The organism is Peptostreptococcus faecalis (assembly GCF_900240845.1).
Lineage (GTDB): Bacteria > Bacillota > Clostridia > Peptostreptococcales > Peptostreptococcaceae > Peptostreptococcus > Peptostreptococcus faecalis.
The window spans coordinates 115344-171561 of record NZ_OERU01000001.1 but is presented as its reverse complement, the minus strand read 5'-3'; the positions used below and the strand labels follow the sequence as shown (position 1 = coordinate 171561).

The window sequence follows — 56218 nt, the reverse complement described above, 5'->3', positions numbered from 1 at the left end:
ATAAAATAAAGCGGTGGTTTGATAGAATTAAGTTCGACATACCAAAGATAAAAAAACTGAATTATATTATAATTGCGGATAAATTTTCTAGGTCAATGAGCATCTTATCTGGTAGTGGAATCAATATAGGTGAGTCTATAGATATATCAACAAAAATACTTGATAATACTTATGTTGATTCAAGGATGAAAATTGCAAGAGAATATATAAAAAGAGGAAATAGTGTCACAAAATCCCTAAAAATGACTAAACTATTTCCAGAAATATTTACTTCTATGCTTCTTTCAGGAGAAGAGTCGGGCACATTTGATACGAGTTTAGAAAATATAAGTAGTTATTATGAAAAAGAACTTGATAGTGAATTAGACAAAATGATGAAATTGATAGAACCATTACTAATAGTAGTTATGGGGATAATAATAGGATCTATGATGATACTTATTCTATCTCCTATGTTTGACGTAATATCAAGAATTTCTTAATTTATGGAGGAACTAAAATGAAAATAAGAAGACTTAATAAAGATACAAGAGTAAATAAAAATATCGAATCTTGTGGTAACGAAGAGGTAGAAAAACAAAAAAACACTACTCTTAAATTAAAAAAGAGAAGAGGTTTTACATTAATTGAAATGATGTTAGTGAATTATAGATATAATTCAGTTATATCAATAATTATAAGATTTAAAAAAAATCTTTGATACTAACATGATACTAAAAATAATCTATTTTTTATATTTTTCATCATTATTTTCTTTTAAATCATCTAGTAGATCAGCTACTACATTGTCATATCCTTTATAAGAATGTGAATATGTTTTAAGCGTGATACTAGGATTACTATGTCCAAGTCTTTTACTAACGCTTATAACGTCTGCACCATTATTAATAAGCATAGTTGCGTGAGAATGTCTTAAATCATGAGCAGTGATTTCAGGAAGTCCATAGCTATATTTACTCAAATAATATCTAAAGTTAGATGGATTATCAAAGCTCAATAATTTATCATCACTTTCTACCTTATATTTTAGAGAAATCAAATTTTGTATCATTTCTGATAAAAATTCAGGCATAACTACAGTTCTAATACTTGAATTGGTCTTAGGTGTGTGAGTAAGCCTGTGGATATATGAATAAGTTTTAGTTATTGAGATTACATTTCCATCAATATCACTTACTTTTATTGCTAATAATTCTCCAACACGTATACCAAGATAAAATAACATAGAAAATGCAACATAGTATTCAAAGTTATCCACTCTTGATAGAAAAGTATTAAACTGATCTATAGTCCAAATATTTCTTTCCTTTACAGTTACCTTAAAAGTATCAAACTTATCTACTTCTTTTATATTATAGTATTTTTTTCCCCATGCTATACATGCATTTATCTGCTGTATAACTCTATTACATGTTTTTTTACTTCTTCCATCCTCCAACATATCATCAATGAAGTTTTTAATTGTCAAATTAGTAATATCTATAACCTTCATGTTTCCTAATTTTTTATCGATATGCGATTTATAATAATTTTGCTTAGCTATCAGAGTGCTAGTTTTAAAAACTCCTTCACACGATTTAATATATTCATCCCAAAGTATAGAAAAAATAATATCAGAAGATCCTTCCTTTTTTGCTTTAAATTGTATTTCATATTCTTTTGCTTCTTTTTTTGTTTTAAACCCACGTTTAGTATGCTTCTTTCCATTACAATAAAATGAAGAATACCAAGTGTTACGTAGTTCATCTTTATATTGTGGCATTGTTAAACCTCCTTATTTATGTTAAAATAGGTATAGTGAATAGACACAGATATCTGTGTTATTTATTGTGGAAGAAGTAGTACGGTCGCCAAACTGGTAGCTACTTCTTTTTTTTGTAAAAATTAGCATGTTTTATTCTTCTCCGAAGTTAAGATCTCTCATTGCTTCATCAAAAAATTCAACAACGTTATTATTTTCAATATATGATTGAATAGTTTTTTTGTTTCCTGCACCAGCCAATACTTGATTGTATGCACTTTCCATCATTTTATTCCACATATCCTTTACTTCTTTTTCAAGCCTGTATTCATTCCATTTCTTTTTTCTTTTATTGTTAGCTTCTATTTGAAACTCCATTGCTTTTTATCTAAAAAGCTCATAGTTTTTCATGTTTAACTGCATGTATCCAGTAAATTCTTTTACGTCCATTTTTAAATTCTCCTTTTCAATAATAAAATTAATTAATTAAAAAGCAATTTAATAAAAATAATTGCTAATATCATATTTAAAATAAGTGAGCTGATCAAAAAAGCTTTACTACTTACTATTTTATTAAGGCTAAAATTCTCTTTATTCATAGTATCCTCCTATTGTTCATCAAAATCTATAAGTGCCTTCACTACCTTGCCAACAAGCCTATAGTCATGTTTATTTGTTTCATTGACAACTATATCTCTAAACTCATCAAATGTTGAATTAGGCTTTAATATAACCTCGTTATGGCTTATTATAATCCTTTTAACTGTATAACCAGCTGAATCTCTAACTAACACTATATCTCTATTCTTTAGCATGTTTAATTCATTCTTAGCTCTATCAATAATAATCCACGAGCCATTAGGAATATCTTTATTCATACTTTCGCCATTGACCTTAGCAACCCCAATTGTCTTTTTTCCTGCATATTTACCAAGTAATACATCAGGTATTTCTATCTTATCAAATTTGTCTCCAGATTCGTAATCCCAAGGAGAACCTGCTGCCACTGAAAGTGGTAGTTGGTCATATGTGCAACAGGGTGAACTTTTGATAGTTTGCATATTGTCGTATATCTCAATATGTTTCTTTTTTTGTTTTCCCATTAGATATGCTATATCTACATTGAAAAAGTCTGCTATCTGTTCTAACATTTCATAATCAGGTTTTCTTCTGCCTGCCTCGTAGTTAGATACAGCACTCTTAGTTATTTTTAAAATATCAGCAAACTCTTTTTGTGTTAATTCATGATCTATTCTTAAATTTTTCAGTATTGTTCCAAACATTGAAATCACCATCCTATAATGCAATTATACACGATATGTTTACTTTTATCAATAAAAATATTCACAAAGTGTTGACAAGATAAAAATAATATAATACAATGAAAGTACACACAATGAAAACAAAAGGAGGGAGGAATAAATGGATATAGGTTATAAATTAATAAAGCTAAGAGGCGATAAAACGCAAGCTGAAGTAGCAGATGATATTGGAGTAACAAAATCAGCATTATCAATGTATGAAAGAGATGAAAGAGTTCCTCGTGATGAGATAAAAATTAGGTTAGCCAAATATTATGGGGTAGGAGTAGAAGAGCTTTTTTTTACAAAATAAGTACACGAAATGAAAACTAAAGAAAGGGGGCGAGAATATGAAAGAACCAATTAAACCTACGCCAGCATTAATAATATCTATATCAGCACTAGTTATATCAATACTGGCTTTAATTATAAGAATAGTAAAATCTATTTAATTATTGAGTAAACAAATGAAGCGATGGCAATTATAAGAGAAATTACAGCTATAGTATTTGAAAAAAATGTTGCTTTTTTTGCCGATTTGGCATCAGCATTAGCATCCTCAATTTGTTTTTTCATTAAAGATATTTTTTCTTTATGGCATTCAATTTCTTCATCATGTTTGTCAATTTGAATTTCTAGTAGAGTAGGAATTGAAGCTTGCCTTGTAATTGATTCTTGAAGAGATTTAGAAAAAGCCTTTGATTTTTCTTTATCTTCTTGGATTTGCTGATTATTTCCAATAGCTAAACCCAATATCTTATTATTATTAAGTATATCTCCCATAGAGTTATCTGTAATGTTAGGGAAAACAGAAGGTTGAGTAAATGGATTTTTTGGTGGTTTTTCTATAGACATATTAAAATCTCCTTTAAATTATATTAATGAATAAATTATATCATGAAAATAGAAATAATAAGCGGAACAGTTTCAATTATTACTGCTTCTGTAACAACTATTTTAGTACGTTTGTGGTTAGGAAGATAAGGGAGGTGAGAATATGATATACGCTTTAACAATATCTCTAATTATAAATGTTATATCATTATGGTTTTGGTTTACATATTATTCAATGTCTATAGGACTAATGTATAACATGCAAATGAAATATGGAGAGTGGAGCGATAAAGAATTAAAAGATGAAATACAAAAAGCCCTCAATGTAGGAATGAAAAAGAATATTGAAGACTTTTTGAAGATAAAGATTAAATAATTACTTAATGAAATTTTCTACTATTTTTGGAGCTAATGATGCTATAGCTGTCATAGAACCTGAAAGTCCTTTTTCAAGCAAAGTGTCTTTCAGCTTGCTCCACACTTTATTGATTCTAATATCTGATAAAAATTTGTGCCCTTCCCAAGTTAAACCTTGAATGCGAGCTGTAACTTTACTAACATGTCGTGGCATTGATACAAAACTTGCTTCTAAATAGCCAGCTTCTTCAAGTTTTATGCAAGTATAATCCAGTTCTTCTTCGGAATAGTTAGAAAGACTGCTATGCATAGCATTTATAGTGCATTCTTTGTTATACTCAATGTTTTCAGCAAAGATAAGGATATCTCTAATACAATCAGGATTTAGTTTCATAATAATTAATCTCCTTTCTAAATACTTGGCTCTGCAAAGCCTGTAATTAGATTATAGCATAAGGAGAAAGAAATATATTAAGGAGGTGAAAACATGAATAATTATTATTTAAATGTACATGAAATAATGGAAATAACAGGCAGGAAAGAAGCGTGGTGTTACCAACTAATAAAAAAAATGAACGAAGAATTGAAAAAAAAGGGATTTATAACAACTAGAGGTAAAGTTCCAAGAAAATATTTTAATGAACGCATGGGATTGGATCAATAAGGAGGAAGGCAAAATGAACATAAATGAACTTAGAAATTTATCAGATAGTTATATGTTAGAAGATGGAATCAGAATTAAAGATGTTGAGCTTAACAACAATGGTGATCTACCTGATGATTTGATTTTTATTAATAATGATGGGAAGTCAGATGTTTTAGGATATGAAACACATTATTTTGATAGGAGCAAGGTTAGAATTAAGAAAGTGATGACAGCAGGAGGGAATGCATGATTTTAGGCAGAAAAAAAGCCGACTGGCACGTCGACTAATCAAAACATTATTACGGATATTATAACATTGGAGGGGCAAATTGAAAACAATTAAATTAAAAAAACTAATATTAAATAATTTTCAAGGAGTTAAGAAATTGGATATAGACCTTGAAAACACTGTATATATAAGTGGTCCTAACGCATCAGGTAAAACAACAATATTTGATTCATTCACATGGCTTTTGTTTGACAAAAATAGTAATAATCAGACTAAATTTGAGATTAAACCATTAGATAAAAATAATAAGCCTATTAGAGTAGACGTTGAAGTTGAAGGAGTCTTTGAGATTGACGGAAAGAAATTGGTACTTAAAAAGCAATATAAAGAGAAGTGGACTAAAAGACGAGGAGACACAGAAGAAACTTTTACAGGGAATGAAACTATATACGAAGTTGACGGAGTACCTGTTAAAAAGAACGATTATAAAAAAATAATCGAAGAAAAATTTACAGATGAAGATCTGTTTAAACTTTTAACTAATCCATTATTTTTTAGTAATAATCTTAAATGGCAAGATGCTAGAGAGTTGATCCTAAAAATATCAGGCGATATAACAGATGAAGAAGTTATTGAAAACCGTAGCGAGTTAGAAGAATTAAAAGAAGATTTGCAAGATAAAAGTATAGACGATTTACTAAAATCAGCTAAGGCAAGTTCAAAAAAGTTAGTAAAAGAAAAAGCTGATATCCCAGTAAAAATTGACGAACTACAAAAAAGCATTGTTGAGATTGACGAAAAGTCAATTAACGAAGAAATAAAAAATAAAGAAGATGAAATAACTAAGCTAGAAGAGAGCTTAAAAGGATTTAAAAGTAATTCAGGTGAGATATTTGAGCTTAAAGAAAGCGCATATCATCTAAAAGAAAAGCTCAAAAACATAGATATAAAAGCTAACGAAAAGAAATCAGAAGATGAAAGTGCAATCAAATTAAAAATACGTGATTGGAAAAATATTGAATCTGAAAACAGAATGCAGATGAATGATTTAGACCATAAGATCAAGTTTTTACAAAAAGAGATAGAACATATTTCAAATAAAAAAGATTTACTTGGCAATAGATGGCTAGAGTTATTTAATAGCAAGTTTGACAGAGACGAGGTAACAACTTGTTGTCCTACTTGTAAGAGAGAATTTGACACAGAAGATATCGAAAGCAAAAGAAAAGAACTGGAAAGTAATTTTAATCAAAACAAGGCTGATGAACTTGAGTTTATAAAAAACGAAGGAAGTCAGTGCAATAACGACCTAGAAAGTAAAAATCTAGAAATAGATAAATTGAAAAAAGAAAAAACAGAGAAATTTAAAACTGTAAATGACGCTTATTTAAAAGTTCAAAAACTAGAAGAAGAACTAAAAAATATACAATCTAAAGATTATTATACTGATGAAATGAAGCAAGAACAACGAGTTATAAAAGAACGAATACATGAAATTGAAGAAAAGATAAAAGAACTTCAAAATGATGAAAATACAGAAGATAAGTCAGAAATAGAAGTTAAGATAAAAGAACTAAAAGTCGATATTAAAAAGTTTACTGAAGATCTAGGAATGAATAAGGTAAATGAAAAAACTGTGGCTAGAGTAACAGATTTAGAACTAGAAGAAAAACAAATAGCATCAAAAATAGCGGCCATTGAAAAAAGAATAATGCTTTGCGAAAAGTTTATAATAACAAAGGTAGAACTTTTAGAGCAAAATATCAATAAGAAATTTAATGGAGTTAAATTTAAGTTATTTGAACAGCAAGTAAACGGTGGAATTAATGAAACTTGCGAAGCATTGATTGATGGAGTTCCGTTTAACAATGCAAATACAGCGTCCAAGATAAATGCAGGACTAAGTATCATAAAGACTATAGGCGACTTTTACGAGGTTAAAATGCCAATATTTATAGACAATAGAGAATCAGTAATACTGCTTGAAGAAGTAGATACGCAAGTGATTAATTTAATGGTTGATAATATAGACGAATTACAAATATCAGGAGGGAAATTCAATGACTAATCAAGTTCAAAAAACAGAAAATAAAGAAGTGGTGGCGGAGAAAAATATAACGGATAAAGCACTAAATGCAATTAATAAATATGTAAGTGATGGGGTATTGCATTTACCTCAAAATTACTCAATATCAAATGCCATGAAATCAGCCTATCTAACACTAGAACAGACTACAGATAAAGATGGCAATTCAGTTTTGAAAACTTGCTCAAAAGAATCAATATATCAGGCGTTATTAGATATGGGAATACAAGGTTTAACACCATCTAAAAATCAATGCTACTTTGTAGCTTACGGAAAGAAATTAACTCTAATGAGGAGTTATATGGGAACAATGGCAATTGCTAAAAGGCAAGAAGATATAAGAGATATTAAAGCGTATTGCATTTATGAAGGAGATGAGTTTGAAACTGATTATGACTACGAAAGTGGAGTTCTTAAAGTGTCTAAATATAAACCTAATTTTGGGAATGTAGACACCTCTAAAATGAAAGGTGCGTTCGCTGTAATAATTGGAGAAGAAGGAGTCATTCACACAGAACTAATGACAATGCCACAAATAAAAGCAGCATGGTCTATGGGAGCAAGTAAGGGTAATAGTAAAGCTCATAATAACTTTAATGATGAAATGGCTAAAAAGACAGTTATAAGCAGAGCTTGTAAATTATTTATAAATACTAGTGATGATAGTGATGTATTGCTAGGAGATTCTTTTGCGAGTTCTGATGAAGAAAGAATTGAAGAAGTAAAAAAAGAATCAATAGACATAACTGTGAAAGAAGAGATAGAGAATAATGCAAATTCAGAAGTTATTGATATTGATGATTTTGTAGAAGTCAAAGAAGATGAACAAGAAGAAATAACAGCTTCTGATGATATAGTTGTTCCATTTTAAGCAATATGAATAAGATTAAAATACTGGGTTCAGGGAGTAGCGGAAACTGTTATTCCCTGAATGTAGACAACGAGATATTACTTTTAGATCTAGGATTTAATTATAAGAAAATACTAGAATTTGTAAATTATGAATTAGATAAGGTAGTTGGTGCTTTAGTAACTCACGAACATAAAGATCATTCAAAGGCAGTTGAAGAAATTGCAAACAACGGAATAGATGTATATGCCACACAGGGAACTTTTGAAAGCCTAGATATACAAAATCATAGGACTAATATTATAAAGGCAAATAAACCTTGTTTGATTGGTAATTTCACTATACTGCCCTTTATGGTAGAACATGACGCAGTAGAGCCAGTAGGATTTTTGGTAAAACATAAAAGCATAGGAAGTCTTTTATATATAACTGATACATACTACGTCAAATATAAATTTAATAAGATTAATCATATATTAGTTGAATGCAATTACTCAAAACAAATAATTGACGAAACACTAAAAGATAAAATGTTTTTAAGAAATAGAATCGTTGAAAGTCATTTTGAATTAAACAATGTGATTGATTTTTTAAAAGCAAGTGATTTATCGGTGCTAAAAACTCTTACATTAATTCATTTATCTAGCAGTAATTCAGATGAAAAATTATTTAAAAGTGAAGTAGAAAAAGCTATAGGACATCCAGTAGAAATAGCAAAAAAAGATTTAGAGATATATTTATAACAGATTAGCTATTTAGGAGGTGATAAAGTGGCAAGACCTTTAAAGAAAGGTATAGACTACTTTCCTTTAGACGTTAATTTTATGAGAAATATCAAGGTCAGAAAAATAATAAGAGCATGCAGTGAAAAGTCAATTGCTGTACTAATCAGCCTGCTGGGTAACGTCTATGAAGATCATGGGTATTACACCGTGTGGGATAATGATATACCTTTTCTAATTGCTGATGAAATTGGGGTTAGCGAGGGTCTAGTAACAGAAATTGTAAATAAGGCTGTTCAAGTAGAATTTTTTGATAGTGATATGTTTGAGAAGTATAAAATATTAACTTCAAGCGGAATCCAAAAAAGATATTTGGAGGCAACAAGCAAAAGAAAGCGTGTTGAATTAATTGAGGAATATCTACTTCTTGATATAAATGTCGTCAATAACTTAGTTAATGTATACATTAACTCGATAAATGTAGTTGATAATACACAAAGTAAAGTAAAGGAAAGTAAAGTAAATAAAAGTATTAATATTATACGCTCTGCTCCTAGTAAAAATAGCAGTGGAGATAAAGAGCTAAGCGAGGATTTTAAACGTGTGATAGAAGCATGGAACTCTATTAGTGAATTAAAAAATATAAAAAAGATATCAGCTAATACTAAGAGATACAACAAGTTAAAGGGCAGGATATCAGAATATGGAATTGATAAAGTTTTGGAATGCGTCCACAGTATTGAACGCTCATCATACCTAAAAGGCTACATATCAGAGCGAGGCTGGCAAGCGAATTTTGACTGGTTTATAGAGCCTGCGAATTTCTTAAAGGTATTCGAGGGAAATTACGAAGATAAGGCAAAGCCGAATAAACCTGCAAGTGTTCCGGCTCCTAAGAAAACAGCATTTCATAATTTTAAATCAGAACATGGAGAAAAAAGCGACGAGGAACTCAATGAAATGGTGAGAAAGCTGCAAAAGAGATAGTTTTAGGGATCTTAAAAGAGGTGAAAACTATGAAAAATAAAGATTACAAGGTTGCTTTTAACAGGTGCGAGTACTGTGAGTCTGATATGCTCGCCATTGGCAACAGGCAAGGGAGTTATCTTGTCCAGTGTCCTAATTGTGGGACTATAACGCATACAAAATTTATTAGAAAAAACAACTTGTCGAAAAGAAAAAAGATGTTGCTGTTACACAAGCATAAGTATTATTTAGAGGGATAGAGGAGACTTAAAAAATGAGAATAGATATAAAACCAAACAAGAACAAAATAGAGATAGGAGATTTAGTAAATGATAATAAGGGGAATATGTATTTGCTTGGTCTTGAAGCAAGTGAAGGAAATTTAACGTTGATAGATTTAGCAACTGCTAATTGTGAAATATACCCATATGCTTCAGAAAATATAGAAGAATTGATAAGACATGAATCACTAGAACTAACGCAAAAAGCTTCAGATATGGCATTGGTTTATAAAAAAGGTAATTGTGGTTATGACGACCATATTGCATAAATATTAAATTAATAGGAGGAATAGAAAATGAAAATAAGTGAATTACAAAACGGCGAATTAGACGAAAGAATAAGCTATGAACTACAGAAGATATTTGAAAACATAGAAGATCCAAACACAGATGAAAAGAAAGTACGAAGCTTAACAATTACATTGAAATTTAAGCCAAATGGCAATAATGAAATGGTAGAGCTTGATCCAGCACTTAAAACATCACTAGCACCAGTTAAAACAAATCCTACAACAATAATTGTTGATAAAGATTTTAGCACTGGCAAGGTATCAGCAAAAGAATATAACAAGCAAATAAAAGGTCAAATTGACATAGCGCAGATTGAAGAAGAATCAAATGACGAAGGAAAGAAAGTTATAGATTTAAGAGCAAGTAAGTAAATAAAAAAATATAAAAATTAAAAGGAGAATATAAAAATGGAAATTAGAGAAGCATTAGAATACTTAGTAGATTTAGGTGAAAGTAAATATATAACAGCAGAAGAAATTAACGGAAGGATGTATACAAAAGATAGAATAAGCAGAGTCAAAGAAAATGTAGAATTAGAAACATTAAATATAAATACATTAAGTGGGTTGGTTGACTATATAAAATCTGATTTAGATGGATACAAGGATGACAACATACTTATAACTGTTGAAACACCAAGAAAAGTAACTGTTAGTTTGGAAATAAATTCAGATGGAGATAGGCCTATAGTATTAAGAAGTGAAGCAATAGTCCCTCACATTGCATTTAATGATTATTATGACACAGAAAAATTTAATGTATTGTTACAATCAGCATTTTTAGACAATGAGGATAAGGCTCTTTTATTACAAGTAGCTGGAAATATTAAAGAGGAAGCCATTAAAACTACTGGAGATGATGGAGTGAGCCAAGTTGCAACTATTAAATCAGGAGTGGCAACAGTACAAGATGTAGTAGTTCCTAATCCTGCAAAATTAAAGCCTATGAGAACATTTAACGAGGTTGAGCAGCCTGAAAGTAAATTTATATTCAGAATGAAGGATGGTCCTTCTTGTGCGTTATTTGAAGCAGATGGAGGAGCATGGAGAAATGAAGCTATGAAAAACATTAAAGAGTATTTAGAAAAAGAATTAGAAGGAATGAAAGGAATAACTATAATTTCATAATATAAGGGGCGAAAGCCCCTTTGTATTTAGTAAAAGGTGAGTATATGAGATATAGCAAGTACGGAAATAAGAAAGTTGAAATAGATGGAATAAAGTTCGATTCAAGAAAAGAAGCTAATAGATATGCTGAATTAAAGCTATTAGAAAGATGCGGAGATATAACTGAATTAGAGTTGCAGCCTAGGTTTTTACTTCAAGATAAATTCAAACATAATGGAAAAACAATTAGAAAGATTGAGTACGTAGCAGACTTTATGTATGTACGAGCAGGCACAATTTACGTGGAAGATGTTAAGGGAATGAAAACAGATGTGTATTCACTGAAAAAGAAATTATTTCTAAAAAAATATAGTGAATATATATTTAAAGAAATATAAGGAGTAAATATATGAATAATGTAGTTTTGGTTGGAAGATTAACAAGAGATCCTGAGCTTAAATATATTCCAGGTTCAGGAACACCAGTAGCAAGTTTTACGATAGCTATTGATAGAGATTATAAAAACAAAGACGGCTCTACTACAACAGACTTTATACCAGTTGAGATAATGGGGAAATCTGCGGAGTTTGCAGCTAATTATATATCTAAAGGAACTCTAGTAGGGGTTCAAGGGTCAATTAGAGTAGATAAGTATGAAACTCCAAACGGCGAGAAAAGAAGCTTTACAAAGGTAGCAGGCATGTATGTTCAGAAGTTAGAGAAACGTGGCGATAATGAAGGTAGTAATGGAGGAAGCACAGGAAGTGATCAAGCGCAGTATTCTGCTGTTGAAGATGACGACGTGCCATTTTAGGAGGGATTAATATGGTGCCCTTGTATCAAGTAGGTGAATTTATCATATTCAATAATCATCTTTTTAGAATATTTGAATGTGTAATAGAAAAAGGGGTTCTGGAAAAAAGAATTCGTTATGAAGTAAATGGAGTTTATGTTTATGAAAAAACAATTGATCATGAAGCGACAAGAGTTTTTAATAAATAATGCAATAATGAAGAATTGGCAACAATGAAAATTATATCAAAAACTTATAATTGGATCACTAGAGATAAAGAAGGATTTGTTTTTTTACATAAGGAAAAGCCTGTAAAAGAAAGTGGAGTTTGGTGTGTGGGAGACGATAATGGCTTTTTATTAACAACAGACTTATTTATAACTAATTTTCCTTCGATACAGTGGAGAGATAGATATGCTACAAAAATAATTAGATTGAAAAACATTTAAGCTAAATAGACATTTTAATAAAAAATAAAATAACAATAAAAGGAGAAAATAAAATGAATAAAGGCATAAGATTAGCAATAACAACAGGTATAGTGTTAATTGTATTTACAGTAGGTAGCTTTAAATTTTTTGAAAGAATAGATAATGGATATGTTGGGGTTAGATACTCAATGAATGGCGGAGTGAGAGATGAAGTATTGACTCAAGGAGTAAAATTTGTAGGGCTTGACTATGTAACTCAATATCCAACAAGACTACAGACTATCTATTCAAAGAATATTGCAGTATCAACAAAAGACAGCAAGAAAACAGTAGTAAGCATTAAATATGATTATAAAGTGGATGCAACAAAAGCATCAAAGATGTACAAGGAGTTTGGGAATATAACAAGTGAGGATATTGAAAAAGGGTGGTTAAAGTCTAAATTGCAAAAAGAAGCTAGAGAGGTATATTCAAAATTCACTTTACTAGAAATTCTATCAGGAAAATCATCTGTTGTTGAATCAGAGCTTTTAAAACAATTTTCTAAGTCTGTAGAAACAAAAGGTTTTGTAGTTGAAGATGTAACAGTAGGTGTCCCTGAAGTTGACAAAGAAACTCAAAAATCAATAGATTCAATAATTCAAGCAGGACAAGAAAATGAAAAGGCTAAGCTAGAATCAGAAACATTAAAGACTAGAGCAGATGCTAAGTACTATGAAAAAGTAAAGCAAGCAGAAAGTGAAAGAGAAGCTAACAAAAAACTATCTGAATCAATAACACCTGAAGTAATTAAATTGAAGGAAGCTGAAGCTAGATTAAAGCATGGTTGGGTTGAAGTTCAGACTGGCGAGGCTATAGTAAATAAATCTAAGTAAAGGTGAGGGTTATGGCATACTATCTTTTTAGAATATTATTAATACCTACTATTGTTATTCTTTTGATGATAGTAGGTTGGCTTTGGAGAAATGATTGGTAAAGGAGAATGTTAGACCAATGAAAGACGTTAAAAACAACAGACCAAGCAAAGACTATATGACGATACATGAATGCGCTAAATATGTTGGCATTAAAGTAGATAGAATGAGGAAAGTTTGTGCTAGAAATAATCTAGGAAAATATGTTAATGGAGTATATTTTATACATAAAATAACGGTGAGAGAACTTAGAAAAGAGTATAAGGAAATGAAGTCTCATTACAAGAAAAGTGACTTTATGAATAAAACAAAGCTAGGACAATCTGTAGTTGAGAGATATATAAATAAATTAAGAAATGAAGGCAAAGTAAAGGCGGTAAACTTTGATAATTTCACATCAAGATATTGTTATTACCCACCTAAAGATACAGCTATAATACTTGAGGAGTTGGAGAAATACAAAAAAGATAATATACAGAAGGAAGAAGGTAGCAATAAAAAAGGTAGAAGACAAAGAGGAAGGCGTGACTATAGAATTACAAACTTACAAATAGGTAAGAAATACACTGTGCATAGTCTAGTAGATGGAAAGATAGATTCAACAGTGTACAAGGGTAAATTAGTAGGAGAATACAAGCATCATTTATTATTTGAAAAAATTGTGAATGGAAATAAATTTAGAGAATCATTTGCTAATAATGTGATGTTGTATAGAGTTGTTTAAAAAGGTAGGTGAAAAGATGGCTGAAATCAAAGATGAAGAATATAAGATGATCGAGGATTGGCTGAAAGAGTATAGAAAGCTTGAACCAGCCATCAAAAAATACGAGTTAGATATCGAAGAAATAAAAAATGATATAATTGGATGTAGTGGAATATGTTATGAAGGTGAAAAACTAGCGCCTACTTACAATATAAGTAAGCCAGTAGAAAATGAAGTTCTAGATAGAGATAAAAAAATTAAAGAAGTAGAAGTGAAAAAAAGAAGGCTAATTATACATAAGGAAAAGATGGATATAGCTATTAATAATTTTAATTCAGTTCAAAAAAGATTGTTTGATTATGAATTTGCACAGGTAGAAGGGGATATAAGCATGGATATCATTTCATATAAAATGAATATTAGTAGAAGTGGATTGTATAAGATTAGGGACGATATTATACGAAGTACATTTTACAGTTTAAATCCTGATAGAACACTAAAATTTATAGAAAAACAGTTTAAATATACGGAATAAATGAAATTTTGGACAAAAAGTGGACAAAGTCTGGACAAAAAGCATTAAAAAAGGTGTTATACTTGTATTATGGAAAAACTGAAAAGCCAGTTTTCCTCCTAAGATATTTTTTAATTTAATTACATTTCGCAGAAAAGGGATCTATTTATTTAGGTCTCTTTTTTACGGAATTTGTTGTTAAAAATAATTTATTTTGATATTATTAATATAAATTGATTGAACAAAGGAAGGCTCTAAATAATATATTATGAAAAAAATAAAAGAAGAATTAAGAGTTACTATATTTGAGATATTAGTATTAGCTGGAGTAATAGGCACTATATTAGGATATAAAATTCCATCAGCTATAGCCTTTTTAGTAGGCTTTGTGGGAGTGATATATTGTCTTATAAGTAGTAGAAGCAAAAAGAAAGGTTAAATTTAGAAATAGATAGAAATATTTTATATTATAGAACTTATTAATTTAGGTTCTCTTTTTTATTTGATTTAATTATGTGGGTTGTAGATAATGTTTTCCTTTGGTATAATTAAAGTATTAATTATATTAGGAGGAAAGAGAATGTCGAATAAAGAAAAGGAATATAAAATTAAGATAGAAGAATTGAGGATAAATAAAGAGGTATTTGAGAAAGAAAGAGAGATTATTAAATTAAAAATTGACGAGATAGAGAAATCTTTAAAAGAAATTTCAAAAAAAACAACTTTGAATGATTTTTATAAAAATCTATATAGCGAGATAAACATGTTAACAAGTATCCCTAGATCTTTTGTAGATGAAAGAATTTATATAAATTTAAATTCATATAGTGGCGCAATAGATCAAGACAGAGAAATGTTAGAGAAAGTGTTAGTGGAGTATAAAGAGATTGTGAAAAAATTTGACGAAAAAATAAAAAAATTTAGTGATGAAATAAAAAAATAGTTAATAATATTTAAGAGCCAATAAGGCTCTTTTTTATTGCAACAAATCATCCATCTACCATGAGTAGACAAGGGCAATAGATTGCGTTGATACTAAAATATTTATGTGATTGGAAAGAAAGTGAGGTGATATATCATCAAGAAAAAACTGACAATTAAACAACAGAAGTTTGCTGATGAATATATCATCAGTGGAAATGCTACAGAGAGTTATAAGAAGGCGGGATATAAATGTTCAAGTAATGAAGTTGCGAGTGCAAATGCTGTTAGATTACTAGGAAATGATAAGGTTAAAAATTATATAGATGGAAAAATGAAAGAAATTAATAATAGTAATATCATGACAATGGAAGAAGTCATGCAAAGATTGACATTAATAGCAAATGATAAAATACATGAAGAAGTAGTTACTGCTACAGGACAGGTGGTCAAAAAAGGAGTATCTATAAAAGACCAAGAAAAAGCCATGGAACTGATAGGAAAAAGATACGGTGGTTGGGTAGATAAAGTAGATTTAACAGGAGATTTAGAAGTAAATATTGCCCTAGATTATGGAGAAGATGAAAGCAAATAATATTAAGTAAAATAGATATTAATTGTCACAAAACTTTAGAAGTATATATTGATAAAATGAAATTAGTTTATTTATATTAACTTCACATAATTAAAGTGAAACAAATATAAATAAAGTGTAAAAATAAATGTAGAAATACCAATGGTTTGAGATAACTATTCCGAAAAGGAGTATTTAGGGAATAGTTAGAAAAAATAAAAAAAAGAGCAAACCTAATTAATGGATTGCTCAAATATTTCATTTAAGATTTTTAACAATTTAATTTTCTGATTCATTTATTATATCAAATGGAATTTTAGCGTCACAAATAACTTGCCATAGTTTGATTTTTTCATCAACTACAATTACTTTCCAAAAAGCAGGGAGTTTCCATGATTTATCTTTGCTTCCTTTAAAACTACCACTAGCATATCCTAGCAAACCGATAGAAGTTTCACTATTAAAAATTTCTGTAACTTCAATATGGTAATTAGGAAACCAATTGAAATATCCTTCCCAACCGGTTATCATCTTTTCTTTGTTTTCCTTATTGTTCCATGTGTCAATAAATATATAGTCTTCATGCATTAGATCAGTTATTGAAACGATATCATGCTTATTAATAGCAGCTACGAATTGTAATGCAATTTTTTTATTCATAATATGACCTCTTTTCATAGAATTTCAATGTAATGATAGTGATAAAATTATTATACCACAAACAGAAGTAATAAAAGGAGCATAAAAATGAAAGTAAAAGCAAAATTTAATCCTTCTTTTAAACCAGTTCATGAATGTAAAAAAAGATATGTAGTAATGAAAGGTTCTGCAGGTTCAGGAAAAAGTGTAGACACTGCACAAAATTATATAATAAGACTGATGAAAGACAAGGGCAGAAACCTTGTTTGTGTCCGTAAATCTGATGTTACCAATCGTGATAGTACGTTCTCTGAGCTACTAGGTGCGATTAATAGACTAGGTGTTGCAATGCACTGGGAAGTTAAACAAAGTCCCTTACAGCTTAAATGTAGGAATGGTAACACCATTATATTTCGTGGAATGAATGACGAAAGGCAAAGAGAAAAGCTTAAATCAATAACATTTACAACTGGAAAGCTAACTGATGTTTGGATAGAAGAAGCAACAGAGCTTATGCAAGATGATGTTGAAATCATAGATGACCGTTTGAGAGGTGAACTCCCAAAGGGTCTTTTTTATCAAATTAAAATGACATTTAACCCAGTATCAAGCAGTCACTGGATTAAGAAAGTATACTTTGATAGAGAAGATGAAGATGTAATGACGCATCATAGTACTTATTTAGGCAATAGATTTATTGATGAAGGCTACCATAGAAGAATGGAGCGAAGACGTGAAGTAGATCCAGACGGCTACAGAGTGTACGGATTAGGTGAATGGGGAGAACTTGGAGGACTTGTATTCTCTAACTTTAGAGTTGAAAACATATCAACAAACTTAGATGATTATGACAGCGTAGCAATAGGAGTTGACTTTGGTTTCAACCATGCTACTGCAATGCTTACACTTGGATATAAAGACGGAGATGTGTATGTGTTAAATGAAATATATGAATTTGAAAAAGATAACTCTGAAATAATAGATATTGCAAGAGTAAAACAAATACCTAAGAACATCCTAATGTATTGTGATAGCGCTGAACCTGATAGAATAAAGCAATGGAAAAAAGAAGGTTATAGAGCAAAAGGAGTTAAAAAGGGTGCAGGAAGTGTAAATGCACAGATTGACTGGTTAAAACAAAGAAAGATATTGATACATCCGAGTTGTAAAAATACTATATCAGAAATCAATCAATGGAAATATAAAAAAGACCCTAAGACAAATGAATACATTGACGAACCAGTAAACATATTTGATGACGCTATGGCAGCACTTAGATATGGAGTACAAGGTTGGAGAAATGTAGGCGCTATATCATTTGATTGGTAGGAGGTGAACAAATGTTTAAATGGATAAAAAAGGGGGTGGCAAAGCTGAATAATATGTTAAACAAACCTGAAAGTAAAGACCCTAGCAATTTGACTTACTTAGAATATTTGGTAGATAATTTCAAAGGCTCAAAGATAAGAGAAGAACAGATTACTGGAGTGAAATACTACAAAGGTGAACATGATATCCTACATAGAAAGAAATATCTACATATGAGAGATAATGTAAAAAAAGAATTAACTAATGTTCCTAATAATAAAAGAATAGATAATCAATATGCAAAAGCAGTAGACCAAAAGGTTAATTATATGCTTGGTAAAATTCCAATGTATGAATGTGAGGACACAACTTATTTAGATAAAGCAAGTGCTGTATTAGATGTTAGCTTTCACAAGGTACTAAAAAACCTACTAAAAGACTCTCTAAATTGTGGTATATCGTGGCTATATATTTATATTGATAACGAATCAAAAATGAAATACAAAAGGCTACCAGCACATCAGATATGTCCAATATGGGAAGATGAAGAACATACAAGACTCAACTTTGCATTTAGATTATATTCAAATACAGAATTTATTAATGGTGCAGAAAAAACAGTAGAATACGTTGATGTGTACACTAAAAACAGTATTGAAAAGTATAAACTTGATGGAAAGACTCTAAATAAAATAGGCGAAGAGTCATATATCACTGATATCAAGGGAAATAGCTACAATTGGAATGATAGAATCCCTTTAGTTGCTTTTAAATACAATGATGATGAAATACCACTAATAAGGAGAGTTAAGTCACTACAAGATGCCATTAATGAGCTAATGTCAGACTTTAACAATAACATGGAGCAAGATGGTAGAAATACAATATTAGTCATTAAAAATTATGAAGGACAGGGATTAGAAGAATTTAAGAATAACCTTGCTAACTTTGGAGCTATTAAAGTATCTGATGATGGTGGAGTTGAAACTCTTACAGTTGAGGTTAATTCAGAGAATTACAAATCAATATTAGATCTATATAAAAATGCACTTATTGAAAATGCAAGGTGCTATGATGCTAAGGACGATAGATTAAATGGACAGCCTAATCAGATGAACATACAGTCAATGTACTCTGATATAGACCTAGATGCAAATGGAATAGAAGTAGAATACAAGGGCAGCTTTTCGTATTTTCAGAAGCTGCTTAGGGTATATCTTGAATCCGTTACAGAATTTGAAAATAGCGATAAAGATATTGAAATAACATTTAATAAAGACGTGCTAATAAATGAAAGTCAAGTTATAGCAGATGTTAAAAACTCTGTAGGAGTGATATCGAATAATACATTAATTAAAAATCATCCATATGTTGAAGACGTTGATGAAGAAATACAAAATATTGAAGAAGAAAAAAAGAAAGATATACAAACTCAAGCGGAACTAGACTATGAAAAACAGCTTGGTGGTGGTGCGATTGAAAAATAGTAAATACTGGGCTGACAGAATGAAAGCCTTAGAAGAGCAGCTATATAAAAACACCACAAATACTGCTGAAAGAATAAGAAAAATCAATAAAGGTTTACAAGTATCTCTACAAAAAGATATGTGGTACCATCTTATGAAGTTTGCTGATAATAATGAGTTAAACTACGCTGAAAGCAAAAAGTTACTCAACAGTGAAGAATTAGCTGAATTTAAATATACTGTAGCAGACTACATTAAAATGGGCAAAGAAAATGCAGTTCACGAAAACTGGCAAAAAGAATTAATCAATATGAGTAGTAGATATCATATATCAAGATTGCAGGCCATGCAGACAGCTTTAAGGAATTACACAGAGAACTTTGTAGCACTTGAAGAAAAGGAAATAAGCGAGAATATAATAGATAACTTGAAAGAAAGTTATTATAAAAATGCTTATGAAATAGCAAAGGGAACTAACGTGGTTACTGATTTGTATATGCTTGATAATAATATGTTAAAACAATTTATCCATAAACCTTGGACACCTGATGGATTAGAGTTTTCTAAAAGGATATGGAGCAGACACAGACCAGAACTTGTTGATTTCCTAGATAAAAAACTAACTCAAAGCCTTATACAAGGTAAGCATCCTAAAAAGTTAGTAAGTGAACTTGCAAAGGCCTTTGATGTAAAAAAAGACCATGCTAGAACACTTTTATATACCGAAACTGCGCACTTCCAACAAAAGGCACAAGAAATGTGTTTTAAAGATTTAGAAGTGGAAAAATATCAGATAGTTGCAACACTTGATATAAAAACATCTGAACTTTGTAGAAGTCTAGACCATAAGGTATTTGATGAAAAGGATAGACAGGTAGGAGTAAATGCTCCACCATTTCACATTAGATGTAGAACCACTACAGCTCCTTATTTTGATGATATGGAAGATGTAGAACGTATGGCTAGAGATAAGCACGGCAAGAGTGTTAGAGTAGCTGATATGAGCTATAAGCAGTGGTATGACAAGTATGTTAAGAGTGACCCTGAATATCTAGCAAAAGAGAAGAAATGGAAGAATAGATTTTCTGATAGAGAGCAACATAAGGAATATAGAAAAATATTAGGCAAAGACATCCCTCAAAGCTTTGATAAGTTCCAGTATATGAAGTATAATGATAATATAGGGTGGAAGGATACAAAGCTTAAATATCAGATAAAGACAGAGTATAATTTAAAGGTTCATGACGGACGTCAAGGAAAGCATATAAAAGGATATAATAATTATACTGGAAAGAGTTATCTATTAGAAAATATAGACCCTCAAGAACTTGTAAATAAATATGCTGGTACTGGAGAAATAAAAAGAGATAGCAATGGCAATTGGACAAATAAAGAATTTTGTTCACATGATACAGCTATAGGTTACTACGTAGATAGTGAAATAGAGGAAAAGACAAAAAGATTTTCGATATCATATAGTAAAGATAAAGGAACACATATAGTTCCTAGAAAGGAGTAGAATATGGTTAGTTTAGAATTAATGAAAAACGCAGTAGGTAAAAATGTGAAAATTAAGTTTACTAATGGCAAATATTTAGAAGAAAAATGTATTCAATGTCACCAACCAGAAGATTATGACGAAGAAGAATATATGCTTGAATTTAAACATTATTTAATTAATCAATCTGAAATAGAAAGTATAGAAATATTATAAGAAGCACTTAGACAATTAGAGTTTAGGTGCTTTTTTAATGCAGTAAAACGTCCTAGATAAGACTTTAAAAGGTCTATTTTTTATGCAAAAATACTCAGGCTCTAAGAGAATAAAACAGGGAACTACAAACTGGTACCGACCAGAATAAAAAGGAGAGTAGATTAAATGGAATGGTTAAATGAAATACTAAAAGACGTTGAAGGTAAAGATGAAATTATAAAACAGATTAAAAAAGGAATAGGAGAGAATTTTGTAAGCAAGTCTGACTTTAACGATAAAAACGAGGAAAACAAAACTTTAAAGACTCAAATAACTGAAAGAGATACACAGTTAGAGGAATTAAAGAAAGTTAATCCTGATGAACTAAAAGCAAAGATAGAGGAGCTAGAAAAAACTTATGCTGATGAAAAAATAGCACATGAAAAAGCTATGAAAGAAACTAAGGCAAACAGTGCAATAGAATTAGCATTAACAGGCTCTAAGGCAAAGAATATCAAAGCTGTAAAAGCACTATTAGAATTAGATATGGATGCTATAGAATTTGACGATAACGGTCAAATAAAAGGACTAGCCGACAGATTAAACAGTCTAAAGATAAGTGATTCATATTTATTTGATGGCGAGGGAACGCCAGAGCCAAAAGGTGGATTTAAAGGTGTAGAACCTCCGAGTGGTGGACAAACTCAGGTGACAGAACCAAAAACATATGAAGATTTTTTAAAGAAAATAGAAGGGGATGATTAATTATGACAACAGTATTTAACGGAAAAATATTTAATGAAGAAGCTTTTGGGCAATATGTAAATTCATTACCACAAGTTACAAAAACAGAGCTATTAAAATCAGGAGCAGTTGCGTCTAATCAAGATATATACAATTTGTTTCAAGGGCAAGTAAACAGTTACTACGGAAGAATACCAATGTATGGAACAATAGGTGGTGAAGCACTAAATTATGACGGAATGACTGATATTGGGGCAGATAGCATAAATACATATGATAGAGGAGTCCTTGCGTACGGTAGAGCTAAGGCTTGGACAGAAAAAGACTTCTCATATGATGTAACAAGTGGAGTTGACTTTATTAGCCAAATAGGAAAGCAAGTATCATCTTATTGGGAAAAAATAGATCAAGCAACACTTTTATCTGTACTTAATGGAGTATTCTCAATGAGTGCGCCTAAACAGAATAAGGAATTTGTAGACAATCACACTCTAGTAGTTGACGGAAAAATACAGGAAGATACGCTAAATAACGCAATACAGCAGGCTTGTGGAGACAATAAAAATATTTTCTCCCTTGTTATAATGCATTCACAAGTTGCAACTAACTTAGAAAATTTAAACCTAATGAAGAGATGGACTCAAACTGATGCAAACGGATTAACAAGAGAGCTAACACTTGGTACATGGAATGGAAAAACAGTTCTAGTTGACGATAGCATGCCAGTTAACACAACTACTATATCAGAGCCTTCAGGAGAAGAAGGGGGAGCACCAAGTAAAAAATCTATCACACAATACACTACTTATGTATTGGGGTCAGGAGCTATTGAATTTGGAGAATTACCGGTAAAAGTAGCTTATGAAGTTGACAGAAATCCTAGCAAGAACGGTGGACAGGACTATCTATATTCAAGAAAGAGAAATTATATAGCACCATACGGAATATCTTACGAAAAGAAAAATCAAGCTTCTTTATCTCCAACTAATAAAGAACTAGAAAATCCTTCAAACTGGACTCTAGTAAATGATGGAAACGGAGAGTATATAAGCCATAAAGCAATACCAATGGCTAGAATAGTATCACAGGGCTAGAGATATGAATGAGGAATATTTAGATAATATCAAAAAAGTAATAAAAGCTTACATGAATAGATATAAAATTCCAGTAAGTGATGAAGATGATGAGTTTTTAGAATTTAAGATAGAAGAACATACACAGTCTATTCTAAACTACTGCAATATAGAGGAACTACCGAAAGAGCTTATATATGTAGTTGCAAATAGAGTGTTTGGGGAAATATTAGAAAACAACCTTAATGCTACATCTGCAAACATGGAAACTGGCGAAGGCATAAAACAAATCACAGAGGGAGACGTAACAGTCTCCTTTTCTGATTCCTCAAATAACATAAAGACCACTATTAAATATTATAAGAGCTATGGTAAAGAAAGCCTACATGCTTTTAGAAGGTTGAGGTGGTAGTATGAGGTTAGACAGATTCAGAAAAGCAGTGGAGCTCTTGTATGATGGTAGATGTGATATATACGAATACATACCAGTAAAGGACCCAGTTACAAAGAAAACTAAAGATGAGGAAGTACAGTCGTTTTCTCAAATTCCTTGTAGACTTTCATATTCTCAAAGCCCTATTACAATCCAAAAAGAAGCAGGCAATATTGAACAAAAGATAAAGTTGTTTATATCACCTAATATCAAAATTAAGCCTAATTCTAAAATTGTAGTTACTCAAAATGGAGTCACTAGAGAATACAAAAATGCGTCTGTATCTGCAGTGTTTTCTAATCATCAAGAAATAGAGTTAGAACTCACTAAGGAGCGTGCATAATGGCTAAACTTGGGGATATGACTAGCTTTAAAAGGCAATTTGAACAGTTTAACGAAAAGGTGCAAAAGCTAGACGATAAACAAATGGACGCCTTGATTAAGAGAGTGGCAAGGATGATAGCAACTAGAGTCTTATATTATGCAATTAAAGACACACCAACAGACACAGGGCATCTAAGACGTGGTTGGGGTGGTGGGGTTGAATCATCACCACAAAATATAGCAAATGGACTCAGTGTTAAAAGAAAAGGAAATGAGTATGTAATTACAGTTAGCAACTTAGTGGAATATGCATCCTATGTTGAGTATGGACACAGAACTAGAGGCGGCAAGGGATGGATTGACGGACAATTTATGCTTAAAATTGCAGTAGATAAGGTCAATGCTAGAGCTAATAGTTACATACAAAAAGAAGTTGAAAGAGAACTAAAGAAGGTGTTTAAATGATAGACAAGATAATAAATGCCGTGTCAATACAGATAGATAGCTACTTTGAAGATATATCAATATACGCAGATGAGAATAAGCAAGACTTTGACGAGCCTTGTTTTTTTATTTCTTTAATTCATTCAATGAAAAATAGGATGTTAGGTGGTAGGCAAGAAAGGTCATATCCACTTGACATTAAATATTTTGATGAAAAAGCGAGTATATCAGAATTAAATGAAATAGGAGATTATCTATACGAAGCACTAGATTTATTAGATGTAGAGGGAAAGTTGATAAGAGGAATAGATATGGAGTACAAAATAGTTGATAATGTGCTTCATTTTTTTGTAACCTATCCTGCTGTATTGGAGTACGAAAAAGAAAAAGTAGACAAGATGGAAAGTCTTGAACATGAGATAGGAGTTGATTTAAATGGCAGAAACTAAAGAGGTTAAGAAACCTGCTAGAGAGCTAAGTAAGTTTGAAAAACACGTGATAATGCGAGCTAAGAAATACATCAGATATGTTGATGTGCTTGAAATAACTCTAGATGATGATAAGTTATACAGTTTTGCTGACGTTGACAAAGAGTTAGAAAAAGCGTTGAAGAAGGAGGCTAAATAATGGCAATAGGTGGCGGAAGATTTACTGGGATGAACAAACCATTAGCAGGTGCTTATATTAATAATATAAGTGCGTCAAGGAGCTTAAATCTACTTGGCACTAATGGTGTTTGTGCAATTGCAATAGAACACAATTATGGAAATAAAGGAGAAATATTAGAAATAGAGTCAAGCAACTTTGCTGATAAGTGCAAGAGTGTCCTTGGATATGATTTATGGGATAACAAATTAAAAGGACTTAGAGAGCTTATTTCAAACTCTGTAAAAACTTACATATATATCCTATCAGACAATACAAAAGCTGAAAATAAAATAGCTAAGGCAAAATTTGGTGGAACTAGAGGCAATGATATAAGTATTAAAATATCTCCAAATGTAAATGATGAAACTAAAAAAGAAGTAATCACTATGATAGATAATGTTGCAGTCGATAAGCAAGTGGTAAAGTCGGCGGAAGAATTAGAAAGCAACAAATATGTTGATTTTAAAGAAGGAATCACACTTGCTGATACAACTAAAACATCTCTTGCAGGTGGTACAGACGGAGCTGTTACTCTAACAGACCATCAAGACTTTTTAAATAAAATTGAAACTTATAGCTTTAATGCTCTTTGCTGCACGTCAACTGATGCAACATTTCAAGAGTTATATATAGCCTACACAAAGCGAATGAGAGATAATGTAGGACTTAAGTTTGCAACAATTATGAAAAGACTACCTAAGCTTACATATGACTATGAGGGAATTGTGACAGTGCTAAATGATGTAGTAGCTGGAACAGGTAACGAGCTTACTTATTTTACAACAGCTTTATATGCAAATACAGAGCTAGGCAAGTCCAATCTAAACAAAAAATACAACGGAGAATTTGAAATAATAGCAGATTACACTCAGTTGGAATTAGCTGAATTTATAAATGAAGGAAAGTTTGTATATCACAGAGTTGGTGACGAATTTAGAGTTTTAGAAGATATAAATTCGCTTGTTACTTTTAGCGAGGAAAAGGGCGAAGAATTTAAGGAAAATCAAGTGATTAGAATACTTGATAGCCTAGCTATGGCAGATGCAAATGTATTTAATTCAGCATATCTAGGGAAAGTAAATATTGATAAAACAGGGCTTGAAAGTTACGAAGTTGATGTAATCAAGATAAGAGAAGAATTTTTAAAACTTGGTGCATTTAGAAGTTATGACAAAAACAGTGTTGTTGTCGAAAAAGTAGAGACAGTTGACGGCAACAAGGTTAGAGGTGTTGTGAGAGTAAACAGTGTGGTAACACCTGCTGAATGCTTTAGACAGCTTTACTTAACTAATGTTGTGAAATAAGGAGGTAGTAAATGAATAACAAAGAAGTTATAAGAAAAATGAACCACATAACAGAGGCTGTAGCTGGTTCACAAGGAGAAGCTTACATCAATGTAAATGGACAAAATTTATCACTTGCTTCTCTTAAAAAATTTGAAGCAAAATTTAAATTGAAGATGGCAGAATTAAATATACTAGGAGAAACAGGAGCAAAATCAAGACCAGCAGGCTGGGAAGGAACGTGGGAAGCCACGCTATATTATAATCAATCTACACTTAGAAAACTTGCACTACAGTATGCTGAAACAGGAGTTCTGCCAACATTTGACCTTAAAATAGTCAATAATGATCCAATGAGTACTTCGACAATTGGAAGAAAGTCCTATACATTTTTGGATTGCTATTTCGAAGAATTGATATTAGCTATGTTGGATGTTGACAGTGAAGTATTGGAAGAAGAAGTATCAGGAAGATTTAGTGGGGTGAAAGATCATGAAGACCACAAAGAAGCTCCAAGAGCATAAATAAAAATAATTAATTTAAGGAGAGTATTATATATGAGCAAATTTCAAGCATTTTTAAAAGGAAACGTAAAGAGAATAGAAACTAAAAATATTGTGGTATCAGAAGCATTTAAGGACGAAAATGGAGAAAACATACCATTTGTCATTAAAACAATGCAAAATAATCTATGGCAACAGTTAAGAGATAAGAATACTTCAACAGATGAAAAAGGGAATACTAAAGTGGATGCATATTCGCTTGCAAGAGATGTTATAGCAGAAAGTGTACATTACCCAGACTTAAAAGACGCAGAACTACAAGAAAGTTATGATGCTTTGGGAGAAAAAGAGCTAATAGACAAAATGCTTTTAGTTGGTGAAGTTGAAATGTTTTTTCAAAAAATATGTGAATTTAACGGTTTTAAAGAAATACCTGAAAAAGTTGAAGAAGTAAAAAACTAATCAAAGATGGTGATATTGATAGCAATTTAGCACATTATTGTGTGCAAAGGCTTAGAATGACACCATCTTATATTTTTGAAGTAATAAAAGAAAAAAAAGAAGAATATATATTTTTATTAGCATCATGTGAACTTTTTGTTGAAACAGAAAAAGAGGAGCTGAAAAAAGCTAAAAAAGGTAAATAGTAAAAAAATACTACAAAATATTAACAAAGAACTGTTTTCCTGCATTAATATGATATGATAGATTTGAAATTATATTAATGTAGGAGGGTTTGTGTATGAAAAAGATAGTATCGTTATGTTTAGGTGTTATGATATTTGTATCAAGTCTATCTATATCTAGCGCAAGTGACCTAAATGTATCAAGAATAGCAGGTGCGGATAGATACGAAACAGCAGTATTAGCAAATAAAAAGTATATTAACAAAGCTGATGGCAATTTAGCAGTAATAGCAAGTGGACAGGACTTTAAAACTGCTCTATATGGTAGCTATATGGCATCTGCATTAAAAGTACCATTCTATGTTTTACCTAAGAACGAAGGTGTTTCTAAAGCTGTATTAAATGAGTTTGATAGGCTTAATATTAAAAGAGCCTATGTAATGGGCGATAAAGGAACATTGAGTGCGAAGGTTGATAACACTTTGAAGGCTAGAGGCGTTAAGGTTGAAAGAATAGCGAATGGACACTCTGATTTTTATAACATGGAGGAGCAGGTAAATGTCATAATAAGAGAAGCTTTCCCTTTGCACGGACATTATGAATATGTGGAAATAATTGTTAATAGTGATAAAACTGCTGACTTATTATCAGTTGCCCCCTTTGCGGCTGAACTATCTAGGACATATGGATACTGGCTAAAGGATTATAGGAATAGCTCTCCCGACTATAGAAGTAGTTATAAAATAGGCGGTGGAGATTCAATTCCTTATAATTATTCGGCTTACACCATGCTATTTGGAGACGACAGGTATGAAACAGCATATTGGATAGCAGAACACTATAAGAAAATAAGTGGTTTTACTGACATTACAGAATATCCTGATGGCAGTTATTCAAAAACTAAAATGAGTGATAAAAACACAGTTGTCATAGTGGGCGGAGATGCTTATGCAGACTCTTTACCATCAAGCCTTGTGGCTGCATATAATGGCGGAGTTATTTTGCCGACCTATAAAGATAGTTTAAATTATTATGCCAAGCATTTTATTCAGAAACATAACATAAAAAAAATAATAATCGTTGGCGGAGAAAATTCAGTATCTAAAAATGTAGAAAATGAATTGAGGAATTTATAATAAAAAAGAAAGCACTTACAAATGTAGGTGCTTTTTTAATGCAAAAAACCAAGAAAGGAGGTAACTTATGGCAGGAATAAGCGCTCCGATTACAATACAAGACAGAGCCAGTGGTGTGCTTGGTTATATAACAAGAGCGTCAGAGTTAGCGACAGGTTCTATTAAAGGGCTTGCAAGTGCTGTTAATTCAGATATTAATATGAATAGAATAATGGGAGTAAGCGGCGGAATTGGTGAAGTAGACACTAATATTCAAAGGGCTACAAACTCTCAAAGACAGTTAAATAATGAAATGAATAACGGCAGTCAAGGAATGAATAAGTTAGTTGATGGAGCAAAGCGATTAGCTGGAGTTTACCTAAGCTTACAAGGTATCAAAAAAGCTGTTAGTGCAGGTGATGAAGTGTCTAATACAATTGCTAGAATGAATCTTATGGAAAATAAGACTGGAACTGGCAAAGATCTATTTATGAAAACTTATCAAGCAGCAAATAGAGCAAGAACTTCTGTAACCGATTTAAGTGGTTCTGTTTCTAAATTGGGTCTTTTAGCAGGAGATAAATTCACTAATGACAATGAAATAGTTTCTTTTGCTGAATCTCTAAGTAAGTCATTTGCTTTATCTGGAACAGATACACAAGGTAAGGCAGCTGCAATGCATCAAATAACACAGGCAATGGCATCAGGAAGACTGCAAGGGGATGAGTTTTTATCAGTACTTGAAAACGCTCCAATGTTTGCCAATGCCATTAAAGAAGAATTAAATGGAATTGATATGAAAAAGGCTAGTTCAGAAGGATTAATAACATTTGACGTGATGAAAAGAGCTGCTGAATCAATGAAAAATGATGTCAATTCAATGTTAGGTGATATGCCTTTTACGTTTGCCAATCATATGGAAAAGTTAAAAGATAATGCGTTAATAGGATTTATGCCTCTTTTCGAAGCTCTATCGCGGCTATGGAACAATCCGTATATAGTAGGGTTTGTAGAAAATTCTGTAATTGCATTTTCAATCCTTGGACAAGTAGCAGGTGGTGTGATTGACTTTATTAATATGGGAGTCACTTTTTTAGGCAATAATATGTGGTTATTGATACCACCACTTGTTTTACTTGCATCACATTTAGCTATAACAGGAGCTTTAGCCCTGTGGAATTTAGGTATTTCAATTGCAAAAGCAGCAGCAAATATTGCTGAAACTGTAGCTATTTATGGTTTGATAATTGCACAAAATGGACTTAACGCAGCTATATTAGCTTGTCCGATAGCTTGGATAATAGCAGGGATAGTTTTAGTAATATATGGAGTAATCAAACTAATACAATGGCTTAGTGACTTAGCAGGTCATTCCATGACTACTGTAGGCACTATAGGTGCTATATTTGGCTTTTTAGCAACGTTTTTAATTAATGTAGTCGGAACTATATGGAATAACTTTGCGTCACTAATTGAGTTTTTAGTCAATGTGTGGAAGCATCCTAAAAAAGCTATACAAAACTTTGCTTTAAATATAGCTAAAAACTTTTTAGGGTTAGCAAGGAGCGTAACGTCATCATGCGACGGAATAGCTACAAACATTGCCAATGCTTTTATAAGTGGTGCAAATATGGCTATTAAAGCAGTCAACTGGATAATTGACGCACTTAACCATATACCAGGAATCAACCTAGGGAAAATGGGAGAAATAGGCAAGGTCACATCTATTACAAGCTCTATTGCGTCCGCCGAAAAAGGACTGGAGAATATGATTAAGGATAATACCCCTGATGATTATTGGACAGCTCCAAAATTTAAAGCAACTAACTTACTTGACGGAGCAAAAGCAGGAGAACAATTTGCTAACGGACTAATGGACAAGGCGAAAGGAATGTTTAACCTTGACGCTAAAAAAGATAAAAACGGACTGAATGACCTACTAAAGCAACAACAAAGTCCACTAGGGGGAGCAGGTGGAACAGGTGGAAAAGGTGGCGGAGCTGGAAAGAATCCTCTAAAAGGTATCGAAGAAAACACAAAGAGAACCGCAGACAACACAGAAAACTCTAGACTAGATGTTAGATATCTAAGGGAAATAGCTGAACGTCAGTCTATCAATAGATTTACAACAGCTACAATCCAAGTAGAAAACAATATAACATCAACTGATCCGACACGTAATATAGATGGGATAGTTGATGCAATAACAGAGAGAATAACAGAAGATTTAAACATACAAGCAGATGGAGTTTATTAGGAGGTGGGTGTATAAATGTATTTTTTCTTTATAGACGGATATAAGCTTCCTATCACTCCGTCTAAACTTAACGTAAAGATAGGAAACAATAATAAGACCATAGAGCTTGCCAATGGCGGAGACATTAATTTAATAAAGTGTGCAAAATTAACAGAATATAGCTTTTCTTTTTTGCTGCCATTTAGGACATATAGCTACAGTACAAATGGAGCTATGCCAAGAGAGATACTTGAAGCTTTAAAGAAAATAAAGCAAGAAAAAAGAATAGTAGAATTTGAAGTGCACAGAAAAATGGGTAATGAAACTAGATTTTCGACCTATGAAAAGGTGAGTATAGAAGACTATGAAATAGTTGAGGATGCAGAAAATAACTCTGATATAACAGTTGACATAACGCTAAAAGAATTTAGACCATACAAGACAATCCACTTGATTGATCCCAAGAAAAAAAGGGAGGAAAATAATGGTGGAAAAGATGAAAAGAAAAAGGCAGAGAGTGTACCTTGCTATAAACAGCTTGAAATAATAGGTGAAGGCTTAGGAATTAGACAAATGGCTGGTGTTTGGGACGGCAATCCTCAAATAGATAAATTTGTAAAAGGTGAAAAGCCATTTGCATACGCAGAATTTATGGTTGATAAAACACCTTGGTATAAAGTAAAACACTCAAAGCTTAAAGGCGGTTGGGGTTGGATAAGTGGCAATCCAACATATACAAAAGTGTTGAAAAATCTAACTAAAGCAGAGTTTGACGAAAGAGAGTTTAAGTTAAATTATAGCATTGATAATAAATTGCACAGTTATTCAGATGCAAGACAAGGTACGCAGAGTGCTAATCCAAACATTAATTATTAGGTGGTGATATTGTGACAGCAGATAATAAAGATATACACTCTTATAATTGTGATGTCCATATCACGCATAATCAAACTACTTACGTAGTTAACGCACTTAGTGGATTGGAAATTGCTTGGGAAAGAAAAGGTGTGGCAGGTAAGTGTACCTTTTCAATTGCTCAAGAGGATGACGGTAAAATTGAGTTTGAAGAAGGTGACGCTGTAAGGGTTAGGATATCTAAAACATGGATGTTTTTTGGTTTTATATTTACAAAAAATAGAAGTGCAGATGGAATAGTTAAATACACTTGTTATGACCAACTAAGATATCTTAAAACTAAAGATAGTGTAGGCTTTATTGGCAAATCAGTAGGCGAAATCGTAAAGATGATTGCCAATGATAGAAGGCTTAATGTAGGTGTTATTAGAGATAGCAATTACAAAATACCATCTTTAACAAAAGAAAATGGAAGCTTATTTGATGTAATAATGCAAGCAATTGAAATGACAACGCAGGAAACTGGAGAAATATTTATCCTATATGATAGATTCGGCAAATTGACTCTTTGCCCTCTCAAAGATATGTTTAGAAACGTTGTAATAAACAGCTCCAGCATAACCGATTTTGACTATGAAAGCACGATTGACAAGCAAACTTATAACTCTGTTGTATTGGAGTATAAGAGTAGTACAACAGGTATGACAGTTCGTGACGCTGAAAAAGATGAGGCAAGCATTGCGAAATGGGGGCTACTTGAATTAGTTGAAAAAACTAATAATGGTTGGGCGTCAATTGACCAAAAGAAAAAGTTGCTACATCATTACAACTCAAAAACTAAAACTTTAAAAATAAAAGGTGCAATGGGAGCAGTTGAGGTTGTTGCAGGTGCGGTTATCGTTGTATCTCTTGATTTAGGCGACATGGTTGTAGATATGAACATGGTTGTTGATGCTGTCACTCACAGAGTTGAGGATGGACTTTATTCAATGGATTTAGAATTAATCGGCGGCGAATTTGTATCTACAAGAGGTGTACAAGGAGAAAGCAAGCAAGGGAATGACGGGACTGAAACACCCGACAGTTTTGCGGCTAAAGAAAAAAGAGAAACCGCAGCAAAGGACTGGGGTCATGGTATTACCGAAGAAATGCTCAACAAAGTACTTAATGGTTATTTAAGCGGACATGGGTCATATTACTTAAAATGCGGTAATGCATTTGGAGTCAATCCAATGTTAGCGGCACTTATAACTAAAAAAGAGTGTACCGAGGGTGGAACTATTAATAGTTACTCTGCAAGAGTTAGAAATAACTTTGGTGGTATAACTGGAGATCCTGATTATCCTAATATGGGTAAATATGCAAAATATCCTAGTAAAGAAATAGGCATAGAGAGGTTATTTAGACTACTTGGAGTGGTTTATATATATCAAAAAGGAAGAAAAAGCATTTCGTCAATCGTATACCCTTGGGCACCACCTAGCGAAAACAATACAGCTCAATATGTTAGAGATTTAAAGGCTTGGTACAAACAGTACACAGGCGTAGAATGGAGAGACTCTCTAATAGGAACAGGAGTATCAAGTGTAGCAGAAGCTAAAAGCAAGATGTATACAGTAATAAGTAATCCTAATTACAACGGATCTACAAGTGGCAGTAGTGGAGCTACCCCACCTCACGTAGAGGAGGCTAGAAAGCACGTTGGAAAAAGCTATTCGCAAATGAGTAAGCTTGGAAGAATGACATCAGGATTATGGTGTGCAGATTTCACAGCATTTTGCATGAAAAAAGCAGGCAATATGCCTGTTCCTGACACCTCAAGCACAAGGTCAATGTTTTCTAGTTTTCAAAGTAAAGGGAAAGCAAAACATTTGGATGCGGCGAGAAATTACACACCAAAATCAGGCGATATAATATTCTTTTACAACGGCTCTGGTCGTGCAGGGTCACTTAGGATAGACCATGTCGGGATAGTGGAAAGAGTAGACGGAAGTAAGATAACTACTATAGAAGGTAATTCAGGGTCTAAGCTTAATGTTGCAAGGCATACTTACTACGTAGGGCAGTCTAAAATAACAGGATATGGAATTATGTAGGAGGTGATGAAATGGCAAATATTGTAAGACCTATTAGAGAAGCAGTAATTCCCCTGCTGGATAACTATGACTTTGCAGACTACAGAATAGGTGAAGTTGTAAATACATCACCTATAGAAATAAAAGTAACTGAAAAGCTAACACTTAAGCCAGTTCAACTCTTTATGCTGGAGAGTGCAATAGGGGAGTTTCCAGTCACTGTAGATGGCAAAAGTGGAAAGGCTAAGCACTCTCTTAAAAAAGGTGATATTGTAGCACTTGGAATGTTTCAAGGGGGACAACAATACTTAGTTTTTGGGAAGGTGAAAAAGTTATGATACCAAAAACAGGAATAACACAAGAACAGTTTGAATCACTGATTGATAACAGCGAAAAGAAAGCTTATCAAAATAAAGATTATAAAATACGTGATGATGGAACAATAGGTGGTTATGTTGACGGAGTAGACTCAGTCAAACAAGCCATTTTTTTTATACTCCAAACTGAAAGATACAGCTCACATACAATGAGTGATGATGTAGGGATTGAACTATATGACCTATATGGAAAAGATCCTGCTCTAATTGAATCTACTCTAGTGCGTTTAATTAGAGAATGTATATTAGCAGATGATAGAATTGAGGCAGTCGAAGATATGAATTTAAAAAGAGTTAAGCGTGGAGTATATGAGTTTTCAGCAACTGTTATATCAAACATTGGAGAAGTTGCAGTTAAAGAGGAGGTGAAGATTATAGATGATAAATAACGAATATTCTTTTGATGGAATAATGGATAGAATGTTATCAAATATTGATGATAGCTTTGATAAAAGAGAAACAAGCCTTATATATCAATCAACTGCTATGATTGTGCCTGAACTTCTTTCACTTAACTCTGAAATTGATATGATGAATGAGGAAATATTCCCAGACACTTGTAGTTACAATAATTTAGTGAGTTTTTGTAGAGATAGAAAGATATATCCTAAAGAAGCTACACAAGGATATGTGATAGGAGAGTTTAATAGAGATATTGAGATAGGTGCAAGGTTTAACTGTGATACAAGAAACTTTAGAGTGATTGAAAGTTTAGACGAAGAAAAAGAAGAAACAGAACAAAAAGAAATATATAAATACCACCTTATAGCCGAAGAAACTGGACATATTGAAATAATTGGAGATATGACACCAATTGAAGATATAGGAGGTTTAAAGTTTGCAAGAATAGTTGAAATTGTAAAAGATGGTAGAGAACAAGAAACCTTAGAAGATTTAAGATTTAGATATATTGAGAGTTTAAACTATCAAGCCTTTGGAGGGAATAGAGCAGATTATAGAGATAAGATACTAGAATTTGACAATATAGGTGGAGTTAGAACATTTAGAAGAACTGTAGATGGTGAAAATGTAGAAATCGTGGTACTTGATAATACATTTAAAAAAGCAGATGACGATATGGTTTTGGCAATACAAGAAGCTATTGACCCAACACAAGATGGCGAAGGTGTTGGACTTGCTCCAATAGGTCATAAAGTAAAAGTATATCCTGTAGGAAAAGAAACTGTAAATATCAGTACAAAGCTTGATATAAAAGATGGTGTAGATTTATTAGAAGATGTGAAGGAATCTATTGAAGAATACCTGCAAGAGCTTAGAATGGAGTGGGGCGATAATGAAGAAAGCTTAGTTGTTAGAATATCTAAGATAGAAAATAAGTTATTATCACTAAATGGGATAATAGATGTATCATCAACTACAATTAATGGATTAGAAAGAAATTACACAGTTAATAAAAGAAGCATACCGATACTAGGAGATGTTAAATATGATAACTACAAGTAGCGAATATAATCCAACATCAATAATATATCCCCCAAAAGTATACTCTAATATATCTGAATTTCAAGCACTCTCTGTAGCTTATGACAAGGAATGTAGGCTTATTATGAAAAGGCTTGAAAGCATTTATAAAAATAGATTTTTCTTTAGCTTAGATAATGAAGGTTGCTCAAGGTGGGAAAAGATGATGAAAATAAAAGTAAACTCATCTTATACACTTGATGATAGGCGCTTTACAATATCAACTAAATATACTGGGTCTAGACCATACACAGAAAAAAGAGTAAGAAAGCTACTTGAAGACCTTGTAGGGAGCGATAATTATACTTTTAATATAGACTATATTAAAAAACACGCAGTATGTAAAATTAATTTAGGAGTAAAACACCAATTAGCAGCAGTAGTAGATTTAATGGAAAATATATTGCCACTTAATATTACATATGATGCAATACTTCTTTATAACACGCACGAAATACTGGCACAGTTTACACATGAACAATTATCACACTTTACTCATGAAGAACTAAGAGAGATGCCAGTAGAAAAGATGAAAGAGAGGTTAGGTATATGAAATTAACGAGACCTAAAAAGACAGATGCGTATTTTATTGATGAATATAATAAAAATTTAGATGAAATAGAAAACGGAATAAATGACACCACAAAAATAAAAGAAGCAATAGGCAATTTGGAAGAAATTGAAATAGAAGATATAGAGAAAAAGACTGTATCAGCTTATTTGTCTTATATTTGGGACAAGCTAAAAAATATTGAGTTAACAGACTTAAAAATAACTGTTACAACATGGGCAGATGAAAAGCTTGATATTGTCCTGGGCAAACTAAAGCAATCTATACAGCTCAACAGAGATGATATAAATAAACTTAATATGGAAATCACTGGAGAAGCAGAACTACTAAATGCTAATAACATTGAATTTGCTAAGTTACTTGGTGAGGATATAAAAGCCATTGAAAGCGAGGTTGAGTAATGTTTATAAGATTTAGAAGGAAAGTATATGGTAAGCTACTAGATAAATTTAAGATTACTTTAGGTGTCGTAACTGGAGAAATTAATAAACTTGATAAAGATGTTAATACTAGCACATTGAAAGATGTAGAACAGTTTTTGAAAGAGAATGAAGTTGTACTAGTTAAAAGCGGGGAATATGAATTAATACTTCCTAAAAATGCAGATATGGGGTACGGGGCATTTAATGAAGAAGGGAAAGTAATGACATTTGTTAGTATCGGAAGTGCAAAAGTCAATGGTGGAACTAATACAACATACACTGCAACAGGAATGTACACATCTGACATAAAAAAGCCTATTAAAAAAAATAAATGGTACTGGAATCCTGTAAGTGGAATTGATGTATCTCGATACGGTGGAATAAGCGGAACACCTCTGTTTTATAAAGATGAAATTGTATATTGCACAGCGGATAATGCTTATGGTGATGGAAAACACAGTGTATTTCGGGTAAATCTAACTACAAAAACTAGGGAAGTGATCGAAACGAACAACAAATATTTTTGGAGAGTTTTAGGTTTAATAGCTTCTACTGGAGAAAATTTTTTATTAAACAGTGCAGAAACTCTTTATAATGTTAAAACAAAAACAGGTGTATCAACGGGCATATATAAAGACGGGAGGATAGTATACTTTAATAAACTCAAAAAAGAAGCTATTGTAATTAGTGAGAACAAAGCATATAAGGTGAGTCTTTTAGGTGATAAAAAAGCAGAGTTGTTATTTGAAGGCACTAGTAAGAATATTGAAGGCGTTACAAGTCATAAAGATAAACTGTATTATAAAAATAATGGAGTGATATATGATGAAGAAAATGTCGCTACAAGCAAAGATCTGTCTGAACACATTATTTGGGAGCCTTGTGTTGAGTATGAGTATTACAAGTTATACATGCTAGATGCTATTGAAAGCAGTATAACGTTATACAATAAAAAAACTGATACATACCATAAACTTCCGATAAAACAAACCAAATTAACAGGTGGAAGTGTGTTTCCAGTAATATATGAAGGCGGAGTATGGTCGTTAGGTAAAGAAGGGGTTTTTAGATATAAAATATAAAGGAGCTTAAGATATGAAAATAAAAATATGGGACAGAAAAGAAACCTTAAAAGGTTTAGATAAAGAAATATGGTTTGATGCATACCCAGCATCTAAAGACAAAACGTTGGTATTAATAGAGGATGCTGAAGTTGTGTTTTTAGAAGATATCAAAGCAGAAGGATTTACAGGCTCTACAGACATTGAAATCGTAGAAAATTATTTAAAAGATAGAGAAGAAAAACAGAAAGAACAGCAGGAACAAGCTGAAAAAGAAAAAGAGAAAGAGCAGCAAAGAGAAAAAGAGTTAGAAGAAAAAATAAAGCAAATGGAATTACAATATTCACTTGCAATAGTAGAATTGAACGAAAAAATAGACAAATTAAAGGGAGAATAATTATGAAGGATTTAATTAATAAGATTAGGTTCTTTTTTTTATTACTAAAATTAGCAGCGAAAGGAGGTGAAAGAGATATGGCAATGTGTTATGTAACTTGTATCGTACACGGATACAGAACTTACAGTCAAGTCCCAGTAGAATTGAAAGAAGAAGTGAAAGAACTTTTAATTGGGACTGGATTAGAAAGATTAGTAACAGAGTAGTAAAATAATGACCTTCGTAAATCGATTATGAGCAAAGCTAACTACGCTTAGTATCAATACAAAAATACAGGCTCTTAAAATCGATTTATGAAGGTTGTTAAATATTGAAATTTCAATGGTTTCAGAGGGTGAGCAAATCGCCCTTTTATTATAAAAAGAAGGTGATTATTTGAGTGAACAACAAATATATTTTCTAATAATTAAGATAGTTACTGTAGCAATTCCCATTATAGTAGGGCTAATATCAATAGGTGAAACCCTTAAAAAACCTGTAAAGGAATTAAGAGGAGAAGTTACAAAACTAAATAATAATTTCTATGAACTAAACACTGAATTATTGAGGAGTAAGGACGCAGATACAGTTCAAAATAGAAGGCTTGATAAACATGGTGAGCAGATAGATGAAGCTATTATAAAAATTGAAAATCACGAACACAGAATAGGTACAGTAGAAAAAGATATAGAAGAATTAAAGGAGAATAGATAATGATAGAATTAATGAACTACATTGACATGGGAACATTGGTATTTTGCTTAGTAGTTGGTTTTATGATAAAAAATATATTACCAATCAATAATAAATATATACCTTTAATATTAGGGATAATAGGAGCTGTAGCATGCTCTATAATATCTAAAGAGATAAGCATAGATACAATTACTATGGGAGCTATAAGTGGATTAGCTAGTACTGGACTTCATCAGACATTCAGACAATTTATTGATAATCCAACTAATAAAACAATTAAATTTGACCAAGCTTTATATGAAAAAAATATAGAAGAAAATTCATTTGAAGAAGATGGAGGATTATCTGAAGAAGATAAGAAGATGTTAGATAGCATGAAAGGATAGATAATATGAATGGATTAAGAGTTAGGGGAGTACCAATATATGATTTCCCTGTTCCTTCTTGGAATAAGGGAAAGAAACAAACCTATGCAATGACCCCTAAAAAGATAGTAGTGCATAATACTTATAATAAAGCTACAGCAAAAGCAGAAAGCTCTTATATGGTTGGAAATTCTAATTGGACAAGCTTTCATTCTGTTGTAGATGATATAGCAATTTATGAAAATGTACCATTTAATCGTAATACATGGCACTGTGGTGCTACATATGGCAATAGAAATTATATAGGTATTGAGATAGCAAAGTCTACTGGAAATGCTTTAGAGTTTGCAAAAGCTGAAAGAAATGCAGCTAAATATGTTGCTGCTACACTTAAAAAATACGGATGGGGAATAGATCGTGTTGAAACCCACCAAAAGCAAAGTGGTAAATATTGCCCTCATAAAACACTTGATTTAGGTTGGCAAAGATTTTTAAATATGATAAATGAGGAACTAAACGGACAAAAAACAATAATTAACAACATCTTAAATAAACCAGAAGTAAAAGCAAATTACTCTGTACAAGTTAGCGTTGGTAAAGGTGAGACTCTAAACGTAAGAAGTCAGCCGAGTGCAAATGCTAAGGTAGTTAATGCTTATAATGATGGTTCAATTATTTATGTTGAAGCTGTAGCAAGAGATGAATACAATAATGCATGGTATAAAATACCTAAGATTGGATATGTAAGTGCAGCTTATTGTAAGGGTATAGATAATAGACCTAAAATAGTATTATATTATGGTGACGGAGATAAGCCTATTGCAGAACTTATAGCTAGTAAACATAAAGTTAAATGCTATAGAGATGATGGCACTAGGACTAAGAAAGATTATAATATAATGTATGTTGGTGGTAAACAATATAAAGATAGATTTGAAAGTGCAAAAGTTGCTGTGAATGCATACTTGTAAAAACGTTTTCAATATGTTAATATTAATATGACAAAATTTCCTAAAATATTATTATAATTATATTTCACAAAAAGTAGGGTGGCTGGGTAGTTGCCCTTCTTTTTGTGTTGTAAAAATAGAATAGATATGTTAAAGTATTGAGAATACTAAATTTCTTAATTACAGTTGACAAGAAGAAGGACTAGCAAATTATAAGCTAGTCCTCTTTTTTTAATTGTTTAACTAATTTTGTAATTAAAAATTCTGCTAGTTTGTAAATAAGAAATACTATTCCTGCAAGCAAAATGGTACTAAATATTGTTAGAAAAAACTCAATACTCATAAAAATCTCCTTTTTATTTATATTATACTATGTTACATAACACTAAACAATATAAAATTTATGTAAAACATAAAAAAAATAGCGCTTTAAATAAGAATATGGTATAATGAAATCAATAATAAATAGGAGGGTAAAAAATGAACTCATTAAGTTATAAGATAGTAAAAATAATTTTGAAAATAGCGTTTGTGTTTGAACTTATATTTTCAGGACAGATTATATCAATGTTTGCAATGTATGGTTACAAATTAGGATATAAAGGTATTATTTATAATATGTACCCGATAGTAATAGGTTTACTTTGGACATTAGCTCTTTTTTTCTTCTTGAGAATGCTAAAAAGAATTGAAAAGAAAGAAATTTTTATAAAAAATATAATAGAACCAAAAATTATTTCATATATTTTTCTAGTTATGGCAATGTCAGAATTTATTTTTTTCTGGTTAACAAAAGGTAAAATTATAATAGGATCAATGGATAACAATGGAATAAGCCTTGCAGGGTTTATATATCTTTTTATTTATTTAGTATTTTTGATATTACCTACTTTGTTTAGTGAAATTAAAAATCTTGATGAAGAGAACAAGTCCATAATTTAAAGAGAGGAACAAAATGTCAATTATAGTAAATTTAGATGTAATGTTAGCAAAAAGAAAGAAGAGCTTAAAAGATTTATCTGAAGCAGTAGGGATAAGCAGCACAAATCTTTCTATATTGAAAACTGGAAAATCAAAAGGGATACGGTTTGAAACTCTTGATAAAATTTGTGATTTTTTAGAATGCACTCCAGGTGATATCTTGGAGCATAGAAAAGAAAATAAGTAAATAATATATGTTATAGGTTTATTTTATTTAAAACTGTCTATAATACTATGTGATAATTGCCTAAATATATAATCTGTGGCAAACGCAAAAAAAGGGTAGCAGTTATTTGCTACCCTTTTTTATTATTTTTTTTTGCTTTCTAATAGGTAGTTCTTCAAACATAGAATCAAACAATCCTTTTAAGTAGTTTTTACTATCTACATTCTCTACTAGTAACATCTCTTTTGAACCTTCATATGGAAGTTCATATCCTGCATTAGGCATATAATTAACTGCCGATTTCACAGGTTTTACAAGTAATCTATCATCATATATTCCACCAACAATCTTACCTTTATAATATATAATGTATTCTCCCATCATTGATCTATAACTTATATCTTCCAACTCGGATAACTGTTCCAAAATAAAATCTAAATATTCTTTACTAGAAGCCATACTATTACCTCCTATGTCTTTATATTAATATAATAACTAAATCAATATGGCAAATCAAGTGAATTAGAATAAATAACCTTATAAAATAAAAATAGAGCAAACCTAAATATATTAAGTCTGCTCTACTCTGTTTTAATAACGTTTATTTTTCAATTGTTATGACTAACTGTTCAGCTGCATAAATAAGTGAGAGAATGATAAAATAGCAAATAAAAATATACATGTATATAATAGAAGAGAACTTGCATCTAAAAAATAAAACCAATACGAATAATTAGAATTATATAAAACAAAAATAGTATCACGACTAGATAATAGTTGAAAAACTAAAGCGTGATACTATAAAAATAAGTTTATGATACTGATTTGATTCTACAAGAGTGAAAAACCAGTATTTTTGTCTGTAAAAAATGTAGAAAATAGAACAAATTATAGAGTAGTATCAATAAAAAAATCGTTTAAGAATAATGAAATGGTTATTGTGGTAGCAATAATTGGAATACTAGCAACTGTAGTAGCTATTAAATTTGGTGGAGCACAAAAAAAGGCTAGGGAAAATGCAGACTATGCAAATGCATCTAATATAGCTACAGCTGTATATATGGCGCAGAGTGAAGGGAAGGATTTAGATGAAATAAATGAAGTCAGTAAGCTAGTCGGATCAAAGTATTTATCAAGCGAACCAAAGCCACAGAGTGTAAAAGCAGATAAATTTACTTTGGTGGTAAGTGAAGAGGAAGTTACTATAAAGGCAGGAGAAGAACAATTTTATCCTAAGGTTAAATAGTGATTAAAAATCATAAAATAAGTAAAGATTCATAAATAAAAAAGAAAAATATATGATAAATATTTGTAAACTGGAGGAGAGATGGATAAAAAAGCATTTTTTTTGATATTTGAAAATAAGGGATATAGAATTCTATATGCAAATTTTAAAGAAGATAATACAAACAAAGAGAGCGAAAAAGAAAGGAATATAGAATTTGAATACAATGAGTATATTAGCTATTCAATGAATAAAATTGACATGGAGGATAAGAGTAAGGATCTTGCATATGAGATAACAGAAAAAATTAGAAATGCAGAATCTAAATTAAAGTGTGATTGCAAAAAAATAACAGTTGTAGCACAAGATTCTAATTTAATAATAAAAGAAATAGATATTTTAAAAGATTATAAAAAGAAAGATATAGAAAATATAATTGAAATAGAAATGGAGGAGTTTCTCAACTTAAATCCAGAATATTATATTAAAAATTATGAAAAAATAGATTCTGAAGAAGATTTTTTAAAAGTAAGAGTAGTTTTATTTCCACGTTTTTATGTTGATATTGTGGAAAAAATTGAAAAATTAAAAGGCTGCAGATGTGATGGAATTTATATGAACTATCAAATAACTCAGTCTATATTATTAGGTAGTATTAACAATTTTGATAGAATATTTGCTGCAATAGAGTTCCGAGAAGAGGACTATATATTGTCAGTCATAGAAAATAATAGAGTCAAAAATTCAATGGTTATAGATAATAAAAATGTTGATGAAAGTTTGATAGATTATTTGAATGATGGTGGAAAAGTATGACTTTTAGGAAATTTTAATAATGAAGCTTTTAAAGATTTGAATGAGGAAATAAATCAAAAAATTATACCGAATAGACATGAATATTTGATTATAGAGGAAGTCAAAAATGAAAGACATAATTCTGTATTACCTTTAAAAAAAGAAAATCAATTAGTGGATATATATAGAATTAAAAAGAAGAACTCAGTCACTAGTAAAAATGTGGAAAAATTATTAATATTGATTTTAATGATGATTATTACAGTTTCGGTTTGTGGCAATATAGAAATTAAATCTTTAGAAAAACAACTAAATAGCATAAATAAAAAAGATGAGATACTACTTGATAAAAAGCAATTAAAAAGAAAATTGATATATAAAAATATATACGGTGCAGATATTAATAGGATATTTAGTATAAATGACACGTTAAAAAATAACATATCTAAAATAGAATGTGATGAGAACTTAATATCTCTTGAATTTGAATCAAAAAATGAAGAAGAAGCTAGAAAAGAATTAAATAAAAAAATATTTGATAAGTCACAAATAGATTCAATAAAAAAAATCAAAAAAACCGTTGAAGTAAAAAAAGAAGGTGATGAAAAAGAAAAAAAGGTAATTTCATTTATTTCAATTAGAATTAAAATAAAGGGGTAGTATATGTTTGATCACAAATTTTTGCGCAAAATATTTATAGTTGTATCGATAATTATTTTGACCGTATTTGTAGTAGTTCCTCAAAAATTCAAAAAAGAAGACTTAAAGATGCAAATTAGCAATAGTGAAAGCTCAAGTAAAAATATAGGGATAGGTGTAGATTCAAAAAAAGCACACACTAATTCAACAAAAGAAATTGTAGACCTTTATGAGGCAGTTTCTAAATCAAATGATGTGGATATGGTTGAATCCGTAGACTCAGACAATATGACTAAGTATAATATAAGCTTTTATGGAGATTCAAATAACTTTAATGATTTTATTAAAACACTAACTACAATGAATTTTAAAATAAATATAGAAAGAGTTAATTACACAAAAACCGACGGAAAAGGTGAGTATAGTATTCTATTTTGGCTTATTTAAAGGAGTATATGCCATTTCGTTTTACAACCACAAATATTTGTGTTATAATTAAGCGTACTTGTGGAGAAGTTAGTTCACATTTTAGCGTTAGAAGGCTATAAGGCGACTATACGAGGAATATAGAATCTAATACTAGGAGTAATTCAGATGTTGAAGAGAAATGACATATGCCATTGTGGAAGTGGTAAAAAATACAAAAAATGTTGTATGGAAAAAGATAAGGCTATAGAAAAAGCAGAAAAAGAAGAGCGTGCCTTAACAGAAAAAAAACAAAAAATAGATAAAAAATACACAGATTCAATTGTAAAATTAAGCAATTATTTAGACGAATTGATAGATGAAAATGAGAATTTTGCCAATAAAGAAGAAGAAGCACATAAAGAATTCTTTGGTGAAATGCAGATAGATAATATTGCAGCAGATAGATTTTTTGCATCTTATTTTTCATATGATTATTTAATAGATGATAAGAATACACCTGCTATATATGCTCTGAAAAATGGAAATTTTAGCGAAGATGAAAGACGCATAATATCTGGTTGTATAAATTCGTATCCTAGTTTGTTTGTAATTGAAAAGATGGAAGAAAAAAAGATCCTTATAAAAGATCTTTTCGCAAAAAACACTTTTGAAACTTTAGATTCTCAGATGTTAAAAGAATTTGCTGAAGGCGATTATATTTTAGCTAGACCTGTATATATAGATGGAGTCTATTTACTTACGGATCTTACAATAAGGATACAAGAGGATGTAAAAGAATTGATATACAGAGGCATAATAGATGTATATGAAAACAATAAAAATTCAATACCAAGTCTAGAAAGATTTGTAGTAATGAATTCGCTGTTCTTCTATAAATATATGCTTCAGCTTATACAATTAAGTGATTACAACGGACAGCAGTCTGAAGAAATTTCTAATAAAATAGAAAACTCAAAAAAAGATGATGAAAAAAATGAATCAAATGAATCAACAGATGATAAATTTGAAGCGCTTGAAAATTTATTGAAAAATAATATATCCGATGAAGAGATTTATTTTGGTGTGAAAGAACTACTTGATAATATATCAGAAAAAATAAATGTAAGTGGTTCTGAATACGGTTGGGCTTCAGGATTAGAATATTGCTATAGAAAATCAATTGGTGAAAGTGTTACACAAAGTGCGATTGCAAAGTCTTATGGAGTAAGTTCTAGCACTTTAGCAAAAAGAAATAAAGAAATATTAATTGCAGTTTCAGGTGAATATCAGGAGGTTAAATGAGTTTAAAAGTTGGAAAAAGTATACCAGTAGCTACAAATTTTGTTAAGTCAAATCCAGCAGTACCAGTTTATAATGGTGAAGAAACTATGGAAAATTTGTATGCAGTTATTTATCATATTGAAATAGGGTATAATAAAGACGATGAACAAGAAGTATTACAATATGTAATAGTAGATTATAAGGATTATTCACTAAGTGAAGAAGGCAAGGCAAGCATGCTTGAAATCGCTAATGAATACTGTAGAGAAAAAAATATTGATGGAGATAAAAATCTTGAGATAAAGTTGCTTGATAACGAGATTGCAGAAAATTTCATAGAAAAAATATTTAATAATATGAAAGTAATAAGAGGATTGATCTCAAACGATTAGTTAGTTAGGCTACTGAAATTTCAGTAGCCTTTATTTTTTTGAAGGGAAGTGACGGATAATTCCACGCGCTATGATAAGAGTTTCAAATATAAAAATAGATATAGATGATTCTATTGATTTAGTAAAAATAAAGACATATAAAAAATTAAAAATAAATGAAGATGATGTAATTAGCTTTAATATATATAAAGAGTCAATAGATGCTAGAAAAAAGGGTATAATAAGTTTTGTCTATACAGTAGACTTAGAATTGAAAAATGAAAAAAAAGTCTTAAAGTTTAAGCCTAAAGACTGTATTCAGTTGGATTCAAATAAGTATGAAGATGTAGAAATGGGTAACTTAGAAATAAAACAAAGACCTGTTATAGTTGGTTCTGGTCCAGCCGGTCTTTTTGCAACTCTATTGTTAGCTCAAAGAGGGTACAATCCGATTCTCATTGAAAGAGGGATGGATGTAGATACTAGGAGTGAAGATATAGAGAATTTTTGGAAGTCAGGAAAATTAAATACAAAATCTAATGTGCAATTTGGAGAGGGTGGAGCAGGAACTTTTTCAGATGGAAAGCTGACAACAAGGATGAAAGACATTAGGTGTGAAAAGGTATTATCAGAGTTTGTGAAATTTGGGGCACCTGAAGACATATTATATTCTCACAAACCTCATGTAGGTACAGATATTTTAAAAGATGTTGTCAAAAATATAAGAAAAGAAATAATTAGACTTGGTGGAGAAGTATTTTTTGACTCAAAGCTAACATCTATAGATGTTAAAAATGGAGAGATTTCATCAATAGAAATAAATGAAAGTAAAAGAATAGATTGCCAACATTTGATTCTAGCGATAGGTCATAGTGCAAGAGATACGTATAAAATGATATATGAATGCGGAGCTGAAATGGAACAGAAACCTTTTGCAATTGGAGTCAGAATCGAGCATCCACAGGAAATGATAAATAAATCTCAGTACGGAAAGTTTTATAATCATAAAAGGCTAGGAGCTGCAGATTACAGATTGACTGCTCAGACTTCAAATGGTAGAAGCGTGTATACATTTTGTATGTGCCCAGGTGGAATGGTGATTGCATCAGCTAACAGTGAAAATGAGTTAGTTACAAATGGTATGAGTGAGCATTCAAGAGATAAAGAAAATGCTAATAGTGGTCTATTGGTCAATGTAGAAACAAAAGATTTTGACTCACCACATCCTCTTGCAGGTCTTGAATTTCAAAGGAAATATGAGTCTTTAGCATTTAAAAAAGGTGGAGCTAACTACAATGCACCAGCTCAATTAGTAGGGAATTTTCTAAATGGAAAACCATCTGAAAAAGCAGGAAGTGTAACTCCTTCATATAGGCCAGGTGTGAAGTGGTGTGATATATCTGATTGCTTGCCTGATTTTGTAATAGATTCATTAAAAGAAGGTCTTGTAAAACTAAATGGAAAATTAAAAGGATTTTCTATGGGGGATGCAGTAATGACTGGTATAGAAACTAGATCCTCTGCTCCAGTTAGAATTAAAAGAGATAGAGACACATTAGAATCAGTGAATATCAAGAATTTATTTCCTTGTGGAGAGGGAGCTGGCTATGCGGGAGGTATAGTAACAGCAGCAGTAGACGGAATAAAGTGTGCGGAAAAAATAATAACAAAGTATAGTTCAGAAGGTAGATAAAAGCTAAGAAAAAATAATAACAAAGCATAGTTCAGAATATAGATAAAAGTTCAGAAAAAACAATAACAAAATATAGTTCAGAAAAAATCTGCAGAAAAAACTAAAAAATTATATAAATCAGAAAAGTAAATCAATAGATAGAAAAGTAAAAACTTTGTTAAAAAAATTGAATAATTACTGTGTTTATAATAATATAGTTAATGAAGTAAAATTAAAAAAGTCATATAGAGGTGTACAATGAAAAAATTAAAATTTGATTATAGCAAGGCAGAGAAGTTTATTGAAAAAAGAGAAATTGAAGCAATGCAGCCATTTGTAAGTGTAGCGCATGATTTACTACACAATGGAGAAATTTTAGGAAATGACTACATTGGATGGTTGGACTTACCAGCTAACTATGATAAAGAAGAATTTGATAGAATCAAAAAATCTGCTCAAAAGATTAAAGATGATTCAGAAGTGCTTGTAGTAATAGGTATCGGTGGATCTTACTTAGGGGCAAAAGCAGCTATTGATATGTTTGGAAATGCATTTAAAAACAATATGAAAAAAGAAGATAGAAATGCACCAGAAGTATATTTTGCAGGAAACAACATAAGTTCTTCATACATATTAGATTTAATTGATGTAATAGGAGATAGAGATTACTCTGTAAATGTAATTTCAAAATCAGGCACAACTACAGAGCCTGCATTAGCATTTAGAATATTTAAAGAAGACTTAGAAAAAAAATATGGAAAAGAAGAAGCTGCAAGAAGAATATATGCAACAACTGACAAGGATAAGGGAGCACTAAGAACTTTAGCAGAAGCTGAGGGATATGAAACATTTGTAATTCCAGATAATGTAGGAGGAAGATTCTCAGTTCTTACGGCTGTGGGATTACTACCGATTGCTGCTGCTGGATTTGATATTGATGCAATGATGAAGGGTGCATTTGATGCTATGGAAGAATATAATAATGATGATTTAGCGTCAAATGACTCTTACCAGTATGCAATAGCTAGAACAGTACTTCAAAGAAAAGGTAAGGAAACTGAAATACTTGTAAACTATGAACCACAGCTTCAGTATTTTGCTGAATGGTGGAAGCAATTATTTGGTGAAAGTGAAGGAAAAGATAATAGAGGAATATTCCCAGCATCAGTTAATTTCTCATCAGATCTTCACTCTATGGGTCAATACATTCAAGAGGGAAGAAGATTTATATTTGAAACTATTTTAAATGTTGAGAAGCCTAGACGAGATATCGAAATAAAGGCAGACGAAAAAGATTTAGATGGATTAAACTATCTAACTGGAAAAACAGTAGATTTTGTAAATAAAAAAGCTTATGAAGGAACACTTTTAGCGCATACTGACGGAGACGTTCCAAACTTAGTACTAAACATTGAAAGATTAGATGAATACAACTTTGGACAGATGGTATATTTCTTTGAAAAAGCTTGTGCTATAAACGGTTGTATACTAGGTGTTAATCCATTTAATCAGCCAGGAGTTGAAGCGTATAAGAAAAATATGTTTGCTCTACTTGGTAAACCAGGATTTGAAGCTGAAAAAGCAGAATTGGAAGCTAGATTATAAAATAGCATAAAGTTTTTATACTATAACTATATTTTAAGTTTTGATTAAGCAACTAGATATATAATATACTCAATTAAAACATTATTTAATGAAGGGATGAGAATATTATGAAAATAAAATCATTTATTATTGTAGTTGTTGTATCACTTATTACTTCTATGGTTGGGTGTGGAATTGTACTAGGTTTGGTACAAAAAAAATCTAGCACTACATCGGATCAGAGTAGCGTAAAATTAGTTACAGATGGAAGTACAAAGAGTCAAAACGTATATCAAGCAGTTGCTCAAAAAGCATCCCCATCTGTTGTTGGAATTGTTTCAGAGACTGAATCTAGTAATAGTTTTTTTGAAAGCAGCACAGTTGAACAAGGTGTAGGGACTGGCTTTGTAGTTGACAAGAGAGGTTATATACTTACAAATTCACACGTAGTATCAGACGGAAAAGCAAAAAACGTGAATGTAATTTATAGTGATAAAGAAACTTCTAAAGGAAAAGTTGTTTGGTACGACCAAAATCTTGACCTAGCAATAGTCAAAGTTGATAAAAAAGGCCTTGTACCAGCTGAGCTTGGTAATAGCGATGATGTAACAGTAGGAGATGTGGTAATAGCAATTGGGAATCCACTTGGAACACAATTGATGTCTTCAGTTACACAAGGTATAATAAGCGGATTGGATAGAGACGTGTCTACAAGCACAAGTAATATGTCTGGTCTATTGCAGACTGATGCGAGTATAAATCCGGGAAATAGCGGTGGTCCTTTACTAAATCAAGATGGACAGGTAATAGGAATAAATACTGTGAAGGCAAATGCAGATAACTTAGGATTTTCTATACCAGTAAACACTGCCAAGCTAATCGTCCAAAAAGTTATAGATGAAGGAGATTATGAAAAGGTAGTACTTGGAATTACAGGAATAGATGTTCAGACATTGAAAATGTACACTGGACAAGATTTAGGTGTTTCTGATGGAATAATAATTAGAGCGGTTCAGGATAATTCTATAGCTTCAAAAGCAGGATTAAAAGAAGGCGATATAATTGTTAAAATGGGTGATACTAAAATAAAAAATATGGGTGAAATAACTAAAAAGCTATACTCATATAAAAAAGGAAGTACAGAAAAAATTGAAATTGTAAGAGACGGCAAAGAAAAAACACTAGACGTTAAATTTTAAATTTGAAAATAAATCCATAATATATTAGAAAAAAATATTAATATATTATGGATTTTTAAATTATTACGATGTGAATTTAGTGTTATAATATTTATAAAAAATACAGAGGAGGTATAAAAAATGAAAGACTTATGGAAAGTATACAATGAATGCATGGAAAACAGTAAGTGGGTAGATTTGTCTTACAAATTTGACGAAGAAACACCACATTGGTCAGGTTTTGACAAAATGGAAATTGAGACTGTATTTGATTTTGATACAGAAAATTACAAGGCTCAAAAGTACAACGTAATTACACAATATGGAACTCACATCGATGCACCTTGTCACTTTGTTCCAGGAAAAAGATCAATGGACCAAATTCCTTTGGAAGAAATGGTACTACCTCTTTGTGTAATTGATAAATCAGATGTAGTAAAAGAAAACAATGATTATGCTTTAACTGTAGAAGACATTTTAGAATGGGAAAAAGAATACGGTAAAATACCAGAAAAAGCATTTGTAGCATTTAGAAGCGATTGGTCAAAAAGAGATCCAGAAACACTAGATAACTTGGATGAACAAGGAAATAAACATTATCCAGGTTGGAAAAAAGAAGCTGTTGAATTTTTAATTAAAGAAAGAAATATCACAGCAATAGGTCATGAGACTTCTGACACAGATGCACCAGAAGATCAAAAAGAGCACGGATTTGCAGCAGAATATTATTTATTAGAACAAGATAAATATCAAATTGAATTGCTTAGAAATCTTGATCAGTGTCCCCCAGTAGGTTCAATTATATTCTGTACTTTCTTGAATGTTACAGATGGAGTAGGATTCTCTGCAAGATGCTTTGCATTGTGCCCAAAATAAAACCACATACTTTATTTTAATAGAGTGCGATTTAAAAAATCGTGCTCTATTTTTTTGCGACTAAATGTCAAAAGAAAAAAATAATTTGAAATTCATCGACTAAAAATTTTTTTAAAAAAATAATAGAGAAATTAAAATAAAATAAAAAAGTAATAAATATGAATTGATATTGACAAAAACTACTACGCCTGATATAGTAAAATTACTACTACAGACATAGTATGTTAGACGTAGGAAGAAGGTGGGAAAATGATTAGTAGTGATGTGATACGAGGATACACGGATATAATGATATTGTTCTTGCTACTAGATGAAGATTCTTATGGATATGAAATTTCAAAAAATATAAAAGCACTAACTAATGAAAAATATATTATAAAGGAAACAACGTTGTATTCCGCATTTACTAGGTTAGAAAAGAATAATTTTATATATTCGCTTAAGAAGGAAAATGAAAGCAGAAGAACATATTATAGAATCACAGATGAAGGAAGATCCTATTATCTAAAAAAATGTATTGAGTGGGAAGTAACTAAAGATGTGGTAGAAAAATTTATAAGAAAGTAGAAATAATAATGGATGTTATTCGTAATTATTTAGAAATGTCTTTTTCGGGGTATCCAAATACTCCTGAGTTGACAAGATTGAAAGAAGAAATGTATGTCAACATGGAAGAAAAGTACAATGAACTCAAAAGAAATGGAAAATCAGAAAATGAGGCTATAGGAGAAGTAATAGCAGAATTTGGAAATATTGAAGAAATAGCAAATGAACTAGGAATTGGTAAAAATATAGATGATAGTATAGATAGCGATAAATTTGAAAATCGTGAATATGAATTATCACTAGATGATGCAAATTCATACATATACGCTAAAGTAAAGGCATCAGTATACATTGGAATAGGAGTGGCTCTGTGTATATTAGGAGCAGCCTCTCTAGTTGGTTTGTCGAGTTTTATAGAAAGTAATATAGCCGATACTCTAGGAGTAATTGTACTTCTTATGTTTGTGGCAATAGCTGTTGGATTATTTGTATACGCGGGATCAATTACTGACTCATGGGAATTTATAGAAAAAGAAAATATTATAGTAAACGCATATACCGAAAGAGAAGTTAAAATAATGCAAGATGAACAGAGACCTATAGTTATGAAAGCTACAATTATCTCAGTAGCACTTTATATATTGAGTCCTGTAGTAGTTATATTATCAAATCTTTTTGAAGATAATGTGGTATTGGAAGAAGAAATTGCATTGGTTGGTGTAGTGATTCTGCTTGTAATGGTAGCGATTGCTACTGCAACATTAATAATTGTTCATTCAAAAAAATCTGCTTGTGATGCAATATTGAATGAAAATGAATATTCTAGAGAAAAGAAAGCTGTTGAAAAAAATAAGAACATTATTGGTAGCATTTGGTGGCCAGTTACCACTATAATATTTTTTGTAATAGGATTTTTTGGAGAAGGATTCAGTCGTGCATGGATTATTTGGCCAATTTCAGGAATTTTATTTGCAGCAGTATCCACTATAATAACTTCAATACAAAAAGATAAAAATTGATATTAGAGCGCAGTTGTAGTATATAAATAAATACAAAAGATATAAGTAAATATAAAAGTCATATATAAAAGAAAAATATAAGCAAGTATAAAAAAATTAATAAAAATAGATAAATAAAGATAATAAATAAACTGCCTAAATTAACAATACAATTAATTTAGGCAGTTTATTTATTATGTAATATAATTTTTTTTCTAAAAATTATATATTTTTTCATTTATGCTTAATTATAAATAATCAATAAAATTTTTGCTTTTGAAGAATAGGTTCAGCGTAATTTACTACTATACCTATAAACGTCCCAGTAACTATGGAAGCTCCTAGCATTAATGGTAAATATGAAACCATAGAAATATTAGTAACGATTAAGCTTGCCATCAGCAATTGACCAATATTATGCATTATAGCCCCAACTATGCTAGTGCCAACAGATGAGAACCAATTAGTTTTTGTGGCAAGATACATTCCTATCAAACTCAAATATCCTCCTGCAATACTAAAAAGAAGGTATGATACAGGTCCAGCAAATATTGACGAAAGTATTATTCTGACGGTAAGTACTTTGAAAGTATCTTTAAATCCTAAATTCAATAGGCAAAGCAACGTTATAATATTGCTCAAACCTAGCTTTGCTCCAGGGAAAAATCCTATTAGAGGATTAGGAATAAGTGTTTCAAATATATATAAAACTAAGCTGTATGTAACCATCAAGCTTAGAAAAATTAATTTTTTAGTCTTTTTCGACTGCATAATAAATTCCTTTCTTACGATTTTTAAGGTTTTGATATATTCATTATATCATAGTTTTTTTAAAATATGATATAATGAATGTGTTGTTAAAAATTGTAAATACAAAAAATATTCCAATAATATACGGGATGAATAATTTATTAATAGTTAAAAAAGTTATATGATATATAGGAGGTATGTAAATGGCTAGAGATAGATCTGAAATAAGTGAACAATACAAATGGAATTTAGAGGATATGTATCAAGGCAAGGACTCAATTGCAAAAAATATTGAACTAGCTGAAAAATCAATAAATGAAATAAAAGAATATGAAGGAAAATTGTCGAGTTCAAAAGAAATTTTTTATAATACTCTGAAGCTGATGGAAGATACATCTAGAATAATTTCTCAATATTATGTGTACACTCATATGAAACATCATGAAGACACTAGAATAAATGAAAATTTATCCGAAGCCACAAGAAGTGAAATGATGTCGACAGAGTTTGGTAAAGCAACATCATACATAGTACCGGAAATACTTGAAATGGATGAAAAATTATTAAATGCTTACTTAGAAGATGAAAAAATCTCTCATTACAAAAAAATGATCGATGAAATACTAAGGGAAAAGCCATATACCCTTAGCAAAAAAGAAGAGCAAATAATGGCAGCAACTGCTGAACTTACAAGTGTTCCAGAAAGTACATATGAAATGTTATCATATGCAGATATGAAATTCCCAGAAATAACAGATGAACAAGGGAATAAAGTAAGGTTAGACCACTTTAATTATAGTAAATACATTAAAAGCACAGATAGAAGAGTTAGAAAAGAAGCTTATGAAGCTGAATTTACAACTTATCAAAAATATGCTAATACAATGGCATCTACACTGTTTGGAGCTATAAAAGCAGAGATATTTAGTTCAAGCATTAGAAAATATCCATCAGCTTTATATGCATCTTTATTCACAGATAATATTAGTTTAGATGTATACGATAATCTAATAGAATTAGTTCATGAGAATATAAAATCGTTAGATAAATATACTGAGTTAAAGAAAAAATACTTTAAATTAGATGATATGAATATGTATGATTTATATTTACCTATGGCTAAAGATTTCAAAATGGAAATATCATTTGAGGAAGCTAAAGAAATAATAATTGAAGCTCTACAACCTCTTGGAGAAGATTATGTTAATTTAATAAAAAAAGCATTTGATGAAAGATGGATAGATGCTTATGAAAATGAAGGTAAAAAAGGTGGCGCTTACTCATGGGGAAGCTATGATTCTCATCCATATATTTTGATGAGCTACAAAGATGATTTAAATTCTATGTTTACTTTAATTCATGAACTAGGTCACTCTGTACACAGCTATCTTTCTAGAACAAATCAACCTTATTTATACTCTAGTTATAAAATATTTGTAGCAGAAGTTGCTTCAACAGTAAATGAAACTTTACTTATAAAATATCTTCTAAATAAATCAAAAGATGAAGAAGAAAAGATATATCTTCTTAATTACTATTTAGAACAATTTAGAACTACAGTGTATAGACAGACTTTGTTTGCTGAATTTGAAAAAATTGTACATGAAAAAGTAGAATCTGGAGAGCCTATGACAGCTAAGGACTTCACAGAAGTGTTTTATAATTTAAATAAATTATACTATGGAAATGCTTGTATAGTTGAGGAGCTATCGGGGATTGAATGGGCGAGAATACCACATTTTTATTCTAATTTCTATGTATATAAATATGCGACAGGTTTTTCAGCTGCATCTGTACTTAGCAATATGATACTAAATGACGAAGGATCAGTAGAAAAATACTTAGAATTTTTAAAGAGTGGAGGCTCTGAATATCCATTAGACCAACTTAGAAAAGCAGGAGTTGATATGGAAAAGAAAGAATCTGTTGATAATGCACTGAAGGTATTTTCTTCATTAGTGGATGAATTGGAGACTCTTATAAGTAAGTAGGAGAGGCGTGTATATGGAAAATATAGACTTTAAATTGATAGCAGGAGTGATGTTGTTTGTGATTTTAATTTCTATACAAATAACATTAAACAAAATTTTAATGACTCTAAAAGAAATAAAAAAAGGCATAAAAATAAAAGAATACTATAAATTGGATAAATAATAATATTTATTAAGTTAGATAGACAAGAAAATTTATTAGGTTAGATAAGTAAAAAAATTTGTTATATTAAAAGGAGAATGCTATGAAAAAAATACTGATTGTAGGTGGCGTAGCTGGTGGAGCAAGTGCTGCAGCTAGACTTAGAAGGTTGGATGAAAATGCAAATATAATAATGTTTGAAAGAGGAGAATTTATTTCCTTTGCTAATTGTGGACTGCCTTATTATATAGGCAATGTAATCGAGGAAAGAGAAGCTTTATTAGTGCAGACCGTAGAGGGGATGTCTCAAAGATTTAACCTAGATATCAGAAATTTTAATGAAGTTATTAGTATTGATCCAGATAAAAAAGAAGTAAAAGTAAAAAATACTAAAACTGGTGAAGAATATAAAGAAAGTTATGATGAACTTATTCTTTCACCTGGAGCACAACCAGTAGTGCCACCATTTGAAGGACTAAAAGAAGCAAATGATATATTTACACTAAGAAACATACCTGATACAGATAAAATAAAAAGTTTTGTAGATGAAAAATCACCTAATACAGCAGTAGTTGTAGGAGGAGGTTTTA

General features: G+C 30.9%; 79 protein-coding genes (2 of these 79 only partly in view). 70 read left to right on the top strand and 9 right to left on the bottom strand.

Annotated elements, in window-relative coordinates; genetic code table 11:
* Nucleotides 1-482 carry the 3' portion of a type II secretion system F family protein gene (locus C0982_RS00895; protein WP_101772373.1) on the top strand. Its footprint begins 571 nt before the window's first position, so 482 of the gene's 1053 nt are visible here — the last part of the coding sequence; its start codon lies beyond the left edge, outside the window; its stop codon occupies nt 480-482.
* 17 nt (nt 483-499) lie between these two features.
* The gene (locus C0982_RS00890) at nt 500-700 is read left to right on the top strand and encodes a type II secretion system protein (RefSeq protein ID WP_101772372.1); all 201 of its coding nucleotides are present in this window, start codon (nt 500-502) and stop codon (nt 698-700) included.
* Nucleotides 701-724: 24 nt separating this feature from the next.
* Here C0982_RS00890 and C0982_RS00885 read toward each other — a convergent pair whose 3' ends face one another.
* The 3 genes from C0982_RS00885 to C0982_RS00875 form a co-directional block, all read right to left on the bottom strand.
* Complete coding sequence (locus C0982_RS00885; RefSeq protein ID WP_101772371.1) at nt 725-1762, bottom strand: site-specific integrase; 1038 nt, start codon at nt 1760-1762, stop codon at nt 725-727.
* A gap of 132 nt (nt 1763-1894) precedes the next feature.
* Nucleotides 1895-2119 carry a hypothetical protein gene (locus C0982_RS00880; protein ID WP_101772370.1) on the bottom strand — a complete coding sequence of 75 codons (225 nt, stop codon included), beginning with the start codon at nt 2117-2119 and terminating at the stop codon, nt 1895-1897.
* 230 nt (nt 2120-2349) lie between these two features.
* Nucleotides 2350-3024, bottom strand: a complete 675-nt coding sequence (locus C0982_RS00875) for a helix-turn-helix domain-containing protein (RefSeq protein ID WP_180946833.1) — start codon at nt 3022-3024, stop codon at nt 2350-2352.
* A gap of 139 nt (nt 3025-3163) precedes the next feature.
* Here C0982_RS00875 and C0982_RS00870 point away from each other — a divergent pair, with 139 nt between their 5' ends.
* Nucleotides 3164-3355 (top strand): helix-turn-helix transcriptional regulator, encoded by a 192-nt coding sequence (locus tag C0982_RS00870; RefSeq protein ID WP_101772368.1) that lies wholly within the window; start codon nt 3164-3166, stop codon nt 3353-3355.
* 131 nt (nt 3356-3486) lie between these two features.
* On the opposite strand, the gene C0982_RS00865 is transcribed toward C0982_RS00870, so the two are convergent.
* Nucleotides 3487-3897 carry a hypothetical protein gene (locus C0982_RS00865; RefSeq protein WP_101772367.1) on the bottom strand — a complete coding sequence of 137 codons (411 nt, stop codon included), beginning with the start codon at nt 3895-3897 and terminating at the stop codon, nt 3487-3489.
* Nucleotides 3898-4039: 142 nt separating this feature from the next.
* Between C0982_RS00865 and C0982_RS00860 the strand changes: the two genes are divergently transcribed.
* Entirely contained in the window at nt 4040-4252 is a 213-nt protein-coding gene (locus C0982_RS00860) for a hypothetical protein (protein ID WP_101772366.1), read from the top strand.
* Here C0982_RS00860 and C0982_RS00855 read toward each other — a convergent pair whose 3' ends face one another.
* Nucleotides 4253-4627 (bottom strand): DUF2513 domain-containing protein, encoded by a 375-nt coding sequence (locus C0982_RS00855; protein WP_101772365.1) that lies wholly within the window; start codon nt 4625-4627, stop codon nt 4253-4255.
* Nucleotides 4628-4720: 93 nt separating this feature from the next.
* On the opposite strand from C0982_RS00855, the gene C0982_RS10480 reads away from it, so the two are divergent.
* From C0982_RS10480 to C0982_RS00765, 19 genes are all read left to right on the top strand, one after another.
* Complete coding sequence (locus C0982_RS10480; protein WP_101772364.1) at nt 4721-4897, top strand: transcriptional regulator; 177 nt, start codon at nt 4721-4723, stop codon at nt 4895-4897.
* A gap of 13 nt (nt 4898-4910) precedes the next feature.
* Nucleotides 4911-5129, top strand: a complete 219-nt coding sequence (locus C0982_RS00845) for a hypothetical protein (protein ID WP_101772363.1) — start codon at nt 4911-4913, stop codon at nt 5127-5129.
* 79 nt (nt 5130-5208) lie between these two features.
* On the top strand, nt 5209-7176 hold the full coding sequence (locus tag C0982_RS00840; protein WP_101772362.1) for an AAA family ATPase: 1968 nt from the start codon (nt 5209-5211) through the stop codon (nt 7174-7176).
* Nucleotides 7169-8065: a RecT family recombinase gene (locus tag C0982_RS00835; protein ID WP_101772361.1), complete on the top strand. Its 897-nt coding sequence runs from the start codon at nt 7169-7171 to the stop codon at nt 8063-8065. The genes C0982_RS00840 and C0982_RS00835 overlap by 8 nt, the downstream gene beginning before the upstream one ends.
* Nucleotides 8066-8070: 5 nt before the next feature.
* A complete protein-coding gene (locus tag C0982_RS00830) occupies nt 8071-8787 on the top strand; it encodes an MBL fold metallo-hydrolase (RefSeq protein ID WP_101772360.1) in 717 nt (238 codons plus the stop codon).
* Between the two features lie 27 nt (nt 8788-8814).
* Nucleotides 8815-9753: a DUF4373 domain-containing protein gene (locus tag C0982_RS00825; protein ID WP_101772359.1), complete on the top strand. Its 939-nt coding sequence runs from the start codon at nt 8815-8817 to the stop codon at nt 9751-9753.
* A 253-nt stretch (nt 9754-10006) separates the two neighbouring features.
* Complete coding sequence (locus C0982_RS00815; protein ID WP_101772357.1) at nt 10007-10282, top strand: hypothetical protein; 276 nt, start codon at nt 10007-10009, stop codon at nt 10280-10282.
* Between the two features lie 27 nt (nt 10283-10309).
* Complete coding sequence (locus C0982_RS00810) at nt 10310-10675, top strand: hypothetical protein (RefSeq protein WP_101772356.1); 366 nt, start codon at nt 10310-10312, stop codon at nt 10673-10675.
* A 36-nt stretch (nt 10676-10711) separates the two neighbouring features.
* On the top strand, nt 10712-11431 hold the full coding sequence (locus C0982_RS00805) for a hypothetical protein (RefSeq protein ID WP_101772355.1): 720 nt from the start codon (nt 10712-10714) through the stop codon (nt 11429-11431).
* A gap of 44 nt (nt 11432-11475) precedes the next feature.
* Nucleotides 11476-11808, top strand: coding sequence for a DUF1064 domain-containing protein (locus C0982_RS00800; RefSeq protein ID WP_101773179.1), 333 nt, complete (start codon nt 11476-11478; stop codon nt 11806-11808).
* Nucleotides 11809-11819: 11 nt separating this feature from the next.
* Nucleotides 11820-12224 (top strand): single-stranded DNA-binding protein, encoded by a 405-nt coding sequence (locus C0982_RS00795; protein WP_101772353.1) that lies wholly within the window; start codon nt 11820-11822, stop codon nt 12222-12224.
* Between the two features lie 11 nt (nt 12225-12235).
* Nucleotides 12236-12412: a hypothetical protein gene (locus C0982_RS10475; protein WP_180946832.1), complete on the top strand. Its 177-nt coding sequence runs from the start codon at nt 12236-12238 to the stop codon at nt 12410-12412.
* Between the two features lie 24 nt (nt 12413-12436).
* Complete coding sequence (locus C0982_RS00790) at nt 12437-12652, top strand: hypothetical protein (RefSeq protein ID WP_101772351.1); 216 nt, start codon at nt 12437-12439, stop codon at nt 12650-12652.
* Nucleotides 12653-12705: 53 nt separating this feature from the next.
* On the top strand, nt 12706-13509 hold the full coding sequence (locus C0982_RS00785; RefSeq protein ID WP_101772349.1) for an SPFH domain-containing protein: 804 nt from the start codon (nt 12706-12708) through the stop codon (nt 13507-13509).
* 118 nt (nt 13510-13627) lie between these two features.
* Nucleotides 13628-14272: a hypothetical protein gene (locus C0982_RS00780; RefSeq protein ID WP_145994488.1), complete on the top strand. Its 645-nt coding sequence runs from the start codon at nt 13628-13630 to the stop codon at nt 14270-14272.
* A 16-nt stretch (nt 14273-14288) separates the two neighbouring features.
* Nucleotides 14289-14786, top strand: coding sequence for a hypothetical protein (locus tag C0982_RS00775; protein ID WP_145994487.1), 498 nt, complete (start codon nt 14289-14291; stop codon nt 14784-14786).
* 247 nt (nt 14787-15033) lie between these two features.
* Nucleotides 15034-15204, top strand: a complete 171-nt coding sequence (locus C0982_RS10470) for a hypothetical protein (RefSeq protein WP_180946831.1) — start codon at nt 15034-15036, stop codon at nt 15202-15204.
* A gap of 141 nt (nt 15205-15345) precedes the next feature.
* Nucleotides 15346-15708 (top strand): hypothetical protein, encoded by a 363-nt coding sequence (locus C0982_RS00770; protein WP_101772344.1) that lies wholly within the window; start codon nt 15346-15348, stop codon nt 15706-15708.
* Nucleotides 15709-15840: 132 nt separating this feature from the next.
* The gene (locus C0982_RS00765) at nt 15841-16281 is read left to right on the top strand and encodes a terminase small subunit (RefSeq protein WP_207653228.1); all 441 of its coding nucleotides are present in this window, start codon (nt 15841-15843) and stop codon (nt 16279-16281) included.
* A 258-nt stretch (nt 16282-16539) separates the two neighbouring features.
* Here C0982_RS00765 and C0982_RS00760 read toward each other — a convergent pair whose 3' ends face one another.
* Nucleotides 16540-16938 (bottom strand): nuclear transport factor 2 family protein, encoded by a 399-nt coding sequence (locus C0982_RS00760; RefSeq protein ID WP_242961452.1) that lies wholly within the window; start codon nt 16936-16938, stop codon nt 16540-16542.
* A 69-nt stretch (nt 16939-17007) separates the two neighbouring features.
* Between C0982_RS00760 and C0982_RS00755 the strand changes: the two genes are divergently transcribed.
* The 30 genes from C0982_RS00755 to C0982_RS00615 all read left to right on the top strand — a co-directional run bounded on the left by C0982_RS00755 (nt 17008) and on the right by C0982_RS00615 (nt 40046).
* Nucleotides 17008-18228 carry a PBSX family phage terminase large subunit gene (locus C0982_RS00755; protein ID WP_101772341.1) on the top strand — a complete coding sequence of 407 codons (1221 nt, stop codon included), beginning with the start codon at nt 17008-17010 and terminating at the stop codon, nt 18226-18228.
* Between the two features lie 11 nt (nt 18229-18239).
* Entirely contained in the window at nt 18240-19694 is a 1455-nt protein-coding gene (locus tag C0982_RS00750) for a phage portal protein (protein ID WP_101772340.1), read from the top strand.
* Nucleotides 19684-21192, top strand: coding sequence for a polymorphic toxin type 50 domain-containing protein (locus tag C0982_RS00745; protein ID WP_180946830.1), 1509 nt, complete (start codon nt 19684-19686; stop codon nt 21190-21192). Before C0982_RS00750 ends, C0982_RS00745 begins: the two co-directional genes overlap by 11 nt.
* 3 nt (nt 21193-21195) lie before the next feature.
* The gene (locus tag C0982_RS00740) at nt 21196-21387 is read left to right on the top strand and encodes a hypothetical protein (RefSeq protein WP_101772337.1); all 192 of its coding nucleotides are present in this window, start codon (nt 21196-21198) and stop codon (nt 21385-21387) included.
* Nucleotides 21388-21552: 165 nt separating this feature from the next.
* Nucleotides 21553-22131, top strand: a complete 579-nt coding sequence (locus C0982_RS00735) for a phage scaffolding protein (protein ID WP_101772336.1) — start codon at nt 21553-21555, stop codon at nt 22129-22131.
* A gap of 2 nt (nt 22132-22133) precedes the next feature.
* Nucleotides 22134-23204: a phage coat protein gene (locus tag C0982_RS00730; protein ID WP_101772335.1), complete on the top strand. Its 1071-nt coding sequence runs from the start codon at nt 22134-22136 to the stop codon at nt 23202-23204.
* A 4-nt stretch (nt 23205-23208) separates the two neighbouring features.
* A complete protein-coding gene (locus tag C0982_RS00725; RefSeq protein ID WP_101772334.1) occupies nt 23209-23595 on the top strand; it encodes a head-tail connector protein in 387 nt (128 codons plus the stop codon).
* Nucleotide 23596: 1 nt separating this feature from the next.
* Nucleotides 23597-23959 carry a hypothetical protein gene (locus C0982_RS00720; protein WP_101772333.1) on the top strand — a complete coding sequence of 121 codons (363 nt, stop codon included), beginning with the start codon at nt 23597-23599 and terminating at the stop codon, nt 23957-23959.
* Nucleotides 23959-24405 carry an HK97 gp10 family phage protein gene (locus tag C0982_RS00715; protein WP_101772332.1) on the top strand — a complete coding sequence of 149 codons (447 nt, stop codon included), beginning with the start codon at nt 23959-23961 and terminating at the stop codon, nt 24403-24405. The genes C0982_RS00720 and C0982_RS00715 overlap by 1 nt, the downstream gene beginning before the upstream one ends.
* A complete protein-coding gene (locus C0982_RS00710; RefSeq protein ID WP_101772331.1) occupies nt 24402-24833 on the top strand; it encodes a phage tail terminator family protein in 432 nt (143 codons plus the stop codon). The genes C0982_RS00715 and C0982_RS00710 overlap by 4 nt, the downstream gene beginning before the upstream one ends.
* The gene (locus tag C0982_RS00705) at nt 24820-25011 is read left to right on the top strand and encodes a hypothetical protein (protein ID WP_101772330.1); all 192 of its coding nucleotides are present in this window, start codon (nt 24820-24822) and stop codon (nt 25009-25011) included. Before C0982_RS00710 ends, C0982_RS00705 begins: the two co-directional genes overlap by 14 nt.
* The gene (locus tag C0982_RS00700) at nt 25011-26336 is read left to right on the top strand and encodes a phage tail sheath subtilisin-like domain-containing protein (RefSeq protein WP_101772329.1); all 1326 of its coding nucleotides are present in this window, start codon (nt 25011-25013) and stop codon (nt 26334-26336) included. Before C0982_RS00705 ends, C0982_RS00700 begins: the two co-directional genes overlap by 1 nt.
* An 11-nt stretch (nt 26337-26347) precedes the next feature.
* On the top strand, nt 26348-26839 hold the full coding sequence (locus tag C0982_RS00695; RefSeq protein ID WP_101772328.1) for a phage tail tube protein: 492 nt from the start codon (nt 26348-26350) through the stop codon (nt 26837-26839).
* 33 nt (nt 26840-26872) lie between these two features.
* Nucleotides 26873-27280 carry a phage tail assembly chaperone gene (locus tag C0982_RS00690; RefSeq protein WP_101772327.1) on the top strand — a complete coding sequence of 136 codons (408 nt, stop codon included), beginning with the start codon at nt 26873-26875 and terminating at the stop codon, nt 27278-27280.
* 41 nt (nt 27281-27321) lie between these two features.
* Nucleotides 27322-27465 (top strand): hypothetical protein, encoded by a 144-nt coding sequence (locus C0982_RS10465; protein ID WP_180946829.1) that lies wholly within the window; start codon nt 27322-27324, stop codon nt 27463-27465.
* A 95-nt stretch (nt 27466-27560) separates the two neighbouring features.
* Nucleotides 27561-28580, top strand: a complete 1020-nt coding sequence (locus C0982_RS00685; RefSeq protein ID WP_101772326.1) for a cell wall-binding repeat-containing protein — start codon at nt 27561-27563, stop codon at nt 28578-28580.
* Between the two features lie 67 nt (nt 28581-28647).
* The gene (locus C0982_RS00680; protein ID WP_101772325.1) at nt 28648-30816 is read left to right on the top strand and encodes a tape measure protein; all 2169 of its coding nucleotides are present in this window, start codon (nt 28648-28650) and stop codon (nt 30814-30816) included.
* Nucleotides 30817-30831: 15 nt separating this feature from the next.
* On the top strand, nt 30832-31671 hold the full coding sequence (locus C0982_RS00675) for a phage baseplate protein (protein WP_101772324.1): 840 nt from the start codon (nt 30832-30834) through the stop codon (nt 31669-31671).
* 11 nt (nt 31672-31682) lie between these two features.
* Nucleotides 31683-33746 carry an XkdQ/YqbQ family protein gene (locus tag C0982_RS00670; protein WP_101772323.1) on the top strand — a complete coding sequence of 688 codons (2064 nt, stop codon included), beginning with the start codon at nt 31683-31685 and terminating at the stop codon, nt 33744-33746.
* Between the two features lie 11 nt (nt 33747-33757).
* Entirely contained in the window at nt 33758-34063 is a 306-nt protein-coding gene (locus tag C0982_RS00665; protein ID WP_101772322.1) for a DUF2577 family protein, read from the top strand.
* A complete protein-coding gene (locus C0982_RS00660; protein ID WP_101772321.1) occupies nt 34060-34491 on the top strand; it encodes a DUF2634 domain-containing protein in 432 nt (143 codons plus the stop codon). The genes C0982_RS00665 and C0982_RS00660 overlap by 4 nt, the downstream gene beginning before the upstream one ends.
* A complete protein-coding gene (locus C0982_RS00655) occupies nt 34481-35566 on the top strand; it encodes a baseplate J/gp47 family protein (RefSeq protein ID WP_101772320.1) in 1086 nt (361 codons plus the stop codon). The genes C0982_RS00660 and C0982_RS00655 overlap by 11 nt, the downstream gene beginning before the upstream one ends.
* A complete protein-coding gene (locus C0982_RS00650) occupies nt 35550-36137 on the top strand; it encodes a putative phage tail protein (RefSeq protein ID WP_180946828.1) in 588 nt (195 codons plus the stop codon). Before C0982_RS00655 ends, C0982_RS00650 begins: the two co-directional genes overlap by 17 nt.
* On the top strand, nt 36134-36556 hold the full coding sequence (locus C0982_RS00645) for a hypothetical protein (RefSeq protein ID WP_101772318.1): 423 nt from the start codon (nt 36134-36136) through the stop codon (nt 36554-36556). Before C0982_RS00650 ends, C0982_RS00645 begins: the two co-directional genes overlap by 4 nt.
* On the top strand, nt 36556-37659 hold the full coding sequence (locus tag C0982_RS00640; protein WP_101772317.1) for a hypothetical protein: 1104 nt from the start codon (nt 36556-36558) through the stop codon (nt 37657-37659). The genes C0982_RS00645 and C0982_RS00640 overlap by 1 nt, the downstream gene beginning before the upstream one ends.
* Before the next feature lie 13 nt (nt 37660-37672).
* Entirely contained in the window at nt 37673-38035 is a 363-nt protein-coding gene (locus tag C0982_RS00635; RefSeq protein ID WP_101772316.1) for a hypothetical protein, read from the top strand.
* A gap of 2 nt (nt 38036-38037) precedes the next feature.
* Entirely contained in the window at nt 38038-38241 is a 204-nt protein-coding gene (locus C0982_RS00630) for a CD1375 family protein (RefSeq protein ID WP_101772315.1), read from the top strand.
* A gap of 169 nt (nt 38242-38410) precedes the next feature.
* Entirely contained in the window at nt 38411-38728 is a 318-nt protein-coding gene (locus C0982_RS00625; protein WP_101772314.1) for a hypothetical protein, read from the top strand.
* A complete protein-coding gene (locus tag C0982_RS10460) occupies nt 38728-39096 on the top strand; it encodes a phage holin family protein (protein WP_242961450.1) in 369 nt (122 codons plus the stop codon). Before C0982_RS00625 ends, C0982_RS10460 begins: the two co-directional genes overlap by 1 nt.
* Nucleotides 39097-39101: 5 nt before the next feature.
* The gene (locus tag C0982_RS00615; protein ID WP_101772313.1) at nt 39102-40046 is read left to right on the top strand and encodes an N-acetylmuramoyl-L-alanine amidase; all 945 of its coding nucleotides are present in this window, start codon (nt 39102-39104) and stop codon (nt 40044-40046) included.
* 196 nt (nt 40047-40242) lie between these two features.
* Here the strand turns inward: C0982_RS00615 and C0982_RS10745 are convergent, their stop codons facing one another.
* Entirely contained in the window at nt 40243-40368 is a 126-nt protein-coding gene (locus C0982_RS10745; RefSeq protein ID WP_278336022.1) for a hypothetical protein, read from the bottom strand.
* 137 nt (nt 40369-40505) lie between these two features.
* Here C0982_RS10745 and C0982_RS00610 point away from each other — a divergent pair, with 137 nt between their 5' ends.
* Nucleotides 40506-40967, top strand: coding sequence for a DUF2975 domain-containing protein (locus C0982_RS00610; RefSeq protein WP_101772312.1), 462 nt, complete (start codon nt 40506-40508; stop codon nt 40965-40967).
* Nucleotides 40968-40980: 13 nt separating this feature from the next.
* A complete protein-coding gene (locus tag C0982_RS00605) occupies nt 40981-41193 on the top strand; it encodes a helix-turn-helix domain-containing protein (protein ID WP_101772311.1) in 213 nt (70 codons plus the stop codon).
* Nucleotides 41194-41295: 102 nt separating this feature from the next.
* On the opposite strand, the gene C0982_RS00600 is transcribed toward C0982_RS00605, so the two are convergent.
* Complete coding sequence (locus C0982_RS00600; RefSeq protein ID WP_101772310.1) at nt 41296-41631, bottom strand: TfoX/Sxy family protein; 336 nt, start codon at nt 41629-41631, stop codon at nt 41296-41298.
* A 397-nt stretch (nt 41632-42028) separates the two neighbouring features.
* Here C0982_RS00600 and C0982_RS00595 point away from each other — a divergent pair, with 397 nt between their 5' ends.
* The 12 genes from C0982_RS00595 to C0982_RS00540 all read left to right on the top strand — a co-directional run bounded on the left by C0982_RS00595 (nt 42029) and on the right by C0982_RS00540 (nt 52766).
* Entirely contained in the window at nt 42029-42418 is a 390-nt protein-coding gene (locus tag C0982_RS00595) for a type II secretion system protein (protein ID WP_101772309.1), read from the top strand.
* An 81-nt stretch (nt 42419-42499) separates the two neighbouring features.
* The gene (locus C0982_RS00590; RefSeq protein WP_101772308.1) at nt 42500-43213 is read left to right on the top strand and encodes a hypothetical protein; all 714 of its coding nucleotides are present in this window, start codon (nt 42500-42502) and stop codon (nt 43211-43213) included.
* Between the two features lie 36 nt (nt 43214-43249).
* A complete protein-coding gene (locus C0982_RS00585; protein ID WP_101772307.1) occupies nt 43250-43852 on the top strand; it encodes a hypothetical protein in 603 nt (200 codons plus the stop codon).
* A gap of 21 nt (nt 43853-43873) precedes the next feature.
* The gene (locus tag C0982_RS00580) at nt 43874-44278 is read left to right on the top strand and encodes a hypothetical protein (RefSeq protein ID WP_145994486.1); all 405 of its coding nucleotides are present in this window, start codon (nt 43874-43876) and stop codon (nt 44276-44278) included.
* 147 nt (nt 44279-44425) lie between these two features.
* Entirely contained in the window at nt 44426-45541 is a 1116-nt protein-coding gene (locus C0982_RS00575) for an SEC-C domain-containing protein (RefSeq protein ID WP_101772305.1), read from the top strand.
* A complete protein-coding gene (locus tag C0982_RS00570) occupies nt 45538-45912 on the top strand; it encodes a hypothetical protein (protein ID WP_101772304.1) in 375 nt (124 codons plus the stop codon). Before C0982_RS00575 ends, C0982_RS00570 begins: the two co-directional genes overlap by 4 nt.
* Nucleotides 45913-45982: 70 nt before the next feature.
* A complete protein-coding gene (locus C0982_RS00565) occupies nt 45983-47584 on the top strand; it encodes an NAD(P)/FAD-dependent oxidoreductase (RefSeq protein WP_101772303.1) in 1602 nt (533 codons plus the stop codon).
* A 237-nt stretch (nt 47585-47821) separates the two neighbouring features.
* Nucleotides 47822-49168 carry a glucose-6-phosphate isomerase gene (locus C0982_RS00560; RefSeq protein ID WP_101772302.1) on the top strand — a complete coding sequence of 449 codons (1347 nt, stop codon included), beginning with the start codon at nt 47822-47824 and terminating at the stop codon, nt 49166-49168.
* Between the two features lie 107 nt (nt 49169-49275).
* Nucleotides 49276-50346, top strand: a complete 1071-nt coding sequence (locus C0982_RS00555) for a S1C family serine protease (protein ID WP_101772301.1) — start codon at nt 49276-49278, stop codon at nt 50344-50346.
* Nucleotides 50347-50466: 120 nt separating this feature from the next.
* On the top strand, nt 50467-51201 hold the full coding sequence (locus C0982_RS00550; protein WP_101772300.1) for a cyclase family protein: 735 nt from the start codon (nt 50467-50469) through the stop codon (nt 51199-51201).
* A gap of 249 nt (nt 51202-51450) precedes the next feature.
* Nucleotides 51451-51768: a PadR family transcriptional regulator gene (locus C0982_RS00545; protein WP_101772299.1), complete on the top strand. Its 318-nt coding sequence runs from the start codon at nt 51451-51453 to the stop codon at nt 51766-51768.
* 8 nt (nt 51769-51776) lie between these two features.
* Nucleotides 51777-52766: a permease prefix domain 1-containing protein gene (locus C0982_RS00540; RefSeq protein WP_101772298.1), complete on the top strand. Its 990-nt coding sequence runs from the start codon at nt 51777-51779 to the stop codon at nt 52764-52766.
* 237 nt (nt 52767-53003) lie between these two features.
* Here C0982_RS00540 and C0982_RS00535 read toward each other — a convergent pair whose 3' ends face one another.
* Entirely contained in the window at nt 53004-53516 is a 513-nt protein-coding gene (locus tag C0982_RS00535; protein WP_101772297.1) for a Gx transporter family protein, read from the bottom strand.
* 182 nt (nt 53517-53698) lie between these two features.
* On the opposite strand from C0982_RS00535, the gene pepF reads away from it, so the two are divergent.
* The 3 genes from pepF to C0982_RS00525 form a co-directional block, all read left to right on the top strand.
* Nucleotides 53699-55486 (top strand): oligoendopeptidase F, encoded by a 1788-nt coding sequence (pepF, locus tag C0982_RS00530; RefSeq protein ID WP_101772296.1) that lies wholly within the window; start codon nt 53699-53701, stop codon nt 55484-55486.
* 13 nt (nt 55487-55499) lie between these two features.
* Nucleotides 55500-55649: a hypothetical protein gene (locus tag C0982_RS10455; protein ID WP_180946827.1), complete on the top strand. Its 150-nt coding sequence runs from the start codon at nt 55500-55502 to the stop codon at nt 55647-55649.
* 82 nt (nt 55650-55731) lie between these two features.
* Nucleotides 55732-56218, top strand: partial view of a CoA-disulfide reductase gene (locus tag C0982_RS00525; RefSeq protein ID WP_101772295.1) — the start only. 1244 nt of this gene lie beyond the right edge of the window; the window shows 487 of its 1731 coding nt (coding positions 1-487); it begins with the start codon at nt 55732-55734; the stop codon falls past the right edge of the window.

Bases quoted from the DNA above. Each gene is read 5' to 3' on its own strand.
- C0982_RS00890 (WP_101772372.1), top strand. From the start codon at position 500: ATGAAAATAAGAAGACTTAATAAAGATACAAGAGTAAATAAAAATATC.
- C0982_RS00885 (WP_101772371.1), bottom strand. From the start codon at position 1,762: ATGCCACAATATAAAGATGAACTACGTAACACTTGGTATTCTTCATTT.
- C0982_RS00880 (WP_101772370.1), bottom strand. From the start codon at position 2,119: ATGGAGTTTCAAATAGAAGCTAACAATAAAAGAAAAAAGAAATGGAAT.
- C0982_RS00875 (WP_180946833.1), bottom strand. From the start codon at position 3,024: ATGTTTGGAACAATACTGAAAAATTTAAGAATAGATCATGAATTAACA.
- C0982_RS00870 (WP_101772368.1), top strand. From the start codon at position 3,164: ATGGATATAGGTTATAAATTAATAAAGCTAAGAGGCGATAAAACGCAA.
- C0982_RS00865 (WP_101772367.1), bottom strand. From the start codon at position 3,897: ATGTCTATAGAAAAACCACCAAAAAATCCATTTACTCAACCTTCTGTT.
- C0982_RS00860 (WP_101772366.1), top strand. From the start codon at position 4,040: ATGATATACGCTTTAACAATATCTCTAATTATAAATGTTATATCATTA.
- C0982_RS00855 (WP_101772365.1), bottom strand. From the start codon at position 4,627: ATGAAACTAAATCCTGATTGTATTAGAGATATCCTTATCTTTGCTGAA.
- C0982_RS10480 (WP_101772364.1), top strand. From the start codon at position 4,721: ATGAATAATTATTATTTAAATGTACATGAAATAATGGAAATAACAGGC.
- C0982_RS00845 (WP_101772363.1), top strand. From the start codon at position 4,911: ATGAACATAAATGAACTTAGAAATTTATCAGATAGTTATATGTTAGAA.
- C0982_RS00835 (WP_101772361.1), top strand. From the start codon at position 7,169: ATGACTAATCAAGTTCAAAAAACAGAAAATAAAGAAGTGGTGGCGGAG.
- C0982_RS00830 (WP_101772360.1), top strand. From the start codon at position 8,071: ATGAATAAGATTAAAATACTGGGTTCAGGGAGTAGCGGAAACTGTTAT.
- C0982_RS00815 (WP_101772357.1), top strand. From the start codon at position 10,007: ATGAGAATAGATATAAAACCAAACAAGAACAAAATAGAGATAGGAGAT.
- C0982_RS00810 (WP_101772356.1), top strand. From the start codon at position 10,310: ATGAAAATAAGTGAATTACAAAACGGCGAATTAGACGAAAGAATAAGC.
- C0982_RS00805 (WP_101772355.1), top strand. From the start codon at position 10,712: ATGGAAATTAGAGAAGCATTAGAATACTTAGTAGATTTAGGTGAAAGT.
- C0982_RS00800 (WP_101773179.1), top strand. From the start codon at position 11,476: ATGAGATATAGCAAGTACGGAAATAAGAAAGTTGAAATAGATGGAATA.
- C0982_RS00795 (WP_101772353.1), top strand. From the start codon at position 11,820: ATGAATAATGTAGTTTTGGTTGGAAGATTAACAAGAGATCCTGAGCTT.
- C0982_RS10475 (WP_180946832.1), top strand. From the start codon at position 12,236: ATGGTGCCCTTGTATCAAGTAGGTGAATTTATCATATTCAATAATCAT.
- C0982_RS00790 (WP_101772351.1), top strand. From the start codon at position 12,437: ATGAAAATTATATCAAAAACTTATAATTGGATCACTAGAGATAAAGAA.
- C0982_RS00785 (WP_101772349.1), top strand. From the start codon at position 12,706: ATGAATAAAGGCATAAGATTAGCAATAACAACAGGTATAGTGTTAATT.
- C0982_RS00780 (WP_145994488.1), top strand. From the start codon at position 13,628: ATGAAAGACGTTAAAAACAACAGACCAAGCAAAGACTATATGACGATA.
- C0982_RS00775 (WP_145994487.1), top strand. From the start codon at position 14,289: ATGGCTGAAATCAAAGATGAAGAATATAAGATGATCGAGGATTGGCTG.
- C0982_RS10470 (WP_180946831.1), top strand. From the start codon at position 15,034: ATGAAAAAAATAAAAGAAGAATTAAGAGTTACTATATTTGAGATATTA.
- C0982_RS00770 (WP_101772344.1), top strand. From the start codon at position 15,346: ATGTCGAATAAAGAAAAGGAATATAAAATTAAGATAGAAGAATTGAGG.
- C0982_RS00760 (WP_242961452.1), bottom strand. From the start codon at position 16,938: ATGAAAAGAGGTCATATTATGAATAAAAAAATTGCATTACAATTCGTA.
- C0982_RS00755 (WP_101772341.1), top strand. From the start codon at position 17,008: ATGAAAGTAAAAGCAAAATTTAATCCTTCTTTTAAACCAGTTCATGAA.
- C0982_RS00750 (WP_101772340.1), top strand. From the start codon at position 18,240: ATGTTTAAATGGATAAAAAAGGGGGTGGCAAAGCTGAATAATATGTTA.
- C0982_RS00740 (WP_101772337.1), top strand. From the start codon at position 21,196: ATGGTTAGTTTAGAATTAATGAAAAACGCAGTAGGTAAAAATGTGAAA.
- C0982_RS00735 (WP_101772336.1), top strand. From the start codon at position 21,553: ATGGAATGGTTAAATGAAATACTAAAAGACGTTGAAGGTAAAGATGAA.
- C0982_RS00730 (WP_101772335.1), top strand. From the start codon at position 22,134: ATGACAACAGTATTTAACGGAAAAATATTTAATGAAGAAGCTTTTGGG.
- C0982_RS00725 (WP_101772334.1), top strand. From the start codon at position 23,209: ATGAATGAGGAATATTTAGATAATATCAAAAAAGTAATAAAAGCTTAC.
- C0982_RS00720 (WP_101772333.1), top strand. From the start codon at position 23,597: ATGAGGTTAGACAGATTCAGAAAAGCAGTGGAGCTCTTGTATGATGGT.
- C0982_RS00715 (WP_101772332.1), top strand. From the start codon at position 23,959: ATGGCTAAACTTGGGGATATGACTAGCTTTAAAAGGCAATTTGAACAG.
- C0982_RS00710 (WP_101772331.1), top strand. From the start codon at position 24,402: ATGATAGACAAGATAATAAATGCCGTGTCAATACAGATAGATAGCTAC.
- C0982_RS00705 (WP_101772330.1), top strand. From the start codon at position 24,820: ATGGCAGAAACTAAAGAGGTTAAGAAACCTGCTAGAGAGCTAAGTAAG.
- C0982_RS00700 (WP_101772329.1), top strand. From the start codon at position 25,011: ATGGCAATAGGTGGCGGAAGATTTACTGGGATGAACAAACCATTAGCA.
- C0982_RS00695 (WP_101772328.1), top strand. From the start codon at position 26,348: ATGAATAACAAAGAAGTTATAAGAAAAATGAACCACATAACAGAGGCT.
- C0982_RS00690 (WP_101772327.1), top strand. From the start codon at position 26,873: ATGAGCAAATTTCAAGCATTTTTAAAAGGAAACGTAAAGAGAATAGAA.
- C0982_RS00685 (WP_101772326.1), top strand. From the start codon at position 27,561: ATGAAAAAGATAGTATCGTTATGTTTAGGTGTTATGATATTTGTATCA.
- C0982_RS00680 (WP_101772325.1), top strand. From the start codon at position 28,648: ATGGCAGGAATAAGCGCTCCGATTACAATACAAGACAGAGCCAGTGGT.
- C0982_RS00675 (WP_101772324.1), top strand. From the start codon at position 30,832: ATGTATTTTTTCTTTATAGACGGATATAAGCTTCCTATCACTCCGTCT.
- C0982_RS00665 (WP_101772322.1), top strand. From the start codon at position 33,758: ATGGCAAATATTGTAAGACCTATTAGAGAAGCAGTAATTCCCCTGCTG.
- C0982_RS00660 (WP_101772321.1), top strand. From the start codon at position 34,060: ATGATACCAAAAACAGGAATAACACAAGAACAGTTTGAATCACTGATT.
- C0982_RS00655 (WP_101772320.1), top strand. From the start codon at position 34,481: ATGATAAATAACGAATATTCTTTTGATGGAATAATGGATAGAATGTTA.
- C0982_RS00650 (WP_180946828.1), top strand. From the start codon at position 35,550: ATGATAACTACAAGTAGCGAATATAATCCAACATCAATAATATATCCC.
- C0982_RS00645 (WP_101772318.1), top strand. From the start codon at position 36,134: ATGAAATTAACGAGACCTAAAAAGACAGATGCGTATTTTATTGATGAA.
- C0982_RS00640 (WP_101772317.1), top strand. From the start codon at position 36,556: ATGTTTATAAGATTTAGAAGGAAAGTATATGGTAAGCTACTAGATAAA.
- C0982_RS00635 (WP_101772316.1), top strand. From the start codon at position 37,673: ATGAAAATAAAAATATGGGACAGAAAAGAAACCTTAAAAGGTTTAGAT.
- C0982_RS00630 (WP_101772315.1), top strand. From the start codon at position 38,038: ATGAAGGATTTAATTAATAAGATTAGGTTCTTTTTTTTATTACTAAAA.
- C0982_RS10460 (WP_242961450.1), top strand. From the start codon at position 38,728: ATGATAGAATTAATGAACTACATTGACATGGGAACATTGGTATTTTGC.
- C0982_RS00615 (WP_101772313.1), top strand. From the start codon at position 39,102: ATGAATGGATTAAGAGTTAGGGGAGTACCAATATATGATTTCCCTGTT.
- C0982_RS10745 (WP_278336022.1), bottom strand. From the start codon at position 40,368: ATGAGTATTGAGTTTTTTCTAACAATATTTAGTACCATTTTGCTTGCA.
- C0982_RS00610 (WP_101772312.1), top strand. From the start codon at position 40,506: ATGAACTCATTAAGTTATAAGATAGTAAAAATAATTTTGAAAATAGCG.
- C0982_RS00605 (WP_101772311.1), top strand. From the start codon at position 40,981: ATGTCAATTATAGTAAATTTAGATGTAATGTTAGCAAAAAGAAAGAAG.
- C0982_RS00600 (WP_101772310.1), bottom strand. From the start codon at position 41,631: ATGGCTTCTAGTAAAGAATATTTAGATTTTATTTTGGAACAGTTATCC.
- C0982_RS00590 (WP_101772308.1), top strand. From the start codon at position 42,500: ATGGATAAAAAAGCATTTTTTTTGATATTTGAAAATAAGGGATATAGA.
- C0982_RS00575 (WP_101772305.1), top strand. From the start codon at position 44,426: ATGTTGAAGAGAAATGACATATGCCATTGTGGAAGTGGTAAAAAATAC.
- C0982_RS00570 (WP_101772304.1), top strand. From the start codon at position 45,538: ATGAGTTTAAAAGTTGGAAAAAGTATACCAGTAGCTACAAATTTTGTT.
- C0982_RS00565 (WP_101772303.1), top strand. From the start codon at position 45,983: ATGATAAGAGTTTCAAATATAAAAATAGATATAGATGATTCTATTGAT.
- C0982_RS00560 (WP_101772302.1), top strand. From the start codon at position 47,822: ATGAAAAAATTAAAATTTGATTATAGCAAGGCAGAGAAGTTTATTGAA.
- C0982_RS00555 (WP_101772301.1), top strand. From the start codon at position 49,276: ATGAAAATAAAATCATTTATTATTGTAGTTGTTGTATCACTTATTACT.
- C0982_RS00550 (WP_101772300.1), top strand. From the start codon at position 50,467: ATGAAAGACTTATGGAAAGTATACAATGAATGCATGGAAAACAGTAAG.
- C0982_RS00545 (WP_101772299.1), top strand. From the start codon at position 51,451: ATGATTAGTAGTGATGTGATACGAGGATACACGGATATAATGATATTG.
- C0982_RS00540 (WP_101772298.1), top strand. From the start codon at position 51,777: ATGGATGTTATTCGTAATTATTTAGAAATGTCTTTTTCGGGGTATCCA.
- C0982_RS00535 (WP_101772297.1), bottom strand. From the start codon at position 53,516: ATGCAGTCGAAAAAGACTAAAAAATTAATTTTTCTAAGCTTGATGGTT.
- pepF (WP_101772296.1), top strand. From the start codon at position 53,699: ATGGCTAGAGATAGATCTGAAATAAGTGAACAATACAAATGGAATTTA.
- C0982_RS10455 (WP_180946827.1), top strand. From the start codon at position 55,500: ATGGAAAATATAGACTTTAAATTGATAGCAGGAGTGATGTTGTTTGTG.